The 57,671-nt window shown below is 55.3% G+C and carries 45 protein-coding genes, 1 tRNA gene, 2 pseudogenes and 1 riboswitch (2 of these 49 cut by a window edge); of the genes and pseudogenes, 20 read left to right on the top strand and 28 right to left on the bottom strand.

All coding sequences use genetic code 11. From position 1 onward, the window contains the following. Positions 1-941 carry the 3' portion of a glutathionylspermidine synthase family protein gene (locus OK412_RS20665; protein ID WP_264353500.1) on the top strand. Its footprint begins 220 nt before the window's first position, so 941 of the gene's 1,161 nt are visible here — the last part of the coding sequence; its start codon lies off the left edge, out of view; its stop codon occupies positions 939-941. A 51-nt stretch (positions 942-992) separates the two neighbouring features. Here OK412_RS20665 and ygiD read toward each other — a convergent pair whose 3' ends face one another. Further along, on the bottom strand, positions 993-1,778 hold the full coding sequence (gene ygiD, locus OK412_RS20660) for a 4,5-DOPA dioxygenase extradiol (protein ID WP_191922340.1): 786 nt from the start codon (positions 1,776-1,778) through the stop codon (positions 993-995). Between the two features lie 235 nt (positions 1,779-2,013). Beyond that, positions 2,014-2,670: a 3,4-dihydroxy-2-butanone-4-phosphate synthase gene (gene ribB / locus OK412_RS20655; RefSeq protein ID WP_022623886.1), complete on the bottom strand. Its 657-nt coding sequence runs from the start codon at positions 2,668-2,670 to the stop codon at positions 2,014-2,016. Positions 2,671-2,780: 110 nt separating this feature from the next. Then, positions 2,781-2,938, bottom strand: a riboswitch (FMN riboswitch). A 171-nt stretch (positions 2,939-3,109) separates the two neighbouring features. Here ribB and ubiK point away from each other — a divergent pair. Further along, positions 3,110-3,499 (top strand): ubiquinone biosynthesis accessory factor UbiK, encoded by a 390-nt coding sequence (ubiK, locus tag OK412_RS20650; protein ID WP_010249045.1) that lies wholly within the window; start codon positions 3,110-3,112, stop codon positions 3,497-3,499. A 39-nt stretch (positions 3,500-3,538) separates the two neighbouring features. Here ubiK and hldE read toward each other — a convergent pair whose 3' ends face one another. The 3 genes from hldE to OK412_RS20635 all read right to left on the bottom strand — a co-directional run bounded on the left by hldE (position 3,539) and on the right by OK412_RS20635 (position 9,230). After that, a complete protein-coding gene (gene hldE / locus OK412_RS20645) occupies positions 3,539-4,963 on the bottom strand; it encodes a bifunctional D-glycero-beta-D-manno-heptose-7-phosphate kinase/D-glycero-beta-D-manno-heptose 1-phosphate adenylyltransferase HldE (protein WP_010249049.1) in 1,425 nt (474 codons plus the stop codon). A 70-nt stretch (positions 4,964-5,033) separates the two neighbouring features. Then, positions 5,034-7,886, bottom strand: a complete 2,853-nt coding sequence (glnE, locus tag OK412_RS20640; RefSeq protein WP_264353499.1) for a bifunctional [glutamate--ammonia ligase]-adenylyl-L-tyrosine phosphorylase/[glutamate--ammonia-ligase] adenylyltransferase — start codon at positions 7,884-7,886, stop codon at positions 5,034-5,036. Positions 7,887-7,919: 33 nt separating this feature from the next. After that, positions 7,920-9,230, bottom strand: a complete 1,311-nt coding sequence (locus tag OK412_RS20635; RefSeq protein ID WP_264353498.1) for an inorganic triphosphatase — start codon at positions 9,228-9,230, stop codon at positions 7,920-7,922. A gap of 272 nt (positions 9,231-9,502) precedes the next feature. Here OK412_RS20635 and OK412_RS20630 point away from each other — a divergent pair, with 272 nt between their 5' ends. Both OK412_RS20630 and OK412_RS20625 read left to right on the top strand, forming a co-directional pair. Then, a complete protein-coding gene (locus OK412_RS20630; RefSeq protein WP_264353497.1) occupies positions 9,503-10,123 on the top strand; it encodes a TIGR04211 family SH3 domain-containing protein in 621 nt (206 codons plus the stop codon). Positions 10,124-10,281: 158 nt separating this feature from the next. Then, complete coding sequence (locus OK412_RS20625; RefSeq protein ID WP_264353496.1) at positions 10,282-11,514, top strand: multifunctional CCA addition/repair protein; 1,233 nt, start codon at positions 10,282-10,284, stop codon at positions 11,512-11,514. Between the two features lie 15 nt (positions 11,515-11,529). Here the strand turns inward: OK412_RS20625 and bacA are convergent, their stop codons facing one another. Further along, positions 11,530-12,348 carry an undecaprenyl-diphosphate phosphatase gene (gene bacA / locus OK412_RS20620; protein ID WP_010671134.1) on the bottom strand — a complete coding sequence of 273 codons (819 nt, stop codon included), beginning with the start codon at positions 12,346-12,348 and terminating at the stop codon, positions 11,530-11,532. 191 nt (positions 12,349-12,539) lie between these two features. Further along, positions 12,540-12,899, bottom strand: coding sequence for a bifunctional dihydroneopterin aldolase/7,8-dihydroneopterin epimerase (folB, locus tag OK412_RS20615; RefSeq protein ID WP_010249061.1), 360 nt, complete (start codon positions 12,897-12,899; stop codon positions 12,540-12,542). Positions 12,900-13,007: 108 nt separating this feature from the next. Between folB and plsY the strand changes: the two genes are divergently transcribed. Next, positions 13,008-13,613: a glycerol-3-phosphate 1-O-acyltransferase PlsY gene (plsY, locus tag OK412_RS20610; RefSeq protein WP_010249063.1), complete on the top strand. Its 606-nt coding sequence runs from the start codon at positions 13,008-13,010 to the stop codon at positions 13,611-13,613. 226 nt (positions 13,614-13,839) lie between these two features. On the opposite strand, the gene tsaD is transcribed toward plsY, so the two are convergent. Next, positions 13,840-14,853 carry a tRNA (adenosine(37)-N6)-threonylcarbamoyltransferase complex transferase subunit TsaD gene (gene tsaD, locus OK412_RS20605; RefSeq protein ID WP_022623892.1) on the bottom strand — a complete coding sequence of 338 codons (1,014 nt, stop codon included), beginning with the start codon at positions 14,851-14,853 and terminating at the stop codon, positions 13,840-13,842. Positions 14,854-15,131: 278 nt separating this feature from the next. Between tsaD and rpsU the strand changes: the two genes are divergently transcribed. The 3 genes from rpsU (at position 15,132) to rpoD (ending at position 19,628) form a co-directional block, all read left to right on the top strand. Continuing rightward, positions 15,132-15,347 (top strand): 30S ribosomal protein S21, encoded by a 216-nt coding sequence (gene rpsU, locus OK412_RS20600; protein ID WP_001144069.1) that lies wholly within the window; start codon positions 15,132-15,134, stop codon positions 15,345-15,347. Positions 15,348-15,465: 118 nt separating this feature from the next. After that, complete coding sequence (dnaG, locus tag OK412_RS20595; RefSeq protein WP_010699748.1) at positions 15,466-17,211, top strand: DNA primase; 1,746 nt, start codon at positions 15,466-15,468, stop codon at positions 17,209-17,211. Positions 17,212-17,786: 575 nt separating this feature from the next. Continuing rightward, positions 17,787-19,628, top strand: coding sequence for an RNA polymerase sigma factor RpoD (gene rpoD / locus OK412_RS20590; protein ID WP_010678531.1), 1,842 nt, complete (start codon positions 17,787-17,789; stop codon positions 19,626-19,628). A gap of 74 nt (positions 19,629-19,702) precedes the next feature. On the opposite strand, the gene mug is transcribed toward rpoD, so the two are convergent. Together mug and OK412_RS20580 are read right to left on the bottom strand one after the other, a co-directional pair. Beyond that, positions 19,703-20,221, bottom strand: coding sequence for a G/U mismatch-specific DNA glycosylase (mug, locus tag OK412_RS20585; RefSeq protein WP_060681108.1), 519 nt, complete (start codon positions 20,219-20,221; stop codon positions 19,703-19,705). Further along, entirely contained in the window at positions 20,218-20,802 is a 585-nt protein-coding gene (locus tag OK412_RS20580; RefSeq protein WP_060681111.1) for a TetR/AcrR family transcriptional regulator, read from the bottom strand. The genes mug and OK412_RS20580 overlap by 4 nt, the downstream gene beginning before the upstream one ends. Before the next feature lie 138 nt (positions 20,803-20,940). Between OK412_RS20580 and OK412_RS20575 the strand changes: the two genes are divergently transcribed. The 3 genes from OK412_RS20575 (at position 20,941) to OK412_RS20565 (ending at position 23,064) form a co-directional block, all read left to right on the top strand. Then, positions 20,941-21,732, top strand: a complete 792-nt coding sequence (locus OK412_RS20575; RefSeq protein ID WP_264353495.1) for an SDR family NAD(P)-dependent oxidoreductase — start codon at positions 20,941-20,943, stop codon at positions 21,730-21,732. 202 nt (positions 21,733-21,934) lie between these two features. Then, a tRNA-Ile gene (locus tag OK412_RS20570) sits at positions 21,935-22,010 on the top strand. 184 nt (positions 22,011-22,194) lie between these two features. Beyond that, complete coding sequence (locus tag OK412_RS20565; RefSeq protein ID WP_264353494.1) at positions 22,195-23,064, top strand: hypothetical protein; 870 nt, start codon at positions 22,195-22,197, stop codon at positions 23,062-23,064. Positions 23,065-23,375: 311 nt separating this feature from the next. Here the strand turns inward: OK412_RS20565 and OK412_RS20560 are convergent, their stop codons facing one another. The 8 genes and pseudogenes from OK412_RS20560 to OK412_RS20525 form a co-directional block, all read right to left on the bottom strand. Beyond that, entirely contained in the window at positions 23,376-23,654 is a 279-nt protein-coding gene (locus tag OK412_RS20560; RefSeq protein WP_264353493.1) for a hypothetical protein, read from the bottom strand. Positions 23,655-23,735: 81 nt separating this feature from the next. Further along, a complete protein-coding gene (locus OK412_RS20555; RefSeq protein WP_264353517.1) occupies positions 23,736-24,158 on the bottom strand; it encodes a hypothetical protein in 423 nt (140 codons plus the stop codon). A 50-nt stretch (positions 24,159-24,208) separates the two neighbouring features. Then, positions 24,209-24,378: pseudogene (locus tag OK412_RS20550) on the bottom strand (phage tail protein); the annotation flags it as partial. A 118-nt stretch (positions 24,379-24,496) separates the two neighbouring features. Further along, the gene (locus OK412_RS20545) at positions 24,497-24,820 is read right to left on the bottom strand and encodes a DUF1493 family protein (protein WP_099257950.1); all 324 of its coding nucleotides are present in this window, start codon (positions 24,818-24,820) and stop codon (positions 24,497-24,499) included. Beyond that, positions 24,817-25,185: pseudogene (locus tag OK412_RS20540) on the bottom strand (STM2901 family protein); the annotation flags it as partial. The gene OK412_RS20545 and the pseudogene OK412_RS20540, both read right to left, overlap by 4 nt. 8 nt (positions 25,186-25,193) lie before the next feature. Then, positions 25,194-25,505: a DUF1493 family protein gene (locus tag OK412_RS20535; RefSeq protein ID WP_264353491.1), complete on the bottom strand. Its 312-nt coding sequence runs from the start codon at positions 25,503-25,505 to the stop codon at positions 25,194-25,196. 8 nt (positions 25,506-25,513) lie between these two features. Then, positions 25,514-25,957 (bottom strand): STM2901 family protein, encoded by a 444-nt coding sequence (locus OK412_RS20530; protein WP_192073190.1) that lies wholly within the window; start codon positions 25,955-25,957, stop codon positions 25,514-25,516. A 439-nt stretch (positions 25,958-26,396) separates the two neighbouring features. Continuing rightward, a complete protein-coding gene (locus OK412_RS20525; protein WP_050498589.1) occupies positions 26,397-26,618 on the bottom strand; it encodes a hypothetical protein in 222 nt (73 codons plus the stop codon). A 932-nt stretch (positions 26,619-27,550) separates the two neighbouring features. Between OK412_RS20525 and OK412_RS20520 the strand changes: the two genes are divergently transcribed. Beyond that, entirely contained in the window at positions 27,551-27,823 is a 273-nt protein-coding gene (locus tag OK412_RS20520; RefSeq protein ID WP_264353490.1) for a hypothetical protein, read from the top strand. Positions 27,824-27,941: 118 nt separating this feature from the next. On the opposite strand, the gene OK412_RS20515 is transcribed toward OK412_RS20520, so the two are convergent. Beyond that, complete coding sequence (locus tag OK412_RS20515; RefSeq protein ID WP_216844881.1) at positions 27,942-28,097, bottom strand: YnfU family zinc-binding protein; 156 nt, start codon at positions 28,095-28,097, stop codon at positions 27,942-27,944. Between the two features lie 305 nt (positions 28,098-28,402). On the opposite strand from OK412_RS20515, the gene OK412_RS20510 reads away from it, so the two are divergent. Both OK412_RS20510 and ddlA read left to right on the top strand, forming a co-directional pair. After that, the gene (locus OK412_RS20510; protein ID WP_264353489.1) at positions 28,403-36,988 is read left to right on the top strand and encodes a GH36-type glycosyl hydrolase domain-containing protein; all 8,586 of its coding nucleotides are present in this window, start codon (positions 28,403-28,405) and stop codon (positions 36,986-36,988) included. A gap of 225 nt (positions 36,989-37,213) precedes the next feature. Beyond that, a complete protein-coding gene (ddlA, locus tag OK412_RS20505; RefSeq protein ID WP_264353488.1) occupies positions 37,214-38,311 on the top strand; it encodes a D-alanine--D-alanine ligase in 1,098 nt (365 codons plus the stop codon). A gap of 20 nt (positions 38,312-38,331) precedes the next feature. On the opposite strand, the gene OK412_RS20500 is transcribed toward ddlA, so the two are convergent. The 4 genes from OK412_RS20500 to OK412_RS20485 all read right to left on the bottom strand — a co-directional run bounded on the left by OK412_RS20500 (position 38,332) and on the right by OK412_RS20485 (position 43,520). Next, positions 38,332-39,753, bottom strand: coding sequence for a sensor domain-containing diguanylate cyclase (locus tag OK412_RS20500; RefSeq protein WP_264353487.1), 1,422 nt, complete (start codon positions 39,751-39,753; stop codon positions 38,332-38,334). Between the two features lie 269 nt (positions 39,754-40,022). Beyond that, positions 40,023-41,498: a SulP family inorganic anion transporter gene (locus OK412_RS20495; protein WP_010256584.1), complete on the bottom strand. Its 1,476-nt coding sequence runs from the start codon at positions 41,496-41,498 to the stop codon at positions 40,023-40,025. After that, positions 41,495-42,130 carry a carbonic anhydrase gene (locus OK412_RS20490; protein WP_029519418.1) on the bottom strand — a complete coding sequence of 212 codons (636 nt, stop codon included), beginning with the start codon at positions 42,128-42,130 and terminating at the stop codon, positions 41,495-41,497. The genes OK412_RS20495 and OK412_RS20490 overlap by 4 nt, the downstream gene beginning before the upstream one ends. A 580-nt stretch (positions 42,131-42,710) precedes the next feature. Continuing rightward, on the bottom strand, positions 42,711-43,520 hold the full coding sequence (locus OK412_RS20485) for a 5'-nucleotidase, lipoprotein e(P4) family (protein WP_010699771.1): 810 nt from the start codon (positions 43,518-43,520) through the stop codon (positions 42,711-42,713). Between the two features lie 106 nt (positions 43,521-43,626). Between OK412_RS20485 and OK412_RS20480 the strand changes: the two genes are divergently transcribed. Continuing rightward, positions 43,627-44,334 carry a polyphenol oxidase family protein gene (locus OK412_RS20480; RefSeq protein ID WP_264353486.1) on the top strand — a complete coding sequence of 236 codons (708 nt, stop codon included), beginning with the start codon at positions 43,627-43,629 and terminating at the stop codon, positions 44,332-44,334. A 267-nt stretch (positions 44,335-44,601) separates the two neighbouring features. Then, positions 44,602-46,620: an NADPH-dependent 2,4-dienoyl-CoA reductase gene (locus OK412_RS20475; protein WP_052271974.1), complete on the top strand. Its 2,019-nt coding sequence runs from the start codon at positions 44,602-44,604 to the stop codon at positions 46,618-46,620. Here OK412_RS20475 and rlmG read toward each other — a convergent pair whose 3' ends face one another. Further along, entirely contained in the window at positions 46,621-47,739 is a 1,119-nt protein-coding gene (gene rlmG / locus OK412_RS20470; protein WP_264353485.1) for a 23S rRNA (guanine(1835)-N(2))-methyltransferase RlmG, read from the bottom strand. 83 nt (positions 47,740-47,822) lie between these two features. Here rlmG and OK412_RS20465 point away from each other — a divergent pair, with 83 nt between their 5' ends. Beyond that, positions 47,823-48,326: a M48 family metallopeptidase gene (locus OK412_RS20465; RefSeq protein ID WP_010256568.1), complete on the top strand. Its 504-nt coding sequence runs from the start codon at positions 47,823-47,825 to the stop codon at positions 48,324-48,326. Here OK412_RS20465 and OK412_RS20460 read toward each other — a convergent pair. Then, positions 48,323-50,011: a chloride channel protein gene (locus OK412_RS20460; RefSeq protein WP_022623916.1), complete on the bottom strand. Its 1,689-nt coding sequence runs from the start codon at positions 50,009-50,011 to the stop codon at positions 48,323-48,325. The two genes, OK412_RS20465 and OK412_RS20460, sit on opposite strands and share 4 nt — an antisense overlap. 146 nt (positions 50,012-50,157) lie before the next feature. Between OK412_RS20460 and OK412_RS20455 the strand changes: the two genes are divergently transcribed. The 3 genes from OK412_RS20455 (at position 50,158) to sstT (ending at position 53,838) form a co-directional block, all read left to right on the top strand. After that, a complete protein-coding gene (locus tag OK412_RS20455) occupies positions 50,158-51,144 on the top strand; it encodes a Gfo/Idh/MocA family protein (RefSeq protein WP_010256561.1) in 987 nt (328 codons plus the stop codon). 257 nt (positions 51,145-51,401) lie between these two features. Next, positions 51,402-52,370: a TerC family protein gene (locus tag OK412_RS20450; RefSeq protein WP_010699777.1), complete on the top strand. Its 969-nt coding sequence runs from the start codon at positions 51,402-51,404 to the stop codon at positions 52,368-52,370. A gap of 235 nt (positions 52,371-52,605) precedes the next feature. Continuing rightward, entirely contained in the window at positions 52,606-53,838 is a 1,233-nt protein-coding gene (gene sstT, locus OK412_RS20445) for a serine/threonine transporter SstT (RefSeq protein ID WP_033785571.1), read from the top strand. Between the two features lie 196 nt (positions 53,839-54,034). Here the strand turns inward: sstT and OK412_RS20440 are convergent, their stop codons facing one another. The 3 genes in view from OK412_RS20440 to uxaC are tightly spaced (at most 4 nt apart) and all read right to left on the bottom strand, a layout consistent with a single transcriptional unit that may run on beyond the window. Further along, positions 54,035-55,525 (bottom strand): UxaA family hydrolase, encoded by a 1,491-nt coding sequence (locus tag OK412_RS20440; protein WP_264353484.1) that lies wholly within the window; start codon positions 55,523-55,525, stop codon positions 54,035-54,037. Positions 55,526-55,529: 4 nt separating this feature from the next. Then, on the bottom strand, positions 55,530-56,978 hold the full coding sequence (locus OK412_RS20435) for a tagaturonate reductase (RefSeq protein WP_264353483.1): 1,449 nt from the start codon (positions 56,976-56,978) through the stop codon (positions 55,530-55,532). Positions 56,979-56,980: 2 nt separating this feature from the next. After that, positions 56,981-57,671: the final stretch of a glucuronate isomerase gene (gene uxaC / locus OK412_RS20430; protein WP_010256553.1), read on the bottom strand. 725 nt of this gene lie beyond the right edge of the window; 691 of the gene's 1,416 nt are visible here — the last part of the coding sequence; its start codon lies off the right edge, out of view — the gene reads right to left on this strand; the stop codon is at positions 56,981-56,983.

The raw sequence follows: 57,671 nt of genomic DNA, 5'->3' as shown, positions 1-57,671 counted from the left end.
CTAAATTCCGCATTCCTAAACACACCTGGGACTTTGTGCGCGATTCATGGCATCAGCGTCAGCCTTCGCTTTACTCTCGTCTGGATCTCGCCTGGGATGGCAAAGGCGATGTAAAGCTGCTGGAGAACAATGCCGATACGCCGACCTCGCTGTATGAAGCGGCATTTTTCCAGTGGCTGTGGCTGGAGGACCAGCTTAACGCCGGTCAGCTCCCCGCAGGCAGCGATCAGTTTAATAGCCTGCAGGAAAAGCTGATTGAACGCTTCGCCGCGTTACATCAGCAGCACGGCTTCAACTGGCTGCACTTCGCCTGCTGCCGTGATACTGACGAAGATCGCGGCACCGTGCAATATCTTCAGGATTGCGCCACCGAAGCGGGATTGCCGAGTGAGTTTCTCTACATGGATGAAATTGGACTGGGCGAAAAAGGGGAATTTACCGACGCCCAGGATCAGGTGATTAGCAACCTGTTCAAGCTCTATCCGTGGGAATTCATGCTGCGTGAGATGTTCTCCACCAAGCTGGGCGATGCTGGCGTGCGCTGGCTGGAACCGGCCTGGAAAAGCATTATCTCGAATAAAGCCTTGCTGCCGTTGCTGTGGGAGATGTTCCCGAATCACCCTAACCTGCTGCCCGCCTGGTTCGCGGAAGATGACGTGCCGCACATGGACAGATATGTGGTGAAGCCGCTGTTTTCACGTGAAGGTGCCAACATCCGCATCGTGGAAAATGGTCAGGAAATCGCCCGCGTCGATGGACCCTATGGCGAAGAGGGAATGATCGTCCAGCAGTTCCATCCGCTGCCTAAGTTTGGCGACAGCTATACGCTGATCGGCAGCTGGCTGATTGACGATCAACCGGCCGGTATCGGCCTGCGGGAAGATCGCGACCTGATCACGCAGGATCTTTCCCGTTTCTATCCGCACGCTTTTATTGGTTAATGCAGCGCGATAATAACAGGCCAGCTTCTGGCCTGTTTTCTTCTGGCTTCCCTAACCTACCTGAACCGACAACATGCTGATCGCCCCCATCTCCATGCCATCAACCGGAATGCTGATGGCGTCATCTGGCTGACGTGCGCCAAGTACATAGAGCAGCGGCAGATAGTGCTCAGGTGTCGGATTAGAAAGCGCCGCACCAGGATGATCCATAAACTTAACCAGCGGATGAGAAGCAGCATCGCTCTGCACCGCCAGGTTATCGCGGACAAACTGTTCAAAACTGCTGGCCCATGGATAAACTTCGCTGTTGCCATCCCAGCGCACTTTACGCAGGTTATGTACCACGTTGCCGCTGGCAACGATCATCACGCCCTGATCGCGCAGTGCAGCCAGTTTCTGGCCCATCTCAAAGTGCCATGCCGCAGGTTTGGTGCCATCAATGCTTAGCTGGACCACCGGAATATCGGCCTCCGGATACATCTTGATCAGTACACCCCAGGAACCATGATCCAGTCCCCACTCGTGATCCAGCGTCACCGCAACGGGCGCTAACTGCTCCACCAGCTGCTGCGCCAGTTCAGGCGATCCCGGTGCCGGATAGCGCGTATCAAACAGCGCCTGCGGAAAGCCCCCAAAATCATGAATGGTCTCAGGCTGTGCCATTGCCGTCACGGCGGTACCGCGCGTATACCAGTGCGCCGAAACCGCAATAATCGCGCGTGGACGTGGCAGAGTATCGCCCAGGTGACGCCACGCGGCGGTATAGCGATTCTCTTCAAGGGCATTCATCGGGCTGCCGTGACCCAAAAACAGCGCTGGCATTCGTAACTGGCTCATTCGTGATCCCCGGGATCGAGTATTTGATAGCCATTACGATACGCGCATCCGCTGCTTTATCACGCGGATAACCATGATGGTGATCATCAGGAAATTTGAATGAAATTTAACGTGGCAGGTTTAACAGCGCTTCGGCATGAAGGAGAGAGGAGAAGTCAGCGGTCAGGCCGCGCCATTCCTGGGCGGCAGGAAGAAAAACAGGCTCGAGAGGAGCCTGTTTATCGCGGCAGCCAGATTAGCTGGCGTGGCGTGTTTCGTGCGCGCGACGCCAGGCGATCAGATCTTCGATGGTCACCACCGGCATGTTGTGCTGACGGGCGAACGCAATCGCTTCTGGCGCATGGGCCATGGTGCCATCGTCGTTGGTCAGTTCGCACAGCACACCTGCGGGCTTAAAGCCGGCCAGGGTGACTAAATCAATAGTCGCTTCGGTATGCCCGCCACGGGTTAATACGCCGCCTTCGCTGGCACGCAGCGGGAAGACATGACCAGGGCGATGCAGATCGGTGGGTTTGGCATTGTCGGCAATGGCGGCGCGGATGGTGGTGATACGATCCTGCGCGGAGACGCCCGTGGTGACGCCTTCTGCGGCCTCAATGGTCACGGTGAAGCCAGTGCCGAAAGAGCTGGTGTTGTTTTCCACCATCATTGGCAGATCGAGCTGCTGGCGACGCGCTTCGGTCAGGCAAAGGCAGACGATGCCGCTGCCGTGACGGATAGTCAGTGCCATCTGTTCAACGGTCATGGTTTCTGCGGCGAAGATCATGTCGCCTTCGTTTTCGCGATTTTCATCGTCGAGTACCATCACACCGCGTCCCTCACGCAGGGCGGCGATAGCACGTTCTACACGCTGTTCAGGCGTGCCAAATTCAGAAAGTAGCGTCTGATTCATGGTAATAAAAACCTTAAAATGTATGGGTTACCAGAATCAGGGCGTGCTTAGGAGTGACGTCAAAAAGACGTGGCAATAACGTGAAGCAGACACAATTGTCCGACAGATGTCGTTACCCTCTCCCATCCGGACTGTAACCGTCGGCCCCGGAATTACACCGGATCTGCTGACCTTTACCTCTCTTTTCATCAAGATAAAGCGCTCGCGGGCTTTCAGCCGAAGCTGATTTACCGCCGGTGGGGAATTGCGCCCCGCCCTGAGAATAAGCACTTTAACTATAACGCCGATCGTTTGAGGCGGCAATCATCAATAGCGCAATTGCTTTTGCATTTCCTGCGTTACCGATTTGAGGTTTATCCTTTTCATTTCTGGCATTACACTTAACACTTATTACGTTGGTAAACACGCTGACACAGCTCCCCGTAACCAGGAAATCATCATGATCGACACGAAAAAAATTGAACAACTTGCCCGTCAGGTTCACGAAGCGATGCCTAAAGGTGTTCGTGAGTTTGGTGATGATGTCGAAAAGAAAATTCGTCAGGTTCTTCAGGCGCAGCTGACCCGGATGGATCTGGTCAACCGTGAGGAGTTTGATGTGCAGACGCAGGTATTACTGCGTACACGTGAGAAGCTGGCGGCGCTGGAGCAGCGTCTGGCGCAGCTGGAAAGTCAGGGTTCATCAGCCGGTACGCCGCCGACAGCAACCGCACCGGTAACACCTGCTGCCGCGACCACACCATCAGCCGCCGTAGCGACCTCACCTGCAGCCTCGCCGTCACCGGTTGCGGACGTGGTGAAGCCTGTTGCGGACAACAAGCCAGAATAAGCCCTTAAGCGGGAGCCCGGCTCCCGCTTACGCTGCGCTTTAGCTGCCGCGGATGGTTTTGATAATGTTGGTAGTGGAGATACCATCTTCGAAGTTCAGCACCTGAACGTCGCCGCCATTTGCCCACACTTCTTTGCTGCCCGCGATATCTTCCGGCTTGTAATCTCCCCCTTTGACCAGCAAGTCAGGGAGAATGCCCGCAATCAGCCGCTGCGGCGTATCCTCTTCAAATACCACCACCCAGTCCACCGCTTCCAGCGCGCCCAGCACGATCATCCGGTTTTCCTGCGGATTCACCGGACGGCTTTCGCCTTTCAGACGTTTAGTTGACGCATCGCTGTTCACCGCGACAATCAGTCGATCGCCGAGCTTGCGGGCATTTGCCAGGTAGGAGACATGACCGGCATGCAGAATGTCGAACACGCCGTTGGTCATTACCACTTTTTCGCCTCGGCGACGGGCCATCTCAACGGCGGCTTTTAACTGCGCTTCGGTCATGATGCCGAAACCCTGTTCCGGGCGGGCATGAATCGCATTTTCCAGCTCAACGGTGCTGACGGTGGACGTACCCAGTTTACCCACCACCACACCCGCAGCCGCGTTGGCCAGGAAACAAGCTTCTTCCAGCGAATCACCGGCCGCTAATGCCGCCGCCAGCACGCCAATCACCGTATCGCCGGCACCGGTCACGTCATAGACTTCCTGTGCCTGGGTGGGCAGATGCAGAGGCGCTTTGCCTGGCTGCAGCAGTGTCATGCCATTTTCTGAACGGGTCACCAGCAGCGCGGAGAGGTCAAAATCGGCGATCAGCTGGGTGCCGCGCGCCACGATCTCCTCTTCGTTTTTACATTTGCCGACCACGGCTTCAAACTCAGAGAGGTTCGGCGTCAGCAGCGTCGCGCCACGGTAGCGCGCAAAATCGGTGCCTTTCGGATCGATTAATACCGGTACGCCCGCTTCGCGCGCCAGAGTAATCATGGTCTGCACGCTGGAGAGCGCGCCTTTGGCGTAATCGGACAGCACCAGCGCACCCGCGGCGGCCAGTGAATCACGCATTTTCTGGTGAATCGGCTCCGGATCGACCTGATCAAAGCCCTCTTCAAAATCGAGGCGGATCAGCTGCTGATTACGGGAAAGCACGCGCAGTTTGGTAATGGTCGGATGGCTTTTGACCGCCACGAAGTCACAATGCACGTTGACGTCTTTCAGCGTGTTACTCAACACACGCGCCGCATCATCTTCGCCAGTCAGGCCAATCAGGCGCGACGCGGCACCGAGTGCTGCAATGTTCATCGCCACGTTTGCCGCGCCGCCAGGGCGCTCTTCAACCGTGTCCACTTTCACCACCGGAACCGGCGCTTCAGGGGAGATACGGCTGGTTGGGCCATACCAGTAACGATCCAACATTACATCGCCAACAACCAGCACTGAGGCTTGGCCGAACGCGGGCAGAGTCACTTTCATTCCAGACACTCCAGACTGCATTAAAAATAGTGCGCGGATGATAGCACAGTTGCGATTTGTGCTATCAGCATCACGCCAGGATAGACGCAGGCGTTATCAGCCAGCGCTGCCAGCTGCTCAGAACCGTCTGCCGCTCCGCTGCATAGGCCTCTGGCTCAACGTGGCCGGGCTGTTCCTGCAGGGCGCGATGGTGCAATGCGTCGCGCAGCGTCACATAAGCCTGCGTCAGCGCCTGTGCTTCATCGGCGGGCATTTTATGGTACTTCGCCATCAGCTCGAAAATGCGCACATTGTCAGACCAGCGCGTCAGTTCAGGCTGCTCAGCGGCGTAGCGTAAGACAAGATATTGGGCGATGAATTCAATATCGGTGATGCCGCCCGCGTCGGCTTTGATATCCCAGCGACCTTTATGTTTGTTGCTGAGGTGTGTGCGCATCTTTTCACGCATCTCACGTACTTCCGTTTGCAGCGCTTCGGCGGCACGTGGCAGCGACAGAATAGCCTGACGAATCACGCTGAAACGTTCACCCAGTGCCGCCTCGCCAAAGACGACGCGTGCCCGGACCAGCGCCTGATGCTCCCAGGTCCAGGCTTCACTGCGCTGATACTCTTCAAAGGCCTCAAAGGTACTGACCAGCATGCCCGCCGCGCCCGAAGGACGCAGGCGCGCATCCACTTCGTAGAGAATGCCGGAGGAGGTGCGGGTACTGAAAAGATGCATGATGCGCTGGGCGAGGCGCAGATAGAACTGGCGGCCATCGATGCTGCGCTCCCCTTCTGTCACCGCGTCTGCCGGGCAGTCATGCAGGAACACCAAATCGAGGTCAGAACTGTAACCCAGCTCCCAGCCCCCCAGTTTGCCGTAGCCCAGCACGGCAAAACCGCGTTCATGTTCATTACTCAGATGCGAAGGACGGCCGTAACGCTGCACCATCATATTCCACGCCTGGCGCACCACAGATTCGATAATCGCTTCTGCCAGCCAGGTGAGATGATCGCTGACTTTCATCACCGGCAGCGTTCCGGCGATGTCGGCGGCAGCAATACGCAGATGCTGTGCCTGCTTAAACTGCCGCACCGCTTCCAGCTGCTGCTCTTCGTCCTCGGTAGGGATGCGCAGCAGATACTGACGCAGCTCATCGCGATAGGCATCGGTGGCGGTTGGCTGATAGAGCGTGGCGGGATCGAGCAGTTCATCCAGCAATAAGGGATGACGCGCCAGCTGGCTGGCCACCATCGGTGAGGCGGCGCACAGGCGAATTAAGTGGCGCAGCGCACCGTGATATTCGGTCAGCAACTCCAGATAGGTGCTGCGGGTCAGCACACCGATCAGCAGCGGCGTCAGGCGGCCGAGCGTCACCGCCGCATCTTCACGCGGGCAGACTTCGCTCAGCAGACGCGGCATCAGCTGGTCCAGCGCCTGACGGCCACGCGGGCCGATGGTGCGCCGGTTGATATCCTGGCGAAACGCCTCCAGCGTCTGGTGCAGCGTAAGCCGCTGCTCGTCACTGAGCTGCGGCACCAGCGGCGCCAGTTCGCTATCCTCCAGCTGGTCCTGCCACAGCACCTGAAACTCTGCCAGCTCACGCTGATCGCCAATCTCAGGGGTATCTTCGCCAATCAGCTCGTCGAAGATAGAGCGCACCGCCGCCATCTGGCCGTCGAGCCGGGTCATCAGAGCAGGCCAGTCGGCACAATCCATCGCCCACGCCAGCCGGGCACGATGCAGTTCATCCTCTGGCAGGGTCTGGGTCTGCTCGTCGCCCAGGCTTTGCAGCAGATTCTCCAGCCGCCGCAGGAACAGGTAGGCAACACGCAACGCATCGACCTGTTCCGCGGGCAGCAGGGCCAGGGTTTTGATCGCCTCCAGCGTCGGCAGCAGTGAGCGCAGCTGCAACGAGCGCTCACGCCCGCCGCGAATCAGCTGGAATACCTGCACGATAAATTCGGTTTCACGGATGCCGCCCGCACCCAGTTTGATATTGTTTTTTAGCCCGCGTCGCCGCACTTCGCGGCTGATCATCCCTTTCATGTTTCGCAGCGACTGGATCACGCTGAAGTCGATGTAGCGGCGGTAAACGAATGGCCGCAGCATCTGCTGCAGCTCCAGGCTCCAGCGATCGTGGTCATCGCCCATCAGCCGCGCCTTGACCATGGCGTAACGCTCCCAGTCGCGTCCCTGCTCCTGGTAATAATCTTCCAGCGCGGCAAAGCTCATCACCAGCGGGCCGCTGTCGCCAAACGGGCGCAGTCGCATATCCACCCGATAGACAAAACCATCCATGGTGGGTTGATCCAGCACTTTAATCAGCCGCTGTCCCATGCGGGTAAAGAACTGAGCGTTGTCGAGTTCACGCCGTCCGCCACGCGTTGTGCCGTTTTCCGGCCAGGCAAAGATCAGATCAATATCAGAAGAAAAATTGAGTTCGCCGCCGCCCAGCTTGCCCATGCCCAGAATCAGCATCGGCTGCGCGTCGCCGTCCGCATTACAGGGCGTACCAAAATCACGACAGCAATCCTGATAAACCCAGTCACGCGCCCGGCTGATCAGCACTTCGGCTAATGCGCTGAGCTGTTGCAGGCTCTGTTCGGTTGTGGCGTGCTGCAGAGACTGCATCCAGGCGATGCGTACCAGCATACGGCGACGAAACAGCCGCAGTTCACGCATCAGGCTCGCTTCACTGTCGATGCCGCTAAGCGCCTGATTGAGCCACGCAGAGTAGTGTTGCCACTCATCAGGCTGCGGCGGCTGGTCGAGCATCGCCTGCCACCAATCGGGATGTTGTTGCAGGTTTTCCAGCACAAAATCGCTGAAAGCCAGTCCGGCAGCCTGCTCCGGGCTTAACGAAGCCAGCGGAACCCCAATCTGTCGGGCGGCCTCTTCGGCCTGGTCGCGTAGCAACGCGGGAAGTGCTGACAACATAACTCCCTCCTTGATGGCGTGACGGAATGTCCTTTAGCGGCCAGCGCCGCTGGTGAGCCAGAACGGAGGCTGTTTCAGCGCCTGCATCGCCAGCCAGGCTAACCCGGACGTCTGTTTTTCATGAATTGCCGACAGCAGCTGTTGCCACGGGTCGAGCCAGCTGACGACCGCCTCAGACGGATAGAATCCCGCCAGCAGGTGGACGGTAAGCAATTGACGCGCCAGACGGGTAGCTTTGTCCTGATACTCGTTGGGTTGTTTTACCGTGATGAACGTTTCTCTCAGATCGGCGTTGACGCGGCTCAGCATAATGTCGCTGAAGCGTTTATAGGACCCCTGCAGCTTGGCTTCCCCTTTGGCATCGATCCACTGACGCCACTGAGATTCAGCCAGCCAGTGTGTCAGCGCCAGCTGCGTCTCAACCGAGAGGGAAGATAAGCAGAAATTGGCAGCATCCTGCTCTTCATTCACCAGCGTCTCTTCCAGCGTGGTCAGCTGCTGACGCAGCGCACTGCTGGCTTTACGCGGCACCAGCGCACCAAACAGGCTGAACGCCTGACGCAGCAGATCCAGCGCTTCGCGCACCGCATCCTGGGCCGCCGCATTGCCGCGCAGCCAGACTTCTTCATGATATTGCCAGTGATGAAGTCCTGCCGACATCGCGGCCGCCATGCCCTGCTCTACGGTGGCTTTGGCGCCCGCTTTTAGCAGCGGGAAAGGCTGTATCTGGCGCGGCGGATTCCCCTGCGCCAGCTGATAGCCGCGGGCGGCTTTGCTCAGGCTGCCCATACGCAGACCACCCAGCGCCACCAGCTGCTGTGCGAAGGCCAGCAGATCCTGGCGTTCGCCACGTTTCAGCTCCAGCTCGATCTCGCACAGCGGTTCGCTGAGATTACCTGCCGTGACCTCGCCCTGATCAAACGCCACTTCAATTTCACTGTTGCCTGTGGTGATCAGCCAGATCTCGCGCTGGAAATGGGTGGTGAACAGGGGCTGCAAGCGCGGCTGCAACGCCGCGACATCGGTGCCCTGCGGCCAGATCTCTGCCGGCAGGCGTGCAATGTCCAGAACCGGTTCGCTGAGCTCAACGTTGTATTCCGGGCGCTGATGCAGTCCGCCGAGCGTCTGCCCCGCCGCTTTCAGCGTCATTTCATAACGCTGGTCTACGCCGCGGATACGCAATCCCATATCCCAGCGTCGTAGCTGGTTGTCGTCGGTTTCAAAGTAGATGTTGGTCAGCTCGCGAGCAGCCTGATGCTGATGCGGCAGAGTGGAGAGCAGTTCAGCCAGTTTCCCGGCCGCCTGTGGAGTTGCAATGAACTTTAGTTCGATTTCGATGGTCATAATTTTTTATTCACTACGCCGCTGGCACTTAAGAGGGTGTTTCCTGCATATTTCAGGCGATTATCAGCAGGTTACTCAAGCTGTCGCCTGGAGGGCAAGGGGTTATCAGGCGAAGATTAATGCACAGAAGCCGCGCTGTCTCTGCTTTCTTTGCTCTTTCGCAGACCTTTTCGCACTCTCATGAGACCAGGATAGTTCTCATTCAGATTTATGCGAGGCCTCTCCAGACTGTGCCGGTAAATTTTTAGTCAGACTAAGCCAAACGAAATCGAATGAAAAAAATTACTCTCGCTGGACTCACTTTGCTGGCCCTTAGCACCCTTGCACCTGCCCATGCCGAAGAAAAACGCTATGTTTCTGATGAACTTTCAACCTGGGTTCGCAGCGGACCGGGCGATCAGTTTCGCCTGCTCGGTAAGCTGAACGCCGGGGAAGAGGTGCAGCTGTTACAGACCAACAATGACACGCATTATGGCCAGATCCGTGATTCGGAAGGCCGCACCACCTGGATCCCCCTGTCGCAGCTCAGTGCTAATCCGAGCCTGCGCACCCGGGTGCCTCAGCTTGAGCAGCAGGTGAAAGATCTGACCGCCAAACTGGATAACATCGACAACGGCTGGAACCAGCGCACGGCTGAGATGCAGAACAAAGTCGCCAGCAGCGACGGCGTTATCAACGGGCTGAAAGGCGAGAATCAGAAGCTGAAAAATGAGCTGATCGTCGCGCAGAAGAAAGTCAGCGCCGCTAACGTTCAGCTGGATGATAAGCAGCGCACCATCATCATGCAGTGGTTTATGTATGGCGGCGGCGTGCTGGGCGTCGGCCTGCTGCTGGGCCTGTTACTGCCGCACATGCTGCCGCGCCGTAAGAAAAGCGATCGCTGGATGAACTGACACCATTTAGCCGGATTTGAGCAGGGGATCGCAGGATCCCCCTTTTGGCATGTCTGCAATCCGGGGAATCTGTGCAACAATAAAATGATATGCACCGCTGATTTCAGGCGCGGGACGCGCCCGGCGTGCAGGTCATTTCTTTTTCTCTGGAGTTTTGCGTGAAGACGTTTCTTGTTGGCGGTGCGGTGCGTGATGCGCTGCTGAATCTGCCGGTTACAGACAAAGATTGGGTGGTGACAGGTTCCACGCCCGAAGCCATGCTTGAGCAGGGCTATCACCAGGTCGGTCGCGATTTTCCCGTTTTCCTGCATCCCGTCAGTCGCGAAGAATATGCGCTGGCACGTACCGAGCGGAAAAACGGGAAAGGCTACACCGGTTTTGTCACCTGGTCCGCGCCCGACGTGACGCTGGAGCAGGACTTACAACGCCGCGATCTGACCATCAATGCGATTGCGCAGGATGAAAACGGTGAGCTGGTCGATCCTTATAATGGCCAGCGTGATATTGCCCTGCGCCTGCTGCGTCACGTCTCTGACGCCTTCAGTGAAGATCCGCTGCGGGTACTGCGCGTTGCGCGCTTTGCGGCGCGTTTTGCCCATCTCAACTTTCGTATTGCCCCCGAAACCCAGCTGCTGATGCAGCAGATGGCCGAAAGCGGCGAGCTGTCGAATCTCACTGCTGAGCGGGTGTGGAAAGAGACGGAAAAGGCGCTGAGTTCCCGTAATCCGCAGGTCTATTTTCAGGTCCTGCGCGACTGCGGTGCATTGCAGGTGCTGTTTCCTGAGCTGGATAATCTGTTTGGTATTCCTGCGCCGATTAAGTGGCACCCGGAAATCGATACCGGCGTCCATACGCTGATGACACTGGCGATGGCCGCCGCCCTCTCCAGTGAGATCGAGGTGCGCTTCGCCACGCTGTTCCATGACGTCGGCAAGGCGCTGACGCCGCCTGAGTTGTGGCCCAGCCACCACGGTCATGGCCTGGCCGGCGTTCCCCTGGTCGAGGCGCTGTGCCAGCGACTGCGGGTGCCAAACGCGATTCGCGATCTGGCGCTGATTGTGACCGAATTTCACGACGTGGTGCACACTATTGAACGGCAATCTGCCGCGTCGCTGGTAGCACTGTTTGACCGAATCGATGCCTGGCGTAAGCCACAGCGCGTTGAGCAGATGGCGCTGACCAGTGAAGCGGATGCGCGCGGGCGAGCCGGACTGGAGAGCATGGCTTATCCGCAGGGTGACTATCTGCGTCGTGCTTTTGCGCTGGCGCAGGCGGTGCCGACCAAAGCGGTGGTCGAAGCGGGATTTAAAGGTGCAGAAGTGCGGGAAGAGTTGACGCGACGACGGATTGACGCCGTCGCGCAGGGTCTGGCGATTACGCAGCCTGACTAGCAGGCTGCGTGGGCTTTACATGAAGACCATGTAAACCGCGGCTGCCACAATAAAGCGGTAGATCGCGAACGAGACAAATGAGATGCGTTTGATCAGCTGAAGGAAGGCTTTAATCGCAATCAGCGCCACGATAAACGCCGTGACAAAGCCTACCGCGAACATCGGGAAATCCGCCATCGTCAGGAAGCCGATGCTCTTGTACAAATCCAGTACGGTTGCACCCATCATCATTGGCACTGCCAGGATGAAGGAGAACTCCGACGCCGCATAGCGGCTCACGCCCATCAGCATGCCACCGGAGATGGTTGCACCGGAACGTGAGAAGCCCGGCCACAGCGCTAAGCACTGGAAACAGCCAATCATCAACGCCTGACGATAGGTAATATCATCGACGCCCACCGCTTTCGGCTGTTTTGGCTTAAGGTACTCAGCTGCCAGCAGCAGCACACCCCCTACCACCAGGGCGTACATCACGTTGATCGGATTAAACAGCGTTTTGATCTGATCGTGCAGCACCAGACCCACGACCACCGCCGGTACCATACCCAGCAGGATATGGATCAGCGACAGACGGCCAGTGCCGACGCCTTCATGTTTGACTTCGCCAAAGTGGATGCCGATCAGGCCAAACAGACGGCGCCAGAACATCACTACTACAGCCAGAATCGATCCTAACTGGATCACAACTTCAAAGGTCTCGGCTTTTTCACCCTCAAAGCCCAGCAGGTGACCCACTATAATCATGTGCCCTGTGGAAGAGACCGGTAGAAATTCGGTCAGCCCTTCCACAACGCCCAGGATTGCAGCTACCCAAAGCTGATGAATATCTGCCATCAAATGTTTCCTCTATCCGTTTCAAAACCATTAAAAAGGCGGTAGCGCGTGGCTATCGCCTGAAATCATGCCGCTATCAGCCTGAATTAAACCTTAAGGTCTACACCATTTCGCCTGCTGTAACGAAACGGTACACGCTATGACAGACAGTAATTTGGTTTGGTTTCATTGTGATGGCAATCACATCGTATTTATTTAGGAATAGTCCCGCGCTCAATTCGCACGCCAACCTGTGCTGCCTGGGCTACAGCCCCCGGTTTGCTTACCTTTATGCGGACGCCAGGCGAATTGAAACGGTTCATCAACAGATCCGCGATTTCTTCAGCAACCCGTTCAACCAGCGCAAAACGACTGCCGGTAAGATGCGTCAGAATCGCCGAGGAGACATCCGCATAGCTGAGACAATCTTTCACATCGTCGCTGCTGGCCGCCAGACGGTTATCCCAGGCCATTTCGACATCGAGCACCAGCTTCTGCTGTATGCCCTGTTCCCAGTCGTAAACGCCAATAGTGGTGAAGACCGTGAGTTGTTCTATAAATACGATATCCATGATGAGAGTCTCTGTTTTTGGCTAAGCCGGATACCACTTCCGGCTGATTATGCGTATTATCCACGGTTAAAGAGATCAAAACGACCCTAAAGGGAACGGTACGGTGTTATGAGTGCTTTCGCGCTTGGTATGATTATTTTCGCGTATCTTTGCGGTTCGATTTCCAGTGCGATTCTGGTTTGCAAACTCGCTGGCCTGCCCGATCCGCGCACACACGGTTCCGGCAATCCGGGTGCCACCAACGTCCTGCGTCTGGGGGGTAAAACCGCAGCAGCCAGCGTATTAGTGTTTGATGTGCTGAAAGGGATGGTGCCGGTCTGGCTGGCCTATCTGATGCACGTGACTCCGCTCTATCTCGGCCTGACCGCCATTGCCGCCTGTCTGGGTCATATCTATCCGGTGTTCTTTCACTTTCGCGGTGGCAAGGGTGTGGCGACGGCATTTGGCGCGATTGCGCCGATTGGCTGGGACTTAACCGGGCTGGTCACCGGCACCTGGCTGTTAACGGTCTTACTCAGCGGCTATTCCTCGCTGGGTGCCATCGTCAGTGCGCTGATCGCGCCTTTTTATGTGTGGTGGTTCAAACCGCAGTTCACCTTCCCGGTTTCTATGCTCTCCTGTCTGATCCTGCTGCGTCATCACGATAATATTCAGCGGCTGTGGCGGGGTCAGGAAGGCAAGATCTGGAAGCGCAAAAAGAAATCTCAGCCATAAAAAAAGCTGGCCTGAAGGTGTCGACAAAGTCTGGCTTTATGTCCGCGACTGCGCAGGAAACAGGGTCAGATCGGAAAGACGCAAAAGCCGTCATCCCTGACCGCTCGGCCCGCGCCATCCATGGCGCGTGACGCTTTCCTCCTCTGACCCTGTTCCCTGCGCGTTGAGCTTATCCGTTACGGCCAGATTCCCCCAGATGCAGGCTTGTGAGCCGGCTTTTTTCACATCAGATGGCGGGCAGTTCCGACAGCGGCCAGCGCGGTCGCACGCTGACGCTTAACTCTCCCCGCGTTCCGCCTTTTAACCGCACCATGCCCGCATACGCGATCATCGCACCGTTATCGGTACAGAACTCCGGGCGGGCGTAGAACACTTCACCGCCGCGCTTTTGCATCATGATCGCCATCTGCTCGCGCAGTGTGCGGTTAGCGCTGACGCCACCGGCAATCACCAGACGCTTAAAGCCGGTCTGATCCAGCGCACGCTTACATTTGATCGACAGCGTATCCACCACCGCATCTTCAAAGGCGCGGGCGATGTCAGCACGGGTCTGAGCATCATCATCATTGGCGCGGATAGTATTGGCGGCAAAGGTTTTCAGGCCGGAGAAGCTGAAATCCAGGCCCGGACGATCGGTCATCGGACGCGGGAAGGTAAAACGTCCCGCCGTGCCCTGCTGCGCCATCTTCGACAGCATTGGCCCGCCCGGATAATCCAGCCCAAGCAGCTTGGCCGTTTTGTCGAACGCTTCACCCGCGGCATCATCGATCGATTCACCCAGCAGCGCGTATTCACCAATGCCGGTGACGCTAATCAGCTGCGTATGTCCGCCCGACACCAGGAGTGCGACAAACGGAAATTCCGGCGGATTCTCTTCCAGCATCGGCGCCAGCAGGTGGCCTTCCATATGGTGGACCGGCACGGCGGGGACTTTCCAGGCAAACGCCAGGGCGCGGCCAATGGTGGCACCAACCAGCAGCGCACCGACCAGTCCAGGGCCTGCCGTGTAAGCCACCGCGTCGATCTGCTGCGGCTCCAGACCGGCCTCTTTCAGCGCAGCCTGAATCAACGGCACGGTTTTACGCACGTGATCACGTGAGGCCAGTTCCGGCACCACACCGCCATAATCGGCGTGCAGTTTTACCTGGCTGTAGAGTTGGTTAGCCAGTAATCCGGCCTCGTCATCATAGATTGCGATGCCGGTTTCATCGCACGACGTTTCAATACCCAGAATTCGCATTGCATCACCTCATTCTTGCGGCGCGCAGTTTATCACAGCAATTGGATGTGCAGCGCGGGCATCCACCGTAAAAAGTCATTTTCTGTCGGCTAAAGAGTGCGCTATACTCCCGCCCCTGGAAAAACCGGCAGCCGCACAGGCAAACGCTCCTGTTGGTTTCAAATTATCCATGGTGCTTTACAAACCAACTTGAGTTGGAGTAAAATGCTGCACCATTTTGAAATGTGCTGGCGCCGCAGTCAGCAGCAAAAACCGAATTTTATCGAGGTGAGAGTTACATGCCGGTAATTAAAGTACGTGAAAACGAGCCATTTGACGTAGCACTGCGTCGCTTCAAGCGTTCATGCGAGAAAGCAGGCGTTCTGGCTGAAGTTCGTCGTCGTGAGTTCTATGAAAAACCGACTACCGAACGTAAGCGCGCTAAAGCGTCAGCAGTTAAGCGTCACGCCAAGAAACTGGCTCGCGAAAACGCACGCCGCACTCGTCTGTACTAAGTCGTTCCGGAGGTCCGCCTCCACCGCGTGATTCACGCAGACAGAGTCAAGTAAAAGGCCGTGCTTTCCGAAAGGAAGCGCGGCTTGTTGCCGTTTATGAGCTGAAAATCTGGGGCGTATGGCTGGACGAATTCCACGCGTATTTATCAACGATTTACTTGCCCGCACGGATATCGTGGATCTTATCGATGCCCGCGTTAAGCTGAAAAAGCAGGGTAAGAATTTCCATGCGTGCTGTCCTTTCCATAATGAAAAAACGCCCTCTTTCACCGTAAACGGCGAAAAGCAGTTCTATCACTGTTTCGGCTGTGGTGCACACGGCAACGCTATCGACTTTTTAATGAACTTTGATCGTCTGGAGTTTGTGGAAAGTATTGAAGAGTTAGCCACTTCCCACGGTTTAGACGTGCCTTACGAAGCAGGCAGCGGGCCCAGCCAGATGGAACGCCATCAGCGCCAGAGCCTGTATCAGCTGATGGAGAACCTGAACGGTTTTTATCAGCAGGGTCTGCAGCAATCCAGTGCGCAGCCAGCACGCGACTATCTTGATCGTCGTGGTCTGAGCGCCGAAATCATCAATCACTTCGCCATAGGTTACGCGCCAGCCGGCTGGGATAACGTTCTCAAGCGTTTTGGTAAGCAATCGGAAGATCGCGAGTCATTGATGGAAGCGGGCATGCTGGTCAGCAATGACAAAGGCCGAACTTATGACCGGTTTCGCGACCGCGTCATGTTTCCGATCCGCGATAAGCGTGGACGCGTCATAGGTTTTGGCGGACGCGTACTGGGTAACGATACGCCGAAGTATCTGAACTCGCCGGAAACACCTATTTTCCATAAAGGCCGCCAGCTCTATGGCCTCTATGAAGCCGTTAAGAATCATCCTGAACCCGCCCGCCTGTTAGTGGTTGAGGGATACATGGACGTGGTTGCGCTGGCGCAGTACGGGATAGATTATGCCGTCGCGTCATTAGGCACCTCCACCACTGCTGAACACATTCAGTTGCTGTTCCGCAGTACCGACACCGTGATCTGCTGCTACGACGGCGACAGGGCTGGTCGTGAAGCGGCATGGCGTGCGCTTGAAACCGCATTGCCTTACATGAATGATGGTCGTCAGCTACGCTTTATGTTTTTACCCGATGGTGAAGACCCGGATACGCTGGTACGCAAAGAGGGTAAAGACGCCTTCGAAGCGAGGATGGAGCAGGCGATGCCGCTCTCTTCGTTTTTATTTGATAGCCTGCTGCCGCAGGTGGATCTGAGCTCACGCGACGGAAAAGCGCGCCTGAGCACGCTGGCTTTACCGCTGATTACGCAGATCCCTGGTGAGACCTTACGTATTTATATGCGTCAGGAACTGGGGAATAAACTGGGTATTCTTGACGACAATCAGCTTGAAAAGCTGATGCCGAAGCTGGCCGCAAGCGGAACGACGCCGGTAGCACCACCGCTGAAGCGTACCACTATGCGCGTGCTGATCGCGTTGCTGATTCAGAGTCCGCAGCTGGCCACCCTGGTGCCTTCGCTTGATGGGCTGTCTGAGTCAAAAATGCCGGGTTTACCGCTATTTATTGAATTAGTGGGCCGTTGTAATGAGAATCCTGGATTGACCACCGGTCAGCTACTAGAGTTATATCGCGGAACAAATTTTAGTCAGACGCTTGAAACACTGGCGATCTGGAACCACATGATAGTAGATGAGGAAGCCGAAGCGGTGTTTCAGGACTCGCTGGCCAGCATCTACGACTCTGCTCTTGAAGAGCGCCTGGAGTTTTTGATTGCGCGTGAACGCACCCAGGGACTGAGCGCCGATGAGCGCCGGGAACTCTGGACTCTCAGTCAGGCGTTTGCCAGAAAGTAACTGTTTTCAGCACGCTGCCCGTTCTGACAGAGGAAAGGGCAGATTGCCTGTTTTAGTGCTGCTGACACCCGTTTCGATACCGTGAACAGTCCGGGACCGAAATAGTCCGCAGTACCAGGTTTAAAGGCCTCTGGCGTAGAGCCAGGCCCGCAGCACATAGTTTTAAGGCCGCAGGCGTCGAAGCCAGTCTGGTCACCGCCAGCGCACAGCTTCCGGAGCGTACTGAAGTACGTGAGGAAAGCGAGCACTGCCGGGGAGCAGAATGGCGAGTAAGCCAGGCCCTTAGCACAAAATTTAAAGGCCGCAGGCGTCGAAGCCAGTCTGGTCACCGCCAGCGCACAGCTTCCGGAGCGTACTGAAGTACGTGAGGAAAGCGAGCACTGCCGGGGACAAGAATGGCAAGTAAGCCAGGCCCTTAGCACAGAGTTTATACAAGCGGCTTAAGTGCCGATTACTGATGGGCAAAGCCCACGCCGCGACGAAGGCAGCGGCAAGAATTAAATGCCTTTACTGCTATTGTTGGCTCGCTGCCGACCGACACCAATCTAATTTAACAGAAGTGTGGATACCGTCTTATGGAGCAAAACCCGCAGTCACAGCTCAAGCTTCTTGTCACCCGTGGTAAGGAGCAAGGCTATCTGACCTATGCTGAGGTCAATGACCATCTGCCGGAAGATATCGTCGACTCAGATCAGATCGAAGACATCATCCAGATGATTAACGACATGGGTATTCAGGTGGTTGAAGAAGCCCCGGATGCCGACGATCTGATGCTGAACGAAAACAGCTCCGATACTGACGAAGATGCCGCGGAAGCTGCCGCTCAGGTGTTATCCAGCGTTGAATCTGAAATCGGGCGTACCACTGACCCGGTCCGCATGTATATGCGTGAAATGGGTACCGTTGAACTGCTGACGCGCGAAGGCGAAATTGACATCGCTAAGCGTATTGAAGACGGTATCAACCAGGTTCAATGTTCTGTAGCCGAATACCCTGAAGCGATTACGTATCTTCTGGATCAGTACGACAAAGTTGAAGCAGGCGAATCACGCCTCTCCGATCTGATCACCGGTTTCGTCGATCCTAACGCAGAAGAAGATATCGCCCCCACGGCAACGCACGTGGGCTCTGAACTCTCTGATGCCGATCGTAAGGACGATGAAGAAGAAGATGAGGAGGATGATGACAGCTCCGACGACGATAACTCAATCGATCCGGAACTGGCGCGCGAGAAGTTTTCTGACCTGCGTAAGCAGTATGAAACTACCCGCGCAGTGATTAAAAGCAAAGGTCGCAGTCATGCTGCCGCCGTTGCTGAAATCCAGAACCTCTCTGATGTCTTCAAGCAGTTCCGCCTGGTACCGAAGCAGTTCGATTACCTGGTCGGCAGCATGCGCACCATGATGGAACGCGTCCGTACGCAGGAACGTCTGATCATGAAGCTCTGTATTGAGCTGTGCAAAATGCCGAAGAAAAACTTCATCACGCTGTTTACCGGCAACGAAACCAATGAAACCTGGTTCAAAGCCGCACTGGCCATGAACAAGCCGTGGTCTGAAAAGCTGCTGGAAGTGCAGGATGACGTGACACGTTCCCTGCAGAAGCTGGCGCAGGTTGAAGAAGAGACCGGTCTGACCATTGAACAGGTCAAAGACATTAACCGTCGCATGTCGATCGGTGAAGCTAAAGCACGTCGCGCCAAGAAAGAGATGGTGGAAGCTAACCTTCGTCTGGTTATTTCGATTGCCAAGAAATATACCAACCGCGGTCTGCAGTTCCTTGACCTGATTCAGGAAGGTAATATCGGCCTGATGAAAGCGGTAGATAAGTTTGAATATCGCCGTGGTTACAAGTTCTCGACCTATGCGACATGGTGGATCCGTCAGGCTATCACCCGCTCTATCGCCGACCAGGCGCGTACCATCCGTATTCCGGTGCATATGATTGAGACCATCAACAAGCTCAACCGTATTTCACGCCAGATGCTGCAGGAGATGGGCCGCGAACCCACGCCGGAAGAGCTGGCCGAACGTATGCTGATGCCAGAAGATAAAATCCGCAAGGTGCTGAAAATCGCTAAAGAGCCGATCTCCATGGAGACGCCGATTGGTGATGATGAAGATTCACATCTGGGCGATTTTATCGAAGACACCACGCTGGAGCTGCCGCTGGATTCTGCTACCTCAGAGAGCCTGCGTTCTGCTACCCATGACGTGCTGGCTGGCCTGACCGCGCGCGAAGCGAAAGTGCTGCGCATGCGTTTCGGTATCGATATGAACACTGACCATACGCTGGAAGAAGTGGGCAAACAGTTCGACGTTACGCGTGAGCGTATTCGCCAGATTGAAGCCAAAGCTCTGCGTAAACTGCGCCATCCGAGCCGTTCGGAAGTGCTGCGTAGTTTCCTCGACGATTAAGTCAGACAAAAACCCCGGTTCGCCGGGGTTTTTTATGCCTGCCTGTTACTGCCTCTCCCCTGCCCTGCGCAGATTCATTCGTTCCCCGCATGCAGTTCCACATAAAGCTGACGATAAGCCTCTACCATCTCGTCCAGCGATGCGCGATTAAGGCCGCTGGGATTCGGCAACACCCATACCTGCGTTTTCCCCATACATATCGGCTGTTTGCCCCATTCGACTTTGCTCTGCTTAAAAGCACGACGAAACGCATCCTTACCCAGAATCGCCAGCGCTGCCGGCTGGTAATCCAGCACCTTTTCCATCAGCCGTTTACCGCCATCCCGCAGCTCATCAGGCTCTAACTCACTCGCCTGCACCGTGGGCCGCTCAACCAGCATGGTGATGCCGCAGCCGGTCTCCGTTAAGCGCTGCTCCTCTTCCGGCTTCAGCTGCTGCTGGGTGAATCCCGCCAGATGGATCACTTTCCAGAACCGGTTGCCGGGATGCGCAAAGTGAAACCCCTGATGGGCGGTTGACTGACCCGGGTTAATGCCACAGAACAGCACATCAAGACCGGAACTGATGATGTCGCGGATAGCGTGTTCACTCATGCCGCCACCTCCAGCGTGCGCTGCTTCAGCGCATCGCGGCTGCGTTGCAGCATCTGGCTGGCCTGCTCTGCATCCGGACAGGCTCGCGCCAGCGCCAGCGCACCAACCATCTCTGCGAGCATGCTGGAGGCCAGCGCTTCCGCATCGGGCAGCCTCAGCTCACGCAATATCTGCGCCAGACCGGCATGCATCGCGTTAAAGCCCTGTGCGAAGATCTGCCGCGTTGGCTGTGGAAGATGAGCTACTTCACTCACCAGAGCGGCTAATGGACAGCCCTGTGCCGGCGCATTGCGATGCGCCTCGGAAAGATAGCTATCAATAAAATCTGCCAGCTGCTGCGCTGGCTCTGTCACGGACTCCGCAGGCTTGAAGGTATCGGCTTCAGCAAACATATGCTTCAGCACCTCCTCGACCAGCTCCTCGCGTGAGGTAAAATGCGCATAAAAACCGCCGTGTGTCAGACCGACCCGCTTCATCAGCGCCGCCACACCAATTCCTTCGGTGCCGGTTTCACGCATCACGCGCGCCGCCTCATCAAGGATACGCTGCCGCGTATGCGCTTTGCTGCTCTGCTTCTCCATCTCATCTCCTGCGGTGTCTGCTACGTAGCGTCTGGCTATTATAGTAATTATTACGGTCATCATATTCCAGCTTGACGACAGATATGATGATCGTCATATTGATGGCTATTATGACGACCATCATACGAGGAAAAAGAGATGTCACAATCAGGCACAGCTTTAATCACCGGCGCATCCAGCGGTATCGGTGCGACCTATGCAAAACGACTGGCAGCATGCGGTTATGATTTGATTCTGGTCGCACGCGATCAGGGGCGGCTCACCACCCTGGCTGACGCACTGGCAAAGCAGCACGATATTCGGGTGACGGTTATGGCGGCTGACTTAACGCACGAGCAGGATCTGCAACGCGTGGAGTCGGAGATCGCGAACAACGCACAGATTACGCTGTTGCTGAACAACGCGGGCATGGGCGTTGAGGGTGAGTTTCTGGAGGCGGACATCACACGCATTAACACCATGCTGGCGTTAAATATTCTGGCACCCACCCGTCTGGCACAGGCGGCTGGCCGGGCTTTCAAAGCGCGCGGTAATGGCATCATTATCAATATCGCCTCGGTGTTGTCGCTGGTGCATGAGATGTTCAACGGCGCTTATAACGCCACTAAGTCTTATGTACTGACTCTGACGCGTGCGATGCAGCGTGAACTCGCAGAGAGCGGCGTGCAGGTACAGGCCGTGTTACCCGGTGCGACCCGTACGGAGATTTTCGACCGCGCAGGCCAGTCTATTAATGACATTCCGGCTGAAATGCTGATGGACGTTGATGAGATGGTGGACGCCGCGCTTGCCGGACTCGACAGCAAGGAGACGGTAACCATTCCGTCGCTTGAGGATCTGCAGATGTGGCACGACTACGATCAGGCACGTGGCACGATGGTTCCCCACCTTTCACGGAATCAATCAGCATCCCGTTATCGTCAGCGCTGAGTCAGCTATCAGCCATAACGACTGAAGTCCGGTTTCACTAAAGGCACGGAGAAGCATGATCCGTGCCTGTTTGCGACTTCGGGATCGCGGTTCGCCAGATTTGTTATAGAAATCAGCAGGTAAATCACTGCTGCTTATTTCAGCAACCGGTGGCTGAGTGCTGGATTGCCCTGAAGAGATACTTTATAATCCCCGCTCCGCTGGCCCCTTAGCTCAGTGGTTAGAGCAGGCGACTCATAATCGCTTGGTCGCTGGTTCAAACCCAGCAGGGGCCACCAATTTATTCTTTCTATTCAGCAAGTTAGATACCGTTTTCTTAAGGTCTCATTTTATAACTACCTTTAGTGTCGCAAAAGTGTCGCACGAGCATCATCGGCTATGATTCTTGGTAAGCACAGGTTGTCACCCAAATCTTGTACGCCACCCAAGGTGAATGTGGTTTAACGATTTTAAGGGCTATTAATGGCTGATCCTTTTTCGACGTTCATTGGTCATCTTGCTAACTTGATATCCTTTAAATCATCACTAAGGTTATTGATTATTGCTGGTTCCATTATTGCCTGTTGGGTTTATATTAGACCTGAGTTAGTCCCATTAAAAATCCCTTCAGAACTGCTGGTTTCCGTAGTTGTAGCTATTGGGTTTTCAATTGGCGCATTGATATCTTCAGTAATTTATTATATTTCCGACCAAATTACTTCCGCTATAAAAAAATTAATACTTAAGAGAAGAGAAAAAAAGAAAGAATTAGAAGATAAAGAAAACTTAGAGATCCTTAATGACGAAAAAAAAAGATTACTTATAAATAGTTTTGATGAGTACTCCTATTCGGCCAAAGAAATATTGCTCAAACTGCTTTATAAAGATTGCGCCATACGCATAGAGGATAGTAATGTCTCACATTTCAATGTAGCGTTTATGGGGTTACTTGAAGGAAAAATAATTCTAATCCTAAATCGGATTGATAAAAAAACGTCTTTTTGCACAATCAATCCAATTTATAAAGAAAGTTTATTAAGAATTTATAATGATAAGCATCAGCATGAAGTCAATGAACTTTTCAGTATTAACCCAGAGGGATTAGATAAATTAATATCTTTATTCAAAGAAACCTCATATAGTGAAGATAAACTATTTACAATTGATGATTCTGTTTATTCAAATAGATACAGATACACGCCAGCTATCAAATTTGAAGCCTACTCGGATGATGAATTTGGTGAAGATTGTGATATTCAATTCTACATTGATGACCACCACTTTCCATTCATTGTGGAAAAATGCGGGCCAAAATTAAGAGGTTATATATTGTGCCAACATATAGCGGATTAATGTCAAGATGCATATTGGTGGGTTATGTTCTTCCTACGCATGCATGCCACAGGCTCATTACGGAGTTGTTTAACAGATGTACTGCAAATTCTCTAGCTGTCGCTTAAAACCTTTCTGACCGCTGTGACCGATTTCAGTTAGCTTATAAGCTGCCCCCGCCTTGAAACCTCCGCAACCCTTGTCCTGTCTGAGGTTGATGATTAGTCACTTACACCTCATGGAGATCCGCCTGAGATCCAGCAGGCGACCAAAAAATATAATATCCTTTAATTTCAGTTATATGAGAATCAAGAGAGATCCATCTCAGATCCTTAAAACTGAAAATCACTGAAATTCTTTTCACTCTTTTCAGTTGGAGAACTCGGGCAGAAAGCCAGTAGCCGTGCGGGCTGGCCATACCGTTTGTAAAAAAAATCAAACTGAAAATTTTTATGATGCAAAACCTGCAGGCGGGTGCGGTGTAGCGCCGATTTTGTCTGCGCAGCGATTATTTTGTCTGCGCAGCGATTATTTTGCCGGGGCTGACGCGAAGCCAGTGCCACGCTCTGCGGATGATCTGTCAGGGGTAATAGTGCGTGATGGTCGCGCATGTGCTTGGCGCAGCGTGCGTTTGAGGCGTTCTGGTGACGGGTAACAAAAAACCCGCTGCGATAGCGGGTCAGTGTGCTGGCTTACTTGCCGATGACGGGTGCGTATGGCTGGCCAGCTGTTTCCTCCAGTTGCTGCACAAGCGCCACGGTATCTAGCATCAGCTGGGCCACGTTAATCTTCTCTGAACCAATCCACACAACCGGCGCGATAATTTCCTGACGCGTCCCGGCAATGCTCTGGCGCAGCTGGCCAATTTTTTCAGTCAGTGCCTGACCGACTTTAATTGCCGCGCTGCCGGTGACGTCCGTTTCCGCATTACCGCCCACTGTAATCAGCTGGCTCTGCTGCGTGGCCACGCTGTAATTGCCTGTCGTCACGTGCTGAATTGCTCCGGCCATCAGTGACGCCGTTCCGATCACCGTGGTCCTGTCCGTGGCTTTGACTGTCGTTTCCCTGCTGACCAGCTCACGCGTTTCCGTATCGGCTTTAACTTCCCGGCTCATGGACGTTTCACGGATGGCCTGATCGGTCTGGCGTTCCCAGTATCCGACCCTGTCGCTGAAGGTGAGTATGTCGGTTAACTACCGGGCGGTTTAGCCGAAAAGTGGCTGCGTCGTCGCCGGTACAGACCAGTCCGACAATCGCGGTGCTAACGGTGGTGATGGTTCGCGTGCCTTCGTTGATTCCCTCAACGCGCATGCCGTGGTGATAATCCTGTGACATGTGGCGGTTCTCCTGTGAAGGGATTCCGCTATGGTCAAATCTTAGGGAAGGGAAATCATGCTGTTGTCATTGTGTTGCAGCTGATACAACGGGCAAACCTGCTGCCCGCAGACAGTGACTAAAAGAGCCAGCGACCGGCAGCGGCTGACTCAATAAACATGCGTATAGTCAGGGGGGCTTTATCCTGCTTTACCGGCGCGCGGGTGAAAAAAGAACGGGTTTTCCAGGGGAAATAAGTGGCGAGCGTAAAACCTGCTGGTTGTACGTTAAAATCACGAAAAAACTTCTCCGATACCTCCGCAATATCGTCTGCTTCAAAGAGCTCCTGCAAAATATCATCGTCACCGATTTCAATCTTTTTTAAAAGAAGCGTTGTTACCAGCGGCAGTTCGCGCAGCATATATTTGCGCACCAGGTCAGGAGTAGTCGTCATATCATTCACCAGATTTTATCCTCCGGCCTCACAATCATGTTATAGCGATGTACGGTACGAAAACTGATTTGCGCAACATCATTTGCCAGGATAACCCACCCTACAACCGGCACGGCCCTGCCCACAAAGGCACCCAGATTATTCACCCAGAAAATTTTCAGCCCGCGCAGGCTGAAGGATTTTAAGGTCAGAGTCAGGAGAATGCGCCGCCGGAATTTATAGGACATATGCCTGCGGAAAAAGAGTGACACAACCGACGTGCCTGGTGTTGACGTGAGCGGTTTCCCCGGCACGTCAATATTATTGTTACCGAGAATGATGTTTGCAACGGCTACAATATCCTGCACGCCCAACTGTTTCTGGGTTTCATCAAGCTTACGTTTTAGTAAAGCCACTTCCCCGCCTCAGCGGAATCAATCAGCATCTGAACAGTTAAAGGCTCAGGTTGATGATGATCGGTGCGCAGATATTTTGGCAAAATAGCGTTCGGCAAAAAGGGTATTCCTGTAGCGGGAAAATAGAGACGAAAATCAAATCGCTTCATATCAACACTAAATAGTTCAGCATATTCTTCAAAAAACTCAAAGGCCTCTTCAGGCAAAACGCAATTTTTACCTGTACTCAGGGATGCATCATCTGGCATTTCCCAAAAGTATTTCTTTATCAGACGATGAACATCTTCAACTTTACTCATAACCAGCCTTATCCTTTTTCACCTGTAATCAGCTTATAGCGATGAACAACATTTCGGGTAATAATCGAAAGATCATATGCAGTTAACACAGCGCCAATCCAGGGCACCCAACGTCCAACATATGCCCCGACACTTGTTGTATATGCCCATTCACCGCGCAGCATGCTTTTCCATGTAATAGTACGGCGTTTTTTCTGAAAACGCTGGCGAATAAGCATTCGGCTTGCGAGAGAAAGCGGGCTGGTTCCACGTGTGGTTTTTTGTGCATCCAACTTACCTCTGACTGGAATCACAGGGAAGCTTGCCAGCATTGACGCGATTGCAACCATATCAGTTATTCCACTAAAGTTTTTTTTGAACTCATCAAGTATAAGCCAAAACAGAAGCTCATCACCATCAACACTCATTCCATCAAAGAAGTATCTTCCATTTATTTGCTCTGTCGTATCCATACCGTTTTCCTGACACAAATGAAGATAAATATCTTAATGCCTCTGTTTAGCCCGGTCCATACTGAATCATTTAACTGAGAAGATTAACTTAAACATACAAAAATGCTGTAAGCCATTGTGGAACTATAGTCTCAGCATTCTCCATCAGGCTTCTGTAGAAGATACTTTTGTGTTTAACGTTCATACGGCATATACATAGTTTTCTATTACGTAAGCGACGCTCCTAACCGAAGCAGTAATTAATCCCGGCAGCGGCTGCGACCTCCGCCACCCGTGCATAATTCGCTAATAAATATCCCGCTAATGATATGCATCAGCCTGGCTTTGATAGTCAGCTTTATAGTTTTATTGGTATCTTTGGCGACTACAAAGAAAGTCACAATCAGTATCACGGCATTGTTGTTTGATAGCTTAAATTACGGATCACATCCCATACCGATCATGCTTCTCCTTTTAGCTTATCCATCAGGTAAGCAACAAAGTAGGCAAGCATGAAGAACCCGAAGAAACCAACAATTTTCCACAGCCAGCCATCAAGTAAGAACAAAGAGAAAAATGCAGCAAATGAGAAAACCCCTGTTGAGATGGCTTCAAAAATATTTGCAGTTTGTATACCAATGAACTTACCGAATTTTAGAAGAAATGATTTTGCAGAGCTCATTTTGCATCCTTTCACATATTAATCACTGTCTCTTGATATGAATCAAATAGGATCCGAGTGGCCTTTCTACGAGGAAATAGACCATATCCAGATTCATTCGAAAAACCTTTGAAGAGTCCATCAGAAATCTACTTTGCATCCGCCTTGATGAGACTAAAACCCCTTCAGTCTAACCTTGCACTATGAGAACCTTCAACAATAGCGAAGAACCAACTCTGACTAACCGCTTAATATTCTCAACTGTAACGTCACAAGTGAATATTTTTTTAGCGATAAATTGGGTCAGGATAAATTGTGAACCCAATCTTTCCCCCAGTCTGCCAGCACCCTATCCCGGTTTACAATCGAGAGCTGGTTTACCTTCATTATCGAGCTTTGGGTAAAAACCGTTAATCACAACAGTAATCAGTTGCCGGATGGGTTCACGCCTGTCTGAAGTGGCTTTCATTGATGGGTAATAAAAAATCCGCTGCAATGTAAGTTCCACTCAGCCAGACACGCGATCTTGTCATCAGCTGCAATGCTGATATCAACCCCATCCTGCAGCGGCTTAGTGGTCCGGTTTGCCTCATCGGCTGCGGCGGCGAGTCAGTTGATAGCTTTCAGCACTGCATTTTCAGCTTCCGTTACCTGGGCTACAGGTTCACCTCTCCTTTCCATGATTAACCTCACACTCGCTTACCCACTATTTTCCCTGTAAAAGACGCCACTCATCCTCATTCTGATAACCCGACTAATACTCAGGGCTGACTTTTTAACCCTGCAGAGGGTGTATCAGATTATTTTCATAAACCCGCTATATTTACGGATATGAACAAATGCAGTCAAAACGGGCCAATTGAAATCTGCACAACGTGTGCGCTGAGGTCAGATTCACAATTTTGCAGATTAATTTATTGAACAGAAGAGTATGAATAGATTAGAGGTTTATCATGAAAAGTTCATCGAGTGCTGAACTCTGCTGCCGGGTAATTCATGGAAGAACCATCATGCCGCTGAAGAACGTTGCGTTGTATCAGGTCGAATTTGAAAATGGCAGATTTGCTGTGTTACGCATTAATAACCTTCTGACGCTTCAGGAAGGCGATATTATTTCAAGAGTTAATGAAGTGTGGTCTGCAGGACCAGATATTATTCAACTTTCACCATTCGAATTTCTCGACCAGGGTGAATCAAAGCGTTATTTCACCGAGTATGAAAGATAATGCAGAGTTATCAGCACATTGAAATTAATGTTACGAAGATATTGCCTCAATGAGGGATAAGGTTAAACAGTATGACTTGCTGCTGCCTGCTGTTCGCAACATAAAAAGACGACGGACTTTATATAACATACAATGACTTACAGTGAGGGCATAAGACTGCCTGTCCTTTATTCTTTTTAGCTACAGACTGTCTGGAAAACTTTTTACACACCGGACACTGTGTATTGGTTTCGCTGCTGTGTAGCGCGTCGAAGAGAAAGCTCAACCAGGTCATGTCGTTATCCTCTGAAATATTTTCCTCAGCGTAACACAGTGCAGGTAAATTAATTTTTTTATCTGTCGGCTCTGATGTTAAACAGGGCTAAGGTGAGGAGAAGGCAGCTGTTTATTTTTTTAACTTTATTTTATCGCCATAAGAGAACGCCAGACGGTTAATCAGGATAGCTACGAATAACGGAAACAGGACTATAATCAATATCATCTACACCTGTTTATCACCTCCAGCCCTTCTTTTGGCTCCTTTTTTGTCATCCTTTTTTTTTCCGGATCCAGCTGCTGCGCAAGCGCAAGGAAATGAGTGTGAAAATAAAACTGACGACGTGGTTCAGCCGGGAAAGTGAATTACCCGATGAGCATTTTCCTTTGTTCCCGACTGAAGGTATTTATCAGGCCCACCGGCCAGATATTTTTTCGGCTGAACAAATGGATAACTACGGCGAAAAATTAGCGAAAACGCATAATCTGTCGGGTGGAAAATGGTCCTACCGACTGTTGCAGCAGCTGGCAGATAATGAACTGTCATTGACGCGCAGCGCAGAAATCCTGAGTGAAGGCGATAAGCGCAGCCAGACACCAGCGGCCGTCTGGATACTGGATAATTTTTACATCATTGAAGAGCAGATCCGCCTGGTCCGGCACCTGTTACCGGCCAAATTCGGTAAAGGACTGCCCATGCTGGAGGAGTCGGCTCATTACCTGCGCATCCAGGCTATCGCCGAGGAGATGATTAAGCACAGTGATGGCCGCCTGGAAACCAGCGTTCTGCATCCTTTTATCGCTGCCTACCAGCGCGTTACGCCCCTGCTGCTCGGCGAACTGTGGGCCATGCCTGCCATGTTACGGTTTGCGCTTATCAACAATCTGGCCCGGATTGCGGCTGACGTCGCCAGGGTACATCAGGAACGTAATAAAGCGGAGCAGTGGATCAGCGATATCCTCTCCACAGCCGCCGAAGATGCATCAAAAGTTATTCTGGTCATCGCTGATATGGCCCGCCAGAACCCGCAGGTTTCCGGCGCTTTCGTCGCTGAACTTGAACGGCGATTAAGTGGCCAGAACAATACTCTGGCGTTAACCTGGGTCGAACAACAGCTGGAAAATACCGGCCGGAAAACCTCGGAAGTCATTGAGCAGTTCAACCGGCAGCTGGCCCTGAGTCAGCTCTCTGTCAGCAACAGTATCACCGGCCTGCGGCAACTCGGCGAAATTGACTGGCAGGCTTTTGTCGAATCCGTCAGCCTGGTTGAGAAAGTCCTGCAGCAGGATCCCACCGGGACATACCCGCTGATGCATTTTGACAGTCGCGATGACTACCGCCACGTGATTGAACGTCTGGCACGGCACAGTCGCTTTGATGAACGTGAAGTCGCCCAGGCGGTGCTGACGCTGGCCAGCCAGCCTGATCTTCCCCTGCGTCAGCAGCATGTCGGCTATTACCTGCTGGATAAAGGATTTCAGCAACTGGAACAGCAGCTTGACGTTAAGGTGACGTGGCTGAACAGGAGCCGGCAGCATCTGAGCCAGACTCCTTTACTCTCCTGGTTAGGCAGCCTTTTACTGCTGACAACCGCGTTTACCGCCGAGATGCTCTACAGTACCCATCAGGCGGGCATGGCGTCATTACTCTGGTTACTGGTGCTGCCCGCCATCATTGTCAGCAGCCAGCTCGCCTTGCAGTTGCTGAGCGAGTTAACCACCCGCAGCCGCCATCCCCTTCCCCTGCCCCGACTCGATTATTCTCTGGCGGTACCGGAGCATGACCGCACACTGGTAGTTATCCCCTGTTTACTCAGCAGCAATGAGGGAACAGACGCCCTGTTGCGCTCTCTGGAAATCTGCTATCTCGGTAACGCCTTAACGAATATCAGTTTTGCGTTACTGACCGACTTTACCGATAGCGCCGAACAGGATCATCATCATGACGCCGCGCTTATCCGTTACGCCGTGCTGAAAACGGAAGCGCTGAATCGGCGCTACAGCGGGGGTAAATCGGATATTGCGCTCTTCTCCCTGTTACACCGTGACCGCACCCATAATATTTCTCAGGGCGTCTGGATGGGGTATGAACGCAAGCGCGGTAAGATCCATGCCCTGAATCGCTGGCTTCAGGGTGAAGAAAACGCCTTCAGCGTCACGGTAGGTGCCACGCAGACGCAGCTGCACAGCGTTAAATATGTGATTACTCTCGACAGCGACACAATACTGCCGCGTGAGACAGCGCATAAGCTGATTGGCGTCATGGCCCACCCGCTCAATGCGCCGGTATTCGACGATGTCAAAAATCGGGTGGTTGAAGGCTATGCCATCCTGCAGCCTCGTCTGGCTGAAGAGATACCGGTTAACGGTCAGAGCCGCTATGCCCGGCTGTGCAGCAGCATTCCGGGGAATGATGCTTACTCCTCACTCTCATCCGATATTTATCAGGATCTGTTTGGTGAAGGCTCATTTGTCGGCAAGGGTATTTACGATGTCGCTGCCTTTAGCCGGGCGATACGCAATACCTGTCCGGAAAATCTGGTGCTGAGCCATGACCTGCTTGAGGGGTGCTATGCCCGCTCCGGTGTGGTCAGTAACGTCGTCCTGTATGAACAATATCCGGATAGTTATCTGAGCGATGTTGCCCGACGATTTCGCTGGGTGCGGGGCGACTGGCAGCTCCTTAACTGGCTACGGTTGCAGGTGCGGCAGGAAGATTGCAGTCGTCAAAAGAACCCGCTCAGTGCGCTTTCCCGCTGGAAATTAACAGACAATCTGCGCCGCAGCCTGGTGGCGCCAGCCCTGCTGATGCTGGTGTTTATGCTGTGTACGATAGTACCGAATCCAATATTCTGGGTCGGGTGCATCATGCTCTTTCTGCTGCTTCCGGGACTGCCAGCGTTGGTGATCGATGGGGTGACGAAAAGTAAAACGCGTGCCTGGCGGCAGCATTTATCCATGCTGGTCACCGATGCCTTTAACCGCCTCTCCCGCGCTGGCCTGGCGCTGGCCATCCTGCCTCACGAGAGTTACTGGTCGCTGAAGGCGATTATCGTGACCTTATGGCGCCTGACTATCAGCCATCGCTACCTGAACGAGTGGAAAAGCGCTTCATCACAGAAACCTGTCGAGCCTGATGTGCGCCATTTCTACCGCCGCATGTGGATTAATCCGGTAGCAGGCGCGGTTCTGGTATTCCTGACCAGCCTGAGCATGCCGTCGATGACGCATGTCGCACTGGCGCTCGCTTTATTGTGGGCGGTCGCCCCCGCGTTACTGAGCCGCATGAGCCAGCCTAAACGCGCTCAGCCAGGCAGCCTTTCAGCGGAACAGCGCCTCTTTTTGCGCCGCACCGCGCGTAAAACCTGGGCGTGGTTTAACGAATTTGCCAGCAGTGACAACAACCATTTGCCGCCGGATAATCTACAGGAGATTCCGGAGTCGCGGGTGGCCCACCGGACTTCACCGACCAACATTGGCCTGTCGCTGCTGGCAAACCTGACGGCCTGGGATTTTGGTTATATCAGCCAGAATCGGGTCATCAGCCGGACGCTCGACACCCTCGATACCCTTGATCGAATGGAGCATTTCAGAGGACATCTTTATAACTGGTATGACACCCAGACGTTAAAACCGCTGAACCCACGCTACGTCTCAACGGTAGACAGCGGTAATATGGCGGCTCACCTTGTAACCCTTCAGGCTGGCCTGGCGCAGTGGAAATACCAGCCGGTGATGTCTCTCCCCTGTATCCTGGAAGGTCTCTCCGATACCTTCTCACTGCTTAAAGACCAACTGAGCGACACCCGCAGCGACATTGTGGAACAAATCGATGCGCAGCTAAGCCTGATGCAGCGCGCTTCGCCCGCCGATTTTCACGCCGGGATGCAGGCTCTGCTGGCATTAAGCCTGGTGGCAGAACAGGCTTATCTTCCGACAACGCGGGTAAACTGGCCGGCGCTTTTCCATCAGCAACTGGTCGATTTCACTCAGGAGTGGGCCCTCCTTTTCAGCTGGGTTACCCCGGATGCGCCACTGCCTGCCGACATTCCGTCATTGCTGTGGCTCGCTGAGTTGAACCTGAACCGCCCCGGACTCCCGGAAAAACAGGCAGAGACTGCGATATGGGCCGCCCGCGAACGAATGGCTGCCCTGCTGGAGCTGGACAGCCGCCTTAGCGATCACGCCAGTATGGACTTCCGCTTTCTCTATTATCCGGCCACGTCTTTACTCAGCGTGGGCTATAACATGGACAGCGGTCTGCTGGACGCCAGCAAATATGACCTTTTCCCTTCAGAAGTCCGCCTGACGCACTACTTTGCTATCTCCACCAGCCAGCTTCCGGCCAAGAGCTGGTTTGTACTGGGTCGCTTATTTACTCAGCTGAATAACCAGCCCGCCGTGATGTCATGGAGCGGCTCAATGTTTGAATACCTGATGCCGCACCTGGTCATGCCGGTTTACCCCGACACGCTGCTGGAAAAGATGGCGTTATCGGCGGTCAGGCAACAGATAGCCTCGGGTAACAGCACCGATACGCCCTGGGGCGTTTCGGAATCGGGTTACGCTGCGTTTGACGTCAATCATAACTACCAGTATCGGGCATTTGGTACGCTGGAACTGGGTCTGAAACGCGGCCTGAATGACAATCATGTTGTTGCGCCCTATGCGACGCTGCTGGCGCTGATGGTGCTGCCGCAGGAGGCGACGGCTAATCTGATAAGACTTAAAAAAATGGGTGCCAGCGGTGACTACGGTTATTACGAAGCGCTGGATTTCACCGCGGACCGACTGGCTCCCGGTCAGCCATTTTCGATCGTCAAATCGTATATGGCCCATCACCAGGCGATGGGATTGCTAGCGCTTTCTCACCAGCTGCTGGATGCGCCCATGGTCGCGCGCTTTATGTCCAGCGCACTGTTTCAGTCTTCGCGTTTGCTGCTGCAGGAAAAAGTGCCTGATGATATTGAGCTCTATACCCCACGCCGCAGTTTTGTCGAAAACAGTGACCCTAAACAGCAGCGCAGCATTCCCGACCAGCGTGAATTCAGTGGTTCAGATCCACGCCAGCCACAACTTCAGCTGCTTTCCAATGCAGATTATCATCTGATGGTGACGCACGCGGGGACAGGCTACAGCCAGTGGAAGGGGCTGGCACTCACCCGCTGGCGTGCGGATAGCACCAGCAACAACTACGGAACGTTCTGTTACGTTACCGATCAGCAATCCGCCGAAGTGATTGCTCACAGCTATCAGCCGACCTGCTGCGAGCGTCCGCATTATAAAACCCGTTTCAATGATGCCGGGATTGAGTTTGACGCTTCAGGCACCACCTTCAGCATTCACACGCATATCGTAGTCTCCCCGGAAGATGATGTGGAGATCAGACGCATCACGGTCACTAACCGTTCCCGTCAGACCCGCCCGTTTGATATCACCAGCTACACCGAAGTGGTACTGGCACCAGCAGCCAGCGATATGGCCCACCCTGCGTTCAGTAATCTGTTCGTCCAGACTGAAATCGTTGACAGGCTGGAAGCAATTCTGGCTCACCGTCGGCCACGTGAAGAGAAAGAAGTGACGGCATGGATGTTTCACGCGATGGCGATACATGGCAATACCGGCCGCCAGACCTCTTTTGAAACCGACCGGGCTCGTTTTCTCGGGCGCGGCAGGACGCCAGCCGATGCTCAGGCGCTGATGCCGGGCAGTGAATTAACGGGTCAGCAGGGAGCGGTGTTAGATCCCGTGTTATCAATTCGCCAGTCAGTGACGTTAAAAGCGGGAGAGACCGTCACCATCGATATGCTTTACGGTGTGACACTTCAGCGTGACACCACTATTGCGCTGATTGAGAAGTACCGTAACCACATCAGCGCCGATCGGGTGTTTGAACTGGCATGGTCCCACAGTCAGGTCGCCTTGCGTCAGTTGAATATCCGCACCGAAGATACCAGCCTGTTTAATCAGCTGGCCAGTGCCGTACTGTTTTCCAGCGCCGAAATGCGTGGCGAATCAGACGCGCTGATGCAGAACCGGCTGGGCCAGGAGTCATTGTGGCGCCATGCGATTTCGGGTGATCTGCCGATTCTTCTGGTTCGGATAGAAAACATTAATCAACTCGACCTGGTCACCACGCTCATTCAGGCGCATCAGTACTGGCGACAAAAAGGGCTGACGGTCGATCTGCTTATCCTGAACAGCGACCAGGGCGGCTACCAGCAGAACCTCTTCAATCAGCTCACGACCCTGATCCCTGCCGGAGATGAACGACAGCAGGCGGACAAACCTGGCGGCATATTTATCCGCAAAAGCGAAAGTTTTTCCGCTGACGATCTGCAACTGTTGCTGAGCGTCGCGGCGGTCGTGCTGGAAGGCCGGAACGGCAGCCTCGCCGATCAGCTCAGCACGCTGTTAAAACCGGTGCGCACCCCGCCTGCTTTTGCATTTCCATCGGTCAGTAAGACGCCGCCGCCTGCAGCCGTCACCTTTTCGCCGGAGCGGTTGCAGTTTTTTAATGGCACCGGTGGCTTCAACGAGGACGGCAGCGAATATCACATCATTCTTTCCGGCCAGCAGCAGACGCCTGCGCCGTGGTGTAATGTGCTGGCCAACAGCCAGTTGGGCACCGTCATTTCCGAGAGTGGCCAGGGCTATAGCTGGTATGAAAACGCGCATGAATATCGTCTGACGCCCTGGCACAATGACCCCGTCAGTGACAGCTCTGGCGAAGCGCTTTATCTGCGTGATGAAGAGACGGGTGATGTCTGGTCGCCCACGCCGCTTCCGGTTCGCGGCAAGGGCGATTATCTGACCCGTCATGGCTTCGGTTACAGCACGTTTGAACACACGGAGTATGGCATCAGCAGCACGTTAACGGTGTTCGTGGCAGAGGAGGCGCCGGTCAGACTTTCCCTGCTGACGCTGAGTAACCTCTCTGGCAAAACGCGTAATCTGTCGATTACCGGATACGTCGAATGGGTTCTGGGTGAGCTGGCGAGCCGATCTGCAAGGCATGTGGTGACATCCCCTGCCGCTATCGCCACAGGCAGCGCGGTTCTGGCCAGAAACTTTTATAACAGCACGGGCTCTGCGCGGACCGCTTTTTTTGCCGTCACAGGTACCCGGATTGCGTACAGCGGCAACCGGCTTGAGTGTCTGGGCCGTAACGGCACCACACGGCAGCCCGCGATGATGAATGTTCGTGGTCTGTCGGGTAACACCGGGGCAGGAATGGATCCCTGCGCCGCGCTGCAGACGCTGACGACACTGATTGACGGCGACAGCCGCAGCTTTGTTTTTGCTCTCGGCGTCGGGGAAGATGAGAGTGCAGTGACCGCGCTGATGCAGCAGTTCCTCTCCACCGGGGAGGCTCAGAACGAGCTGTCCAAAGTTAAACAGCACTGGCACCAGCTACTGACTAAAGTGCAAATCCAGACACCGGCAACGGAGGTCGATTTACTGGCAAACGGCTGGCTGCTGTACCAGACGCTGGCCAGCCGTTTGCTGGCGCGCAGCGGATATTACCAATCCGGTGGTGCCTTTGGTTTCCGCGATCAGTTACAGGATACGCTGGCGCTGACCCACGCTGCCCCTCAGCGCCTGCGCGATCAGCTGTTGTTGTGTGCATCCCGCCAGTTTATTGAGGGAGATGTACAGCACTGGTGGCATCCGCCTGCTGGCCGTGGCGTCAGAACCCGCTGCTCCGACGACTATCTGTGGCTGCCCTATGCGCTGTGCCGCTATGTGCAGGCAACCGATGATATTACGCTGCTGTCACAGCCCGTCAGCTACCTTGAAGGTCGCCTGCTGGCTGAGGACGAAGAGTCTGTCTATGAGCTTCCGGGCGTCAGTAAGATTAATGAACCGCTATGGCAGCACTGCGTTCGCGCGGTTAACCACGCCCTTAATTTCGGCCAGCACGGCCTCCCGCTGATGGGCTCCGGGGACTGGAACGATGGCATGAGTACCGTCGGGATTGCCGGCAAGGGTGAAAGCGTCTGGCTCGGCTTCTTCCTCTATACGGTTCTGGACCGCTTTGCCGCGCTGGCTGTGCGGTTCGGCGATACCGATACCGCCCGCCACTGTCAGGAGCACGCGCAGACGCTCAAAACCGCGCTTAACCATGCGGCCTGGGATGGCGAATGGTATCTGCGCGGCTTTTTTGACAGTGGCCAGACGCTCGGTTCACATGCTGACAGTGAGTGCCGGATAGACGCCATTGCCCAGAGCTGGTCGGTACTCTCTGGCGCAGGCGAGGACGCCAGATGCCGGTCAGCGATGGAGGCGCTTTATCAGCATCTGGTTGATAAGGATAACCGGCTGATTAAATTGCTCACTCCGCCTTTCGATGGTGCAGGGCCAAATCCGGGCTACATTCGCGGTTATTTACCGGGCGTCAGGGAAAATGGCGGTCAGTACACCCATGGGGCTCTGTGGGCGATTATGGCCTTTGCGGCGATGGGTGAAACAGAGCGCGCCTGGTCCCTGCTCTCTATGATTAATCCGGTTAATCATAGTGGCAATCAACAGGATATGGCGATCTACAAAGCGGAACCTTATGTGATGGCTGCGGATGTGTATGCGGCCGAAGGCCACAGCGGGCGAGGCGGCTGGACCTGGTATACCGGCTCGTCAGGCTGGACCTATCAGCTTATCAGTGAGAGTCTGCTTGGGATAACCCGGCGCGGCAACGCGCTGTCTGTCCGGCCACAGCTTCCCGCTGACTGGTCAGAGATAAAAATTGTCTACCGTGAGGGGGAAGGTATCTACAACATCCGGGTTACTCGCGGTGACAGCACTTATCAGCTGTGGCTGGATGGCAAACGGTGTGACGGTGACGAAATAGCGCTGGAAAGCCATCGCCAGGAACATCAGGTTGAAGTCTGGCTGGGCTCTGCGTCAGGTTAAGTTAAACCTGACACCCCGCCTGCATCAGGTTAAAGAGGAGATTCAGTGACCTTTGCGAGCGGGCCGTTGAGCTGCCACCCGCGTCAGCACTGGGAGCTGAACGACAGCGATCTGGTGAGTGGCGAGGGTTAATCGCCTGCTCACAATTATCTGTCGCCCTGCCCTGTTTTCCCTCGCGAAGCCCATGCTATCTTGTGGTTTTGATTTTTTCAGTGGGCAAAATTGATGACAAAGTTGCGGGTAGGGATCGTGTTTGGCGGGAAATCGGCTGAGCATGAGGTGTCGTTACAGTCGGCCAAAAATATCCTTGAGGCGATCGACAAAACCAGGTTTGACGTGGTGTTGCTGGGCATTGATAAGCAGGGACACTGGCGTCTTAACGATGCTTCAAACTTCTTACTTAACGCTGAAAATCCGGCGCTGATCGCGCTGAATCACGCCGCTGAAGATGTGGCGCTGGTGCCCGGCACGACTCAGCAGCAGATCATCACCCGTCATAACGCCCATCCACTGTCGCAGATCGACGTTATTTTCCCTATCGTGCACGGTACGCTGGGTGAAGATGGCTCCCTGCAGGGCCTGTTGCGTATGGCCTCGTTACCTTTTGTCGGTTCCGACGTGCTGGGCTCTGCGGTCAGCATGGATAAAGATTTTACCAAACGCCTGCTGCGCGACGCCGGCCTCAACGTCGCGCCGTGGGTGAGCGTCACCCAGGCCCAGCGCACACAGCTGGACGCCAGCGCAGTCATTGCCCGCTTTGGCCTGCCGCTGTTTATCAAACCCGCCAACCAGGGTTCATCGGTGGGCGTCAGCAAAGTGGACAGCATTGAAGAGTTTGATGCCGCGCTGGCGCTGGCCTTCTCCTTTGACCGCAAGGTGCTGATTGAGCAGGGTATCAAAGGCCGCGAGATCGAGTGTGCGGTGCTGGGCAACGATGCCCCTGAAGCCAGCCCCTGCGGTGAAGTGGTGGTGCATGACGCTTTCTACTCGTATGACACCAAATATATCTCTGAGAGCGGTGCGCAGACGGTGGTCCCGGCAGCCATTTCATCGGAAACCAGCGATGCGATTCGTGAGGTCGCCATCAAAGCCTTTACCGCGCTGGAGTGCTTTGGCATGGCGCGCGTCGATGTGTTTTTAACTGACGACGGCGAAATTATCGTCAACGAAGTGAATACCCTGCCCGGCTTCACCAATATCAGCATGTATCCGAAATTGTGGCAGGCGGCCGGACTCAGCTATCAGGATCTGATCAGTCGCCTGATCGACCTGGCGATTGAACGCCACCAGCAGGCCAGTACCCTGAAAAGCAGCGTCAGCTGACAGAACCCGGCGGCGTGGCGTTATGCCACGTCGCTGGTGATGGCACGGTAGTTAACCGGCGAGGTCTGATTGCGGCCATTGCGTTTCGACAGATAGAGATTTTTATCGGCTGCAGAAATCAGCCGGTTGATCACGCGGTGCCACTCCGTCGCCTCACCGGCACAGCCATGCGCCAGCCCCAGACTGACAGTGACCGTGGCCGTACTGCCCTGCAGCCAGAACTTCTCTTTCGCCATCTTCTGCCGGATGCTCTCAGCAAGAAAGTAGAGCTTTTCCGGATTCTGGTCGAACAGCACCACCGCAAACTCTTCGCCGCCAAAACGGCAGATGCGCCCCTCTTTACCCACAACGCGCTGCATACGGCGGGCGATCTCTTCCAGCACGCTGTCACCCGCATCATGACCAAAATTGTCATTAATCGCTTTGAAGTAGTCGACATCCAGCAGGATCACGCCCGCCCGGCGGTCCGGGAAGATTGGCTCAGCACGCAGACTTTCATAGAGGCCGGACCGCGACAGCAGCCGGGTCAGGAAGTCATAGTTGGCGCGCAACGCCAGACGCTGGTTGAGCTGGCGAATCGCATCCATGCTCACCGCCACAATCAGCGGGCTGATCGCAATGGTCGCCACGCCCAGCCGTGCCGAGGTCAGATGGGTGATCGGCAGCATATTGTCATCGCCCTGGATATTCATCACGCCGTGCGAAACCAGAATGATTTCGCTAATGCCGGTGAGCAAAATCACCAGACTGGTGAGCGGCATCGGCAGCACGATGGCGCACCAGACCAGCGCCGGAACCGGGAACGTCAGGCTGCCTGCGCCGCCCATCATCGCGCCAATCATCAGCGAAAAAATCACGGCGACAACCGGTGCCAGCTTGCGCATCTGCATAAACTGCCGGGGCGACAGCGACGCCCAGTCGCGCGTCAGCAAAAAGGGCAGCAGCATCAGCCCGGTTGAGAACTGTTCGCTGAACCATTCGCCCCAGGCCGTCACCAGCCCGCTGTTAAAATCGGCCTGCTGCGCCAGCGCCCCCCAGCTGGCGCAGGCCAGTCCGGCCAGCAGACAGGCCGGAAAAATGCGCAGCACGCTGGTTATACGCTCGCTGCCGGAGTCGTGCTGAAGATGTTTTACCAGCAGCGTCACCGCCACCAGCACAAACAGAAGATTCGCCATGTTGAGGGTAAAAGCAGAGAGCGCCCAGCCTGAAAAAACGATGTCGTTTAACACCATCGCAGCAAAGGTGGCCAGGTAATAGCGGGTCTGATGCAGAAAAGGATTCCGGACGATCACGCCAGTGACGATCGCGTTGACCGGCCAGAACAGCGACAGCTCCTGTGGAAAGCGCAGGTGTCCGCCGATAAAGCAAAACAGCAACGTGATTAAAAACAGTGAAAATGCGTTCTTCTTAACGTTGTGCTCTTCAAACAGCTGTATGCGCATACATCCGGACCTTGTCACAGAGAGGCTGGCTGTCCACGCCAGCCTGGACAGGCGCGTGGTGTCAGAATGATTAAATCCTGAATATCCTCAATGTCATCCGGCGATAAAACCTCGTTTCATGGGCTAACTCAGAAAAGTTACCGTTTTGAGGCTAAACCCATCAGATGACAGCAAAAACTGGGGCTCTATTATGCATCGCAAATAAAAAAATCGGATATCCGAGATATCCGATTTTTGCTGTTCTGACGACTTTACCGTTGCGCTAAACGCTATTTTACGGCAACCGGCCACTGACTCAGGCGAATGCCGCGTTTGTCGGCGTTATCGCCAAAATCTTTCAGCACCGCTTTAACGTCGGGATCGATATATTCCGCATTGTCGTTATCGACGATGACCACGCTGTTTTCCGGGATCTCATCCAGCAATCCCTGCAGCTTTGGATTGTGCATAAAGGTCAGGTTCTGCTGAAAGCGCAGCACGTAGTGGTCGTCATAGCGGGTGAGCTGCAGCGCGTTGCGATGGCTCTTATAGATGCTATAGAGGATCTGCGTGGCGATGCCGATACCAATCCCGACCAGCATGCCCAGCGTGATAATACCGACGATGGTGGCCAGAAACGGCACGTACTGCTGGGCGCCCATCCGGAACTGCTCAATAAACAGTTTGGGTGTCGCCAGCTTGTAGCCGGTATAGAGCAGCACGGCAGCGAGGCTGGCCAGCGGAATGGCGTTCAGCATCTCACTGAACCACATACCGCAAATCAGCAGCAGCACACCGTGAATGAAGATCGACAGTTTGGTCTGCGCGCCCGCACTGACGTTAACCGAACTGCGCACAATCACCGCCGTTATCGGCATCGCGCCAAGGAAACCGGCCGCCAGGTTACCGATGCCCTGCGCGAACATCTCTTTGTTAGGCGATGGCGCGGGCGTCTGAGGACGCAGTTTTTTCAGCGCCTCCTGACTCAGCAGCGTTTCCAGACTGGCGACCAGGGCTAAGGTTACCGCAACGACCCAGACCTGCGGATTCTGCCAGGCCATCCAGTCGGGCGTTTCCAGCTCTGCTACCAGCGCGGAAATGCTGTCAAAAGCGGGCAACGAAATGCGCGCCAGACCGCTGGTCATTTCCGGGAACAGCCGTCCACCCACGACGGTAGCAAGGCAGCCTATCAGCACGGCAATCAGCGGCCCAGGGATCCAGGCCAGCGCTTTGATCCGTTTCACCGGTGCGGTGGTCCAGAGACATAAAATGGCCAGGCCGACACCCGCTACTGCTACCGCGGGCAGCGAGAAGGTCATCTCACCGGTCACCAGTGAAACCAGTTCCGCATCGCCCGCGGCACCCAGCGCCACCGGGATCTGCTGCATGATCAGCAGCAAACCGATCGCCGCCAGCATCCCTTTAATGACGCTGCCCGGCACCAGCGAAATAAACCGTCCGGCACGCAGCAGACCAAACAAGCATTGCAGTGCTCCGGCGATAATCAGCGCGGTGAGAAAGGCGGAAAAACTGCCCAGAGACGCCATTGAGGCGACGACGATGGTGACCAGGCCTGCCGCCGGGCCGCTGACGGCAAACCGGGACGGACTCAGTGATGTGACCACCAGGCCGCCAATCACACCGGTCAGCAGACCGGCAAACGGCGGTAATCCGCTGGCCTGTGCGATGCCAAGACAGAGCGGTAAGGCGACCAGAAACACCACCAGACCCGCAGGAATGTCGCGACGCAGGGTATCGAGGTTCATAATGAAGGTTCCTCTGCAGATTGATGAATCAGCTCTTTAAGATGGCCGGAGCGCAGGTCATACACACAACCAAACACCTCCAGTTCCTGGCCCGATTGCCAGATTTGCCGGACCGGTTCAGATTTCACCAGTCTGGCGAATTGCGCCTTAACGTTGGCCTCAACCAGCCGATCGAGCTGTTCACCCGGCTCCGCGTCTGAAGGGGGGCTTTCCGCCAGACCGTGCTGAATATCATGACGCAACGTCTGAATGCGTCTCGCCAGCGCGCTCTCCTGCCCGTCCAGCACGCTGCCCGGCAGATTCTGCGCGGCTTCCACCCCACCGCAGCCATAGTGGCCGCTTAATACAATGCGTTTTACACCGAGAAAGAAGAGCGCGTATTGCAGCACGCTCAGTAAATTGTCATCGTCCTCAATCACCATGTTGGCGATATTACGATGCACAAAGAGTTCGCCAGGATGGGAGCCGGTTAAGACTTCTGCCGGAACGCGACTATCAGAACAACCTATCCAGAGTGAGTGCGGCTTTTGCTGATGAAGGAATTTTTTAAAGTAGTCTGGATTACGCTGGCGGCGCTGTAATGCCCAACTGCGATTTTTCGCTAATAAGGGTTTAAGTGTCGTCACAATCATCTTCTCTCTACTACCGGGATGTCGCATCCTGGCTAACCACAAAGTGTATCGGCTCACAAATAAAGCGTGAGCCGCCAGGTAAATAAGAACTGAGTCACAGAAAAAGGTTATAGCCGCTAACCATTACCAATGCACGAGCAATATTTCACAGCACTTTAACATCATGCTATTTGTCAATCTGGCGTCAGTAAGAGTCAGGGGTAAGTAAATTTAATTAAGCAGCAGAGAAGTGAAATAATTAGCGGAAACCATTTTAAGATCAATAATATCAATAGATTAAAATATAAAAGATAATAAACTAAAGTTATTGCTGACAAAAAAATACAATCATTAACCAAGGGGATATTCACTGCCATACCAACCGGCCTGCTTTTTACCAGGAATACTCTTAATTAAAAAATTAACCATTAGCACGATCAACCGGCTTAATTGCTGATAGCCAGTCAGATATGCCTGATTTTAGATAAGAATGAAGCAAGAGATAATTAATTTAATTTGCAGCAAAATAGTGACGGGAGAAAGTAAATCAGGACCATGTTTTAACAGAGCCTGACACGGTCAGGCTCTTTTTCTTGACGAATTATTTACCGTTCCAGCTTTGCAGGCGCGATTCCCGCACAGACAGCTGCTGTTCGGGCGTCAGTTTATTGTAGTTTTCCGCCATTCCGCTCTCCCAGTCGCCGTAGAGCGGATTCGGCAGCACGATGAACTGCGTTCCAAACTGCTGATGGTTAAGATTCACAAAATCACGACGCGTCTGATTACCCTGATGCCAGGTCGCGCCACCAAAATCGTTGAGGTTATCGCCAACGTAGAGCACCACGTTATAGCCGGCATTTTTAATGGCATCGAAACGCGCCTGCTTATTGGAGCTGTCAGTATTCAGACGTACCGTTTTATCGCTGACGTTGGGGAAGCCAAGCTGCTGCATGTTAGCGACCGTGGCCGCGTAATCTTTCTGATCGCGGTTCGACACATAGAACAGCGTGCCGCCATTCTGTGTGACATGACGCGCAAACTCTATCGCGCCCGGCACCGCTTTCGCCTGCCGCGCCTGCGTCCAGGCTGACCAGGTTTTGCTGCTGAACGGCTGGCCGTTCTTCGCCTGCCATGCGCTGTAGGCGCTGTTATCCAGCATCGTTTCATCCAGATCGACAATCACCGCTTTGGGTTTGCCGGTCAGCGAGGGGGCCTGATCAAACGCCATACGCGCGGTATTAAATGCCTGCCAGGTCAGCGCCTGATATTCACCAGACTGCTGGAACCAGTTTACCGCCAGCACCGATTGCTGGCCGAGTTGCTGTTGCGCGGTCTGATGTGTCGACGAGGCGCAGCCGGTAAGCAGCAGCGCGACCAGTCCGGATGCAGCCAGTTTTGCGGAGGTTTTCATCATTTCATCCTTAAGGTGAGAAAGGTCTGAGGAGAAGCTTCAAAAATGTAGCAGTTAACGTAAGCTGTGGGCAGCCCAACGCACGCTGTTATAACAGGAGATTCCTATGGCCGTGATCCCGCGCTCGCCATTGCTCGATTCGCTGGAGTGGCTCGAATATGCGTTTCAGCCAGCCGGAGAGCCCCCACCCGCTGATGCCGCCTATGGACATCAGCGCCACAGCGCGACCGTGGTCACCGATATCGAGAACATCCCACCCAAAAGCTGCGAGTCTGATGGCGTGATCGGCAGCGGGACATGCCCGGTGGCGGTCTACACCGCCGACTGCCTGCCAGTGCTGTTCGCCGATCGCCAGCAGCGGATCGTGGCCGCGGTTCATGCCGGACTCAAAGGTACGCTGGCGGGTGTGCTGACCCGCGCGGTTGAAAAACTGTGCGAGCAGGGCTGCGAGCCGCAGAACCTGATGGTGGCGATCGGTCCGGCGATGGGCCCCTGCTGTTATGAACTGGCCGAACCGCAGCTGGCGGAGATTGCGCAGAACCCGGCATTGGCCAGCGGGCTGCGCTGGCACCAGAACCAGCCGGTTAATCCTCTGGCGCAACGTCCACAGGCCGCTGCCCGCCAGCAGGGTGTCTGGTTCGATCTGCCTGCGCTGGCAATGCAGTTGCTGATAAACGCGGGTGTGCCGGCTGCGCAGATCGATAACGTCAATGTCTGCACCTACTGCATGGCCGAAAGCGGTTCAAGCTACCGCTTCAATACCCACCACGGCAGCGGCTATCACTCCCGCTATTCGTGGATCCGTCGACGTTAATGGGTTTTCTGGCACCGCGCTGACAGCATGTAGCAGAACCTGAACAGCGACGGGCGCTGACGCCTGTCGCGAAGCTACGCGGGCCACGGATGACGGTCTTAACCTCTTTGCGCAAGGCACGGGCGACCTCCGCCCACTCTTTGTTACTCACCTCACTCCCCTGCCGTTGTTTATGATTTCACTCACACCCTGACATTCTTTCACTTTTTTTTAACGCAGAAGTGGCTAGAGTGAACTCATCCGACCACTTTACCGTGAGTGACTATCATGTCCGTCAATCCTGACTATCCTGCGCTGTTTACGCCGCTGGACCTTGGCTTTACCCGACTGAAAAACCGCTTTCTGATGGGATCAATGCACACCGGACTGGAAGAGCATCCGGATGGCGCAGCCCGGCTGGCGGCTTTCTACGGCGAGCGGGCGCGTGAAGGCGTCGCGCTGATCGTCACCGGCGGGATCGCCCCCAATGCCCAGGGTGTCACCACCGCGCATGGCGCGATGCTCACCGACGAGACGCAATGTGACTGGCACCGGCAGATCACGGAGGCGGTGCATCAACATCAGGGCAAAATCGCCCTGCAGATCCTGCATACCGGTCGTTACAGCTATCAGCCCGATCTGGTTGCGCCCTCGGCACGCCAGGCGCCGATTAACCCGTTTACGCCACAGGCGATGAGCGAGGCGGCGATTGAACAGACCATTGATGACTTTGCCCGCTGCGCCCGACTGGCACAGCAGGCGGGCTACGATGGCGTGGAGATCATGGGTTCCGAAGGCTACCTGATTAATCAGTTTCTGGTGAAGCACACCAATCAGCGCACCGACCGCTGGGGTGGCGACTTCCGGCAGCGGATGCAGTTCGCGCTGGCGATTACCCGCGCCGTTCGCGCCGCGACCGGTGACGCCTTTATCATCATCTTCCGGTTGTCGATGCTCGACCTGATCGAAGAGGGCAGCACGCTGGAGGAGACGCTGTTGCTGGCGGGCGAACTGGAGCAGTGCGGCGTCACGCTGTTTAATACCGGTATTGGCTGGCACGAGGCGCGCATCCCGACCATCGCCACCTGCGTGCCGCGTGCGGCCTTTGCGTGGGTGACGCAGCGCCTGCGTGAACAGGTGAAGGTACCGGTCATCGCTACCAATCGCATCAACCATCCCGCCGTCGCCGAGCAGCTGTTGCAGTCCGGCTGCGCCGATATGGTGTCGATGGCGCGCCCTTTTCTCGCCGATCCCGCCTTTGTCACTAAAGCACAGCGCGGTGAACCGGACAGCATCAACACCTGCATTGCCTGTAATCAGGCCTGCCTCGATCAGGTGTTCGCCGGTAAAATCACCTCCTGCCTGGTCAATCCGCGCGCCTGCCATGAGTCGCTGATGCCGGTCATCGCCAGCACCGCCCCGCGCAGGCTGGCCGTAGTGGGTGCCGGTCCGGCCGGCATGGCGTTTGCGCTACAGGCGGCGCAGCGCGGCCATCAGGTAACCCTCTATGAGGCCGCGCCGGAGATAGGCGGCCAGTTCAATCTTGCACGGCTGATCCCTGGCAAATCGGAGTTCAGCGAAACGCTGCGCTATTTCCGGCATGAGCTGGCAGCCGCAGGCGTGACGGTTCAGACAGGCAGTCGGGTGACGGCGGATCAGCTGAGTGACGCCGATGAAGTGGTGCTGGCGACCGGCATTCAGCCGCGTACGCCCGATATTCCGGGCATCGACCACCCCAGCGTGCTGAGCTATCTGGAGGTGCTGCGCGATAAGCGCCCGGTAGGTAAACGGGTAGCGATTATCGGCGCAGGCGGTATTGGCTTTGATGTGGCGGAGTATCTGTCACAGCCATCCCATGACGAAGATCTGGCGGCGTTTTATGCCGAATGGGGCATCGACCACAGCCTGACGCAGCGTGGCGGCGTGATGAAACCCGAGCCGCCTGCTGCGTTACGGCAAATCTGGCTGCTGCAACGCCGATCGGGAAAACCGGGTGCCGGGCTGGCAAAGACCACCGGCTGGATCCATCGCGCCAGTCTGCAGGCGCAGGGCGTTGAGATGTGGGGCGGCGTTGAGTATCTGGCGATTGATGACAGCGGCCTGCATCTGCGGCGCAACGGCGAAACGCTGTTGCTGGAGGTCGATAATGTGATTATCTGTGCCGGACAGGAGCCGCAGCGCGAACTGGAAGCCGCGCTGCGTGCAAAAGGACAGAGGGTGACAGTCATCGGCGGTGCAGATGTGGCGCAGGAGCTGGATGCGCGCCGTGCGATTGCGCAGGCGACGCAGCTGGCATTAACCGTCTGACTAGCGCATTTTCACCGCGCGCAGCACCACGAACTTCTGGTTAGAGGCGATCAGCGTACAGTTACCAAACAGCTTCTTCAGCTTGTGGTGATAATCGAGGTGGCGGTTGCCGACAATACGCAACTCGCCGCCATACTGAAGGCAGCGTTTGGCATCACGGAACATCTGCCATGCCAGGTGATCGGTCACCGCGTGCTGCTGGTGGAACGGCGGGTTGCACAGCACCGCGTGCAGCCGATCTGACGGATAGCCGCTCAGCACGTTGTTCACCAGGAACTGACAGCGTGACAGATCCTCAGGACGGTTCACTTCCACATTAAGCTTGCTGGAAGCGACCGCCATGTAAGACTCATCAAGGAAATGCACCTCGGCCTGCGGGTTCTGCTCCAGCGCCACCAGTCCCACCACGCCGTTACCACAGCCGAGATCGACAATCTCGCCCTCAATGTTTTCCGGCAGATGCTGCACAAAGAGCCGTGCGCCGATATCCAGCGAAGCGCGCGAGAAGACGTTGGCGTAGTTGTGAATCTGATAAGGGGTACCATCCAGCGGCCAGACCAGCGTCGGCGTGGCCTCACGCAGTTCAGGCTTGCTGAACTGGCTGTAGATCAGACGCGCTTTTTTCCACGCCAGAGAGGTTTTGGTTTCACCAATGATCTGTTCGAACAGCTGCAGCGTAGAGTTATGGATCTCTTTGGCGCGCGCCGCCGCCAGAATCACCGTATCAGGCGTGACGACTTCGCGAATGGCGCGCAGCTGGTGCTCCAGCAGCGCCAGGGTTTTAGGCACCTTGATCAGCACAGCCGCAGGTGAAGCAGGCAGGTCAGCCAGGCTATCAACAAAGTGAACGTCGCTGTCATCCAGCCCATTAAAGGTCAGATTCTGACGGGCGGCCTGCTGGCTCAGCCAGGAGTCGCTGACGTGCCAGACGGTACGCGGATTCAGGGCGCAGGTTAAGGCCCCGAAACTGTCGTTGAAGACCAGCACCGGCCCCTCTGGCAGCGTCTGCTGTAACAGATATTCATCAGCCGCATCCCAGGCTTGTAATGGACTTTCGTCACGCATCTGCGGGAAGCGATGCAGGATCAGTGTGCGATCGTTCAGTTCAAGTTGGCTCATGAATTCTCCGGCGTGGTACACTTTGGTTGATTTTCGCCCCAAAATCGGGGGCGCAGTATACTGTCTTTCGCCTGGAATCCCTAATGTCCTCACTGATCTACCTTCAGGGTTATCCTGCCCCCCTTCTTGAGCAGGTTCAGTCGCTGATCGCCCATCAGCGCTTAGGTGCGTTCCTGCAGGAACGTTATCCCGACACCCATGACGTGATGAGTGATAAAGCGCTGTATGACTACACGCAGGCGCTGAAAAATCGCTATATGCGCAATGCGCCGCCGATCAGCAAAGTGATGTGGGATAACAAGATTAAGGTGATGAAGCATGCACTCGGGCTGCACACAGCCATCTCACGGATTCAGGGCGGTAAGCTTAAGGCGAAAGCGGAAATCCGTATCTCGACCTTTTTCCGCCTCGCGCCAGAGCCGTTTCTGCGGATGATCGTGGTGCATGAGCTGGCACACCTTAAAGAGAAAGATCACGATAAGGCGTTCTACCAGCTCTGCTGCCATATGGAGCCGGATTATCACCAGCTCGAATTTGATGCGCGACTGTGGATGACGGACCAGGCGATGCGCGGCAACGCGGCTTAAAGAAACTCCTGCGCTTTCTGAATCAGGCTGGTTTTGGTCAGCGCCCCCAGAAAGCGCCGTTCCTGCGGATTGTTGAGCACAGGCAACCGCTCCAGCGTCACCGCCGCAAAGGCTTCCCATCCCTCACGCATACTCTGATTCTGATACACCACCGGGAAATCCTGATCCATCACGCACTGCACCGGTGAATCGAGGGTGATCTCCTGGGCCAGCACCCGGCGCGAAATTTCATGAATCGAGACCACACCGAGGAAAGCGCCCGCGGCGTTGATCACATAAACATAGCGTTCACGCTTCAGGGAGCTGACCGCCAGCGCCTGCCCCACCGACTCCTCCGGCTGCAACGCCGCACCCGCAATAATCAGCTCGGCAATGCGCATGTTATCGAAATCATATTTCGCTTCTGAACGGCTGAAGTGATGACTCACGACCGGATAAGTACTGGCGGATTGCAGGCGATAGACCACCATCGACGCCAGCACCGTGGCGATCATCAGCGGAAACAGCAGGCTGCTGTTGAGCGTCATCTCCAGCACCATCAGCATCGCCATCAACGGCGCCTGACTGACCGCCGCCAGCACCGCCGCCATACCAATCGCGGCATAGAGCAGCACATTGCCAAGCGGCAGATGCAGCGCCGCCCCCACCGTCGCGATGATCACCCCCAGCAGCGCGCCAATCAGCAGCGAAGGGGTAAAGAGTCCGCCGACGGCGTTCGACCCTACCGACAGGCTGGTAGCAAGGGTTTTCAGCACCAGCAACAGCAGCAGACCCGGCAGCAGGTAGTGCCCTGCCATCACTTTGACGATCACCTCGTAGCCGTTGCCGAGGATATCAGTGGAGATCAGCGCCAGTAAGCCGACCGCAAAGCCGCCCGCCCCGAGGCGCAGCGGCAGGGAGGCGACCCGGCTGAACAGCACTTTGCTGCGGGCGATGCATTTAATCACGATCCAGCCCGCCAGACCGGCGCACAGACCAATCACCACCGTCATCAGCAGGCTGCTGAGATCCATGGCGAAGTTCGCGTCTGCCAGCGGATAGAGCGCGCTGCGAAAACCCAGCGTCCACATGGTCATCACCGCCGTGGCGGCAGCGATGATCAGGGGGATCAGCCGCTGCAACGCAGAAATGCCGAAGGCGATTTCCGCCACAAAAATCGCCGACGCCAGTGGCGCATGGTAAACCGACGCGAGGCCCGCCGCCGCGGCCATCGCCACCACGTCACTGTTTTTCAGGTTAAGTGAGGCCGGTAACAGGCGACCAATCGCACTGCCGCACAGTGCCGAGAGCTGCACCATCGGCCCCTCTTTACCTATCGAGGCGCCGCTGCCGATACTGGCAATCGACGATAAGGCGCGGAACAGTGAGGTCCGGGTCGGCACCGCATCCAGCCGGGCGTTGATCACTTCAAGGTAATCCGTTTTCACCGTCTGCTGCTGCTCGATGGCAACGGCATAACGCAGAAAATAGCCCGCCAGTACGCCGCCCGCCCCCACCAGCAGCGGCCAGAAGATCCACGGCCAGAGATGCAGGGATTCGGTTATTTCGCCACTGCGGGCAAACAGCAGATGGTTGATCAGTTCAATCACGCCGCGGAAAGCCAGCGTCACCAGCGACGCCGCACACCCGACCGGAATGGCGATCAGAAGTGTGGTCCAGTTTAATGCGTGCTTACTTGCTTTCACCTGCGCTCCCTGGTTGGTACATAAACATCATCGCTTCCGCATATTATTGGAATGCGGATCGCAGGATCAATCCCTGCCCGCCCGGCACCATTGCACAGCGTGGGTGAGATGGTACTCTGCCGCTTTACAGCTGCCGGAGAGATGACGTGATTCGTTTTGCCATTGTGGGAACAAACTGGATTACACGCCAGTTTATTGATGCCGCTCATGAAACCGGAGCGATGAAGCTCTGTGCGGTCTATTCACGCAGTCAGCAGCAGGCTGAGGCCTTTATCGCCGATTATCCCTGCAAACAGACCTTTACCTCACTGGAAGCGCTGGCCGCCAGTCCGGAGATCGATGCGGTCTATCTGGCCAGCCCCAATGCACTGCACTGCCAGCAGGCGCTGCTGTTTATGTCGCACGGCAAGCATGTGATTTGCGAAAAACCGCTGGCCTCTAACCTGGCAGAAGTGGAACAGATGATCGCCTGCGCCCGTGAGCATCAGGTGGTGCTGTTTGAGGCGTTTAAAACTGCCAGCCTGCCTAATTTCCTGCGGCTGCAGCAGGCACTGCCTGACGTGGGTAAACTGCGAAAAGCGCTGCTGAATTACTGCCAGTACTCCTCACGCTACCCACGCTATCTCAACGGTGAGAACCCCAATACCTTTGATCCGCGCTGGTCGAATGGCTCAATTATGGATATCGGTTATTACTGTCTGGCCTCGGCGGTGACGCTGTGGGGCGAGCCAGATCGTGTGCAGGCCAGCGCGACTTTGCTTGCGAGCGGCGTGGACGCGCACGGCGTGGTGGTGCTGAGTTACGGTGATTTCGATGTGACGATTCTGCATTCGAAGGTGAGTGATTCCAGCCTACCCAGCGAGATTCAGGGTGAAGCGGGCGCGCTGGTGATAGAGAAGTTATCGGAGTGCCAGCAGCTGACTTTTGTGCCGCGGGGCGCGGAAAAGCAGACGCTGAGCCAGCCGCAGCATATCAACACCATGCTGTATGAAGCCGCCGCTTTTGCCCGGCTGGTTGAGCAGCGTCAGGTGGACCACCCTTCGCTTGAGGTTTCGCGGATTACTGCGTCGCTGCTGACTGAGATACGCCGCCAGACCGGCGTGATCTTCCCGGCCGACCAGGCTGCTATGTAAATATTTCTAAATATGTCTGAGAGGTGTTGCTTCCTGTGCGGCTAAACCGTAACTTACCCTCCTGCAAAGGGGAGTAACTTGTAAGCTGATTGATCGTCATTACGATGCGAAAGCATCCGGTCATCAGGCAACCCGGAATCAATTTCTGTGTTGTAAGTGAGACCTTGCCGGAAGGCGAGGTTTGCTTACACAAAAATAAGCGGCTGACGTCTTCTGACTTCAGCCGTTTTTTTTTATTTTTCGGACAGGATACGAATATGCAAACTGTGGGTACGCCTTTACTGTGGGGCAGCTTTGCGGTTGTGGTGCTTATCATGCTGGCTATCGACCTGCTGTTGCAGGGACGCCGTGGCGCGCAGACCATGTCTTTCAAACAGGCGGCCGTCTGGTCGCTGATCTGGGTTTCAGTCTCACTGCTGTTCAGCGCCGCCTTCTGGTGGTATCTGGAGGGCAGCGCGGGACGTGAAGTCGCTAACACGCAGACGCTCGCCTTCCTGACCGGTTACGTGCTGGAAAAAGCGCTGGCGGTGGATAACGTCTTCGTCTGGCTGATGCTGTTCAGTTACTTCTCTATTCCGGCCAATCTGCAGCGCCGGGTGCTGATCTATGGGGTATTAGGCGCTATCGTGCTGCGTACCATCATGATCTTCGCCGGTAGCTGGCTGGTCACGCAGTTCAGCTGGATCCTCTATGTGTTCGGTGCCTTCCTGCTGTTCACCGGTGTGAAAATGGCGCTGGCGAAAGAGGATGACAGCGCGGTGGGCGAAAAACCTGTGGTGCGCTGGCTGCGTAAGCATCTGCGCATGACTGACGATCTCGACGGCGAGAAGTTCTTCACCCGCAAAAACGGCGTGCTGTTTGCGACGCCACTGCTGCTGGTGCTGATCATGGTAGAAATCAGCGACGTGATCTTTGCGGTCGACAGTATCCCGGCGATCTTCGCCGTGACCACTGACCCGTTTATCGTACTGACCTCAAACCTGTTCGCTATCCTGGGTTTGCGTGCCATGTACTTCCTGCTGGCAAACGTGGCGGAACGGTTCTCGATGCTGAAGTATGGCCTGGCGATTGTGCTGGTGTTCATCGGCTTTAAGATGCTGATTGTCGACCTCTACCATATCCCGGTCGGTATCTCGCTGGGTGTGGTCGGTGCCATTCTGGCATCAACCCTGCTGATTAATGCCTGGGTTAACCGCAAAAGAGACCAGAAAAAGCTCGCACCATAATTACCTGCAGGGGCAGCCGATGCCCCTGTTTTATTTTGTGGCAGCCTGTCACGCCATTTCATCCCTCTGTCACACTTCCACTATCCAGCATAATAAAAATCTGACCTGCTCCACAGTGACAGAACTTTCTCTTTTCTCGTCCGATCTTTTCCTTATACTCCGCCGGGCAAACCGTTTTAGCCGATGCAAAACATCGCGTCTGAAACTACATCCGCGACAAAATATAGAAAATATTATGCAGAAAACTCTCTCCGCACGTCTGGGCACGCTGCTCGCCGGAAGCCTGGTGAAGCAAATCATGATTGGGCTGATCGCCGGTGTGGCGCTCGCCTGGATTTCACACGATGCCGCTATCGCGGTCGGTCTGCTGGGTGAACTGTTTGTCAGTGCGCTGAAAGCGGTCGCGCCGTTGCTGGTACTGATGCTGGTGATCGCCTCGATTGCCAACCACCAGCAGGGCCAGAAGAGCAATATCCGGCCGATTATTATGCTTTATCTGCTGAGCACCTTTTTCGCGGCGGTGGTCGCGGTGGTCTTCAGCCATCTGATCCCGCAGACGCTGACGCTGGCGGTGGGCACCACGGAAATCACACCACCATCCGGCATTACCGAAGTGCTACGTGGACTGCTGATGAGCATGGTGTCGAATCCAATCACGGCCCTGATGAACGCCAACTACATCGGCATTCTGGTGTGGGCAATTGGTCTCGGGCTGGCTTTCCGTCACAGCAGTGACACTACCCGCGCCTTTCTCAATGATGCCTCTCATGCGGTGACGTGGCTGGTACGCTGCGTGATTCGCTGCGCGCCGATTGGTATTTTCGGTCTGGTGGCCTCGATCCTCGCGTCTACCGGCTTTGGCGCGCTGTGGCAATATGCGCATCTGCTGGCGCTGCTGCTGGGCTGTATGCTGCTGATGGCGCTGGTGGTGAACCCGCTGCTGGTGTTCTATAAAATCCGTCGCAACCCCTATCCACTGGTCTTCACCTGCCTGCGCGAAAGCGGCGTGACCGCCTTCTTTACCCGCAGTTCTGCCGCCAACATTCCGGTGAATATGGCGCTGGCGAAACGTCTGGATCTGGATGAGGATACCTATTCGGTGTCGATTCCACTGGGCGCAACCATCAGTATGGCGGGGGCATCGATTACCATTACCGTGCTGACGCTGGCGGCGGTGCATACGCTGGGGATCAGCATTGATGTGCCGACGGCGATTCTGCTGAGTCTGGTGGCATCACTCTGTGCCTGTGGTGCATCTGGCGTGGCGGGCGGTTCGCTGCTGCTGATCCCGGTGGCCTGTAACATGTTCGGCATTCCGAATGATCTGGCAATGCAGGTGGTGGCGGTCGGCTTTATTATCGGCGTCCTGCAGGATTCGGCGGAAACCGCGCTGAACTCCTCAACCGATATTCTGTTTACCGCAGCCGTCTGTCAGGCAGAAGCGGAGCGCGAAACCAGCCGGGCTTAACCTTTCAGATAGCTCAAAAGCTCAAAGAGTGGGTGGCAGAGTCCGAAGAGCAAAGCGTCCCGCGCCAGGGAAGGCGCGGGCCGAGCGAGCAGGGATGCTTTAAGCGACTTTGCGATCGGACTCTGCCACCCACGAAGGGCACAGGATTAACCGACGGTAATAACAACATCAGGATCGCCATTGTTTGCCTGACAAACTATAGCGTCACACCGCTTTTGAAAATCGCCAGCTCGCGGAAATCGTTCTTCTCGTTGTTGGTCGGCTGACCGCTGGCAATCGCCACAATGCTGTCGACAAAGTCTTCCAGCATCGCATCCATACTCATTCCCTCGATCAATCGTCCGGAATTAAAGTCGATCCAGTGCGGTTTCTTCTCCGCCAGCGGCGTGTTGGTGGCCAGCTTCACCGTCGGCACAAAACCGCCATAAGGTGTGCCGCGTCCGGTACTGAACAGCACCATGTGGCAACCGGCTCCCGCCAGCGCACTGGTGGCGACCGCATCATTGCCCGGCGCACTCAGCAGATTCAGCCCCGGCGTTTTTAACCGTTCGCCATACTTCAGCACATCGACCACCTGGCTCTGCCCCGCTTTCTGAGTACAGCCCAGCGACTTCTCCTCCAGCGTGGTGATACCGCCCGCTTTGTTGCCTGGTGACGGGTTTTCGTAGATCGGCTGCTGGTGATCGATAAAATACTGTTTGAAATCGTTGATCATCGCCACCGTTTTGCTGAAGGTCTCCTCGTCGCGACAGCGACTCATCAGAATCCGCTCTGCGCCAAACATTTCCGGCACTTCGGTCAGTACGGTCGTGCCGCCATTGGCGATCATCTGGTCCGAGAAACGTCCCAGCAACGGATTGGCGGTGATGCCAGACAAACCATCCGAACCGCCGCACTCCAGACCAAACTTCAGCTCGCTGAGTTTGCCCGGCTCGCGCTGGTCGCGACGCATTTTTTCATACAATGCGTGCAGCCGCTCCAGCCCGGCTTCCACCTCATCGTCATGCTGCTGGCACACCATAAACTCGACCCGGTCGCTTTCAAACGCGCCGAGGGTATCACGGAAGGCATCAACCTGATTGTTTTCGCAGCCGAGACCAATCACCAGCACCGCGCCAGCATTAGGATGGCGCACCATGTTCTGCAGCATGGTGCGGGTGTTTTCGTGATCCTGCCCCAGCTGCGAACAACCGAAGGTATGGCTGAACAGGAACGCGCCATCGATATCTTCTGCCTCCTGCGTCTCCTTCAGAAAGCGCTGCAGGATCTGACGCGCAATGCCGTTGACGCAGCCAACGGTTGGCAGGATCCACAGCTCATTGCGGATGCCAACCTCGCCGTTAGCACGACGGTAGATCTGCACCTCACGGTCACCCGGCTGCGGCGGCAGCGTCACAAACTCGGGCTGATACGCATACTGATCCAGATCGCTGAGATTGGTGCGGGCGTTCTGCGAATGGATTAACTCACCGGCGGCCACAGGCTGCGTGGCATGGGCAATCGGCAGCCCATATTTGATCACCAGCTCATCCTGCGCGATAGGCTGCAGGGCAAATTTATGCCCGCGTCCGACCGCCTGTTGCACCGCCACACTCAGTGGCGGCAGCTCTATCATGGCGCCCGCGTCTAAATCACGTAACGCCACGGCGACATTGTCGCGGGGATCAATTTTAATTGCGTCTTGCATAGCGTTATCTCAGTTGGCTCAGCGCCTCACGCATTCCGTGGGCGATGATATTTTGCAGGTGTTGGGTGACAACCGCAGCCAGTCCGGGCTGACGGGTTAAATCTTCACCCCAGTGTTGCGCGTCGCTGAGTACGCCGTTCACCAGCTTTTGCGGTGACAGCTGATCCGCATCAAGTGCTTTCCAGGCGTCGGCGTAGCGCTGTAACCACTGCGGCTCGTCCTGCAATGGCCAGCTTTTGCCGGCTGACTCGCCGCGATAAAAAGCGATCAGCGCGGCCAGCGCAAAGGTGATGTGTGTCGGCCACTCGCCGGTTTGCTGATGCGCTGCAAGGAGTGGGGTCAGCAGACGGGTGCGGAATTTGGTCATGCCATTAAGGGCAATCGACAGCAGCGCGTGGCGAATAAACGGATTGCGGAAACGACGCTGTACCGCATCGGCAAACGCGTGCAGTTCATCGGCAGGCAGATCCAGCGTCGGGATCACTTCGTGACGCAGCAGGTTATCCACAAATCCGGCGATAGCCGGATCGGCCATCGCCTCTCCCACACTCTCAATACCGGCCAGAAACGCGACCGGTACCATTGCAGTGTGCGCGCCATTGAGAATGGCCACTTTTTGCGCTTTATAGGGCGCAATGTCATCCACATGCCGAACCTGCGGCGACAGCGCCGCCAGCTTCAGTTCATTAAACAGCGCCGACGGCCCCTGAATCACAAACTGATAGTAGACTTCGCCCGCCACCAGATAGCGATCTTCATAACCCAGCTCGCGTTGCAGCGGCTCGCTTTCCGCCGGGAAGCCGGTGACGATGCGGTCGACCAGGGTGTTATAGAACGCGCAGTGCTGATGAACCCAGGTTTTAAATTCGGAGGGCAGATGCCACTGATCGGCGTAGCGCAGCACCAGATCGCGCAGCGTGTCGCCGTTATGGTCAATCAGCTCGCACGGCACCACCAGCCAGCCCCGGTCGCTGGCGCCATTGAAGTGGGAATAGCGCGCCCACAGCAGCTGCGTCAGTTTGCCAGGGAAACTGCTGGCAGGCTGATCGGTAAGCTGATCCGTGCCGACAAAGGCGATGCCCGCTTCGGTGGTATTGGAGAAGACCATGCGCAGATCCGGATTACGGGCCAGCGCCATAAACTCGCCGAACTGCTGCCAGGGCTGGATTTCACGGTTGAGACTGCGGATCAGCCGGGTTTCGCTGACCTGCTCGCCCTGATCGTTCAGCCCGCGGATCAGTGTGGTATAGAGTCCATCCTGCTGATTCAGGCTGTCGCTGACTTCACGGTTGCGCGGCCGCACCACCACGATCCCGGCATCGGTGCCCTGATGTTCATTGAGCCAGTCGATCTGCCAGTCAATAAAGGCGCGCAGGAAGTTGCCTTCGCCGAACTGGATCACCCGGTCGCGATAGACGGCGCCCGGAAAGTCGTGACGGTTTAGCCTTTTCATTATCAGGCTCCCAGCTCGATGCCGAAGTAATCGCGAGCATTGTTGAAGCAGATGTTCTGTACCATCTGACCTAACAGTGCTTCATCGGCTGGCGCTTCACCCTGCTCCACCCAGCGGCCTATCATCTGGCACAGCAAGCGGCGGAAATATTCGTGGCGGGTGTAGGAGAGGAAGCTGCGGCTATCGGTCAGCATGCCGACGAAACGGCTCAGCAGACCAATCTGCGCCAGCTGTGTCATCTGACGCTGCATACCATCCAGCTGATCGTTGAACCACCAGGCTGAACCAAACTGCATTTTGCCCGCCTGACCTTCGCCCTGAAAGTTGCCCGCCATAGTGGCCAGCACTTCGTTGTCGCGCGGGTTCAGGCAGTAGAGAATGGTTTTAGGCAGCGCATTATTAAGATTCTGCGCGCCCAGCAGGCGTGCCAGCGGTTCGGCCAGCGGCTGGTCGTTGATCGAATCGAAGCCGACATCAGGCCCCAGCAGCTGGTACTGGCGCGGATTGGTGTTGCGCAGTGCGCCAATGTGATACTGCTGCACCCAGCCACGGCGGGCATATTCGCTGCCCAGCCAGACCAGCACCGCCGTTTTAAACTGTGCCGTTTCCTGCGGGTTGGGCGCGGCACCGCTGCGGCGACGCGCCAGAATCGCATCCAGCGTGGCGTCATCCGCCTCGGCGTAGCAGACCACA

The sequence above is a fragment of the Pantoea sp. JV6 genome (assembly GCF_025910055.1).
GTDB classification, from domain to species: Bacteria; Pseudomonadota; Gammaproteobacteria; order Enterobacterales; family Enterobacteriaceae; genus Pantoea; species Pantoea agglomerans.
Note: the sequence above shows the minus strand (reverse complement) of the source record. Positions and strands in the feature narration are given on the sequence as shown.

Excerpts from the sequence above, each read along its gene's own strand:
- OK412_RS20435 (WP_264353483.1), bottom strand. The coding sequence starts at position 56,978 with ATGAAAAGGCTAAACCGTCACGACTTTCCGGGCGCCGTCTATCGCGAC.
- OK412_RS20495 (WP_010256584.1), bottom strand. The coding sequence starts at position 41,498 with ATGAACCTCGATACCCTGCGTCGCGACATTCCTGCGGGTCTGGTGGTG.
- bacA (WP_010671134.1), bottom strand. The coding sequence starts at position 12,348 with ATGGCAGATATTCATCAGCTTTGGGTAGCTGCAATCCTGGGCGTTGTG.
- OK412_RS20525 (WP_050498589.1), bottom strand. The coding sequence starts at position 26,618 with ATGAGCTCTGCAAAATCATTTCTTCTAAAATTCGGTAAGTTCATTGGT.
- OK412_RS20630 (WP_264353497.1), top strand. The coding sequence starts at position 9,503 with ATGAAAAAAATTACTCTCGCTGGACTCACTTTGCTGGCCCTTAGCACC.
- mug (WP_060681108.1), bottom strand. The coding sequence starts at position 20,221 with ATGAGTGAACACGCTATCCGCGACATCATCAGTTCCGGTCTTGATGTG.
- rlmG (WP_264353485.1), bottom strand. The coding sequence starts at position 47,739 with ATGAGCCAACTTGAACTGAACGATCGCACACTGATCCTGCATCGCTTC.
- hldE (WP_010249049.1), bottom strand. The coding sequence starts at position 4,963 with ATGAAAGTGACTCTGCCCGCGTTCGGCCAAGCCTCAGTGCTGGTTGTT.
- OK412_RS20465 (WP_010256568.1), top strand. The coding sequence starts at position 47,823 with ATGTCCTCACTGATCTACCTTCAGGGTTATCCTGCCCCCCTTCTTGAG.
- rpoD (WP_010678531.1), top strand. The coding sequence starts at position 17,787 with ATGGAGCAAAACCCGCAGTCACAGCTCAAGCTTCTTGTCACCCGTGGT.
- OK412_RS20500 (WP_264353487.1), bottom strand. The coding sequence starts at position 39,753 with ATGCGCATACAGCTGTTTGAAGAGCACAACGTTAAGAAGAACGCATTT.
- OK412_RS20520 (WP_264353490.1), top strand. The coding sequence starts at position 27,551 with ATGAAAAGTTCATCGAGTGCTGAACTCTGCTGCCGGGTAATTCATGGA.
- ribB (WP_022623886.1), bottom strand. The coding sequence starts at position 2,670 with ATGAATCAGACGCTACTTTCTGAATTTGGCACGCCTGAACAGCGTGTA.
- OK412_RS20565 (WP_264353494.1), top strand. The coding sequence starts at position 22,195 with ATGGCTGATCCTTTTTCGACGTTCATTGGTCATCTTGCTAACTTGATA.
- rpsU (WP_001144069.1), top strand. The coding sequence starts at position 15,132 with ATGCCGGTAATTAAAGTACGTGAAAACGAGCCATTTGACGTAGCACTG.
- OK412_RS20490 (WP_029519418.1), bottom strand. The coding sequence starts at position 42,130 with ATGATTGTGACGACACTTAAACCCTTATTAGCGAAAAATCGCAGTTGG.
- OK412_RS20515 (WP_216844881.1), bottom strand. The coding sequence starts at position 28,097 with ATGACCTGGTTGAGCTTTCTCTTCGACGCGCTACACAGCAGCGAAACC.
- dnaG (WP_010699748.1), top strand. The coding sequence starts at position 15,466 with ATGGCTGGACGAATTCCACGCGTATTTATCAACGATTTACTTGCCCGC.
- OK412_RS20450 (WP_010699777.1), top strand. The coding sequence starts at position 51,402 with ATGCAAACTGTGGGTACGCCTTTACTGTGGGGCAGCTTTGCGGTTGTG.
- OK412_RS20560 (WP_264353493.1), bottom strand. The coding sequence starts at position 23,654 with ATGCGCGACCATCACGCACTATTACCCCTGACAGATCATCCGCAGAGC.
- ddlA (WP_264353488.1), top strand. The coding sequence starts at position 37,214 with ATGACAAAGTTGCGGGTAGGGATCGTGTTTGGCGGGAAATCGGCTGAG.
- OK412_RS20480 (WP_264353486.1), top strand. The coding sequence starts at position 43,627 with ATGGCCGTGATCCCGCGCTCGCCATTGCTCGATTCGCTGGAGTGGCTC.
- OK412_RS20535 (WP_264353491.1), bottom strand. The coding sequence starts at position 25,505 with ATGAGTAAAGTTGAAGATGTTCATCGTCTGATAAAGAAATACTTTTGG.
- glnE (WP_264353499.1), bottom strand. The coding sequence starts at position 7,886 with ATGTTGTCAGCACTTCCCGCGTTGCTACGCGACCAGGCCGAAGAGGCC.
- OK412_RS20475 (WP_052271974.1), top strand. The coding sequence starts at position 44,602 with ATGTCCGTCAATCCTGACTATCCTGCGCTGTTTACGCCGCTGGACCTT.
- OK412_RS20485 (WP_010699771.1), bottom strand. The coding sequence starts at position 43,520 with ATGAAAACCTCCGCAAAACTGGCTGCATCCGGACTGGTCGCGCTGCTG.
- OK412_RS20530 (WP_192073190.1), bottom strand. The coding sequence starts at position 25,957 with ATGGATACGACAGAGCAAATAAATGGAAGATACTTCTTTGATGGAATG.
- plsY (WP_010249063.1), top strand. The coding sequence starts at position 13,008 with ATGAGTGCTTTCGCGCTTGGTATGATTATTTTCGCGTATCTTTGCGGT.
- ubiK (WP_010249045.1), top strand. The coding sequence starts at position 3,110 with ATGATCGACACGAAAAAAATTGAACAACTTGCCCGTCAGGTTCACGAA.
- folB (WP_010249061.1), bottom strand. The coding sequence starts at position 12,899 with ATGGATATCGTATTTATAGAACAACTCACGGTCTTCACCACTATTGGC.
- OK412_RS20440 (WP_264353484.1), bottom strand. The coding sequence starts at position 55,525 with ATGCAAGACGCAATTAAAATTGATCCCCGCGACAATGTCGCCGTGGCG.
- OK412_RS20575 (WP_264353495.1), top strand. The coding sequence starts at position 20,941 with ATGTCACAATCAGGCACAGCTTTAATCACCGGCGCATCCAGCGGTATC.
- OK412_RS20635 (WP_264353498.1), bottom strand. The coding sequence starts at position 9,230 with ATGACCATCGAAATCGAACTAAAGTTCATTGCAACTCCACAGGCGGCC.
- ygiD (WP_191922340.1), bottom strand. The coding sequence starts at position 1,778 with ATGAGCCAGTTACGAATGCCAGCGCTGTTTTTGGGTCACGGCAGCCCG.
- sstT (WP_033785571.1), top strand. The coding sequence starts at position 52,606 with ATGCAGAAAACTCTCTCCGCACGTCTGGGCACGCTGCTCGCCGGAAGC.
- tsaD (WP_022623892.1), bottom strand. The coding sequence starts at position 14,853 with ATGCGAATTCTGGGTATTGAAACGTCGTGCGATGAAACCGGCATCGCA.
- OK412_RS20555 (WP_264353517.1), bottom strand. The coding sequence starts at position 24,158 with ATGAGCCGGGAAGTTAAAGCCGATACGGAAACGCGTGAGCTGGTCAGC.
- OK412_RS20580 (WP_060681111.1), bottom strand. The coding sequence starts at position 20,802 with ATGGAGAAGCAGAGCAGCAAAGCGCATACGCGGCAGCGTATCCTTGAT.